The sequence below is a fragment of the Bacillus sp. H1a genome, from assembly GCF_000633475.1.
In the GTDB taxonomy this organism is placed as follows: Bacteria; Bacillota; Bacilli; order Bacillales; family Bacillaceae_G; genus Bacillus_A; species Bacillus_A paramycoides.
The window spans coordinates 1-56824 of record NZ_AYMH01000045.1; the positions used below are offsets into that span (position 1 = coordinate 1).

The 56824-nt window shown below is 36.5% G+C and carries 70 protein-coding genes and 1 pseudogene (1 of these 71 cut by a window edge); 56 read left to right on the forward strand and 15 right to left on the reverse strand.

Annotated features, from left to right (window positions below; translation table 11 throughout):
* The first annotated feature begins 305 nt into the window (after positions 1–305).
* A complete protein-coding gene (locus tag U860_RS0120930) occupies positions 306–491 on the forward strand; it encodes a hypothetical protein (RefSeq protein WP_025150047.1) in 186 nt (61 codons plus the stop codon).
* 16 nt (positions 492–507) lie between these two features.
* Here U860_RS0120930 and U860_RS0120935 read toward each other — a convergent pair whose 3' ends face one another.
* The 5 genes from U860_RS0120935 to U860_RS0120955 form a co-directional block, all read right to left on the reverse strand.
* Positions 508–765 (reverse strand): DUF3975 family protein, encoded by a 258-nt coding sequence (locus U860_RS0120935; protein WP_025150048.1) that lies wholly within the window; start codon positions 763–765, stop codon positions 508–510.
* 15 nt (positions 766–780) lie between these two features.
* Positions 781–1095: a multidrug efflux SMR transporter gene (locus U860_RS0120940; RefSeq protein ID WP_000312621.1), complete on the reverse strand. Its 315-nt coding sequence runs from the start codon at positions 1093–1095 to the stop codon at positions 781–783.
* A 1-nt stretch (position 1096) separates the two neighbouring features.
* Positions 1097–1429, reverse strand: a complete 333-nt coding sequence (locus tag U860_RS0120945; protein ID WP_025150049.1) for a multidrug efflux SMR transporter — start codon at positions 1427–1429, stop codon at positions 1097–1099.
* 71 nt (positions 1430–1500) lie between these two features.
* Complete coding sequence (locus U860_RS0120950) at positions 1501–2082, reverse strand: TetR/AcrR family transcriptional regulator (RefSeq protein WP_025150050.1); 582 nt, start codon at positions 2080–2082, stop codon at positions 1501–1503.
* Between the two features lie 100 nt (positions 2083–2182).
* Positions 2183–3160, reverse strand: coding sequence for a LacI family DNA-binding transcriptional regulator (locus U860_RS0120955; protein ID WP_025150051.1), 978 nt, complete (start codon positions 3158–3160; stop codon positions 2183–2185).
* A gap of 315 nt (positions 3161–3475) precedes the next feature.
* Here U860_RS0120955 and U860_RS0120960 point away from each other — a divergent pair, with 315 nt between their 5' ends.
* Complete coding sequence (locus U860_RS0120960) at positions 3476–4012, forward strand: hypothetical protein (RefSeq protein ID WP_033795466.1); 537 nt, start codon at positions 3476–3478, stop codon at positions 4010–4012.
* Positions 4013–4049: 37 nt separating this feature from the next.
* On the opposite strand, the gene U860_RS0120965 is transcribed toward U860_RS0120960, so the two are convergent.
* Positions 4050–4433, reverse strand: a complete 384-nt coding sequence (locus tag U860_RS0120965; protein ID WP_025150053.1) for a rhodanese-like domain-containing protein — start codon at positions 4431–4433, stop codon at positions 4050–4052.
* 170 nt (positions 4434–4603) lie between these two features.
* Between U860_RS0120965 and U860_RS0120970 the strand changes: the two genes are divergently transcribed.
* Entirely contained in the window at positions 4604–5440 is an 837-nt protein-coding gene (locus U860_RS0120970) for a biotin/lipoate A/B protein ligase family protein (RefSeq protein ID WP_025150054.1), read from the forward strand.
* A 28-nt stretch (positions 5441–5468) separates the two neighbouring features.
* Here U860_RS0120970 and U860_RS0120975 read toward each other — a convergent pair whose 3' ends face one another.
* Positions 5469–6311 (reverse strand): hypothetical protein, encoded by an 843-nt coding sequence (locus tag U860_RS0120975; RefSeq protein WP_025150055.1) that lies wholly within the window; start codon positions 6309–6311, stop codon positions 5469–5471.
* Between the two features lie 299 nt (positions 6312–6610).
* On the opposite strand from U860_RS0120975, the pseudogene U860_RS31825 reads away from it, so the two are divergent.
* From U860_RS31825 to U860_RS0120990, 3 genes and pseudogenes are all read left to right on the forward strand, one after another.
* Positions 6611–7059, forward strand: a pseudogene (locus tag U860_RS31825) (spore photoproduct lyase family protein); the annotation flags it as partial.
* 96 nt (positions 7060–7155) lie between these two features.
* A complete protein-coding gene (mntR, locus tag U860_RS0120985; protein WP_002173426.1) occupies positions 7156–7584 on the forward strand; it encodes a transcriptional regulator MntR in 429 nt (142 codons plus the stop codon).
* A 53-nt stretch (positions 7585–7637) separates the two neighbouring features.
* A complete protein-coding gene (locus U860_RS0120990; RefSeq protein WP_025150056.1) occupies positions 7638–8285 on the forward strand; it encodes an HAD family hydrolase in 648 nt (215 codons plus the stop codon).
* Positions 8286–8359: 74 nt separating this feature from the next.
* Here U860_RS0120990 and U860_RS0120995 read toward each other — a convergent pair whose 3' ends face one another.
* Together U860_RS0120995 and U860_RS0121000 are read right to left on the reverse strand one after the other, a co-directional pair.
* Positions 8360–8761 carry an SA1362 family protein gene (locus U860_RS0120995; RefSeq protein ID WP_025150057.1) on the reverse strand — a complete coding sequence of 134 codons (402 nt, stop codon included), beginning with the start codon at positions 8759–8761 and terminating at the stop codon, positions 8360–8362.
* A 79-nt stretch (positions 8762–8840) separates the two neighbouring features.
* Positions 8841–9761 (reverse strand): DUF1385 domain-containing protein, encoded by a 921-nt coding sequence (locus U860_RS0121000; RefSeq protein WP_025150058.1) that lies wholly within the window; start codon positions 9759–9761, stop codon positions 8841–8843.
* A gap of 244 nt (positions 9762–10005) precedes the next feature.
* Between U860_RS0121000 and U860_RS0121005 the strand changes: the two genes are divergently transcribed.
* From U860_RS0121005 to efp, 4 genes are read left to right on the forward strand one after another with little or no spacing between them, the layout of a single operon-like run.
* Positions 10006–10491 (forward strand): YqhR family membrane protein, encoded by a 486-nt coding sequence (locus U860_RS0121005; protein WP_025150059.1) that lies wholly within the window; start codon positions 10006–10008, stop codon positions 10489–10491.
* Positions 10492–10546: 55 nt separating this feature from the next.
* A complete protein-coding gene (gene aroQ, locus U860_RS0121010) occupies positions 10547–10987 on the forward strand; it encodes a type II 3-dehydroquinate dehydratase (RefSeq protein ID WP_002111769.1) in 441 nt (146 codons plus the stop codon).
* Between the two features lie 4 nt (positions 10988–10991).
* Positions 10992–12053, forward strand: coding sequence for a Xaa-Pro dipeptidase (gene pepQ, locus U860_RS0121015; RefSeq protein ID WP_025150060.1), 1062 nt, complete (start codon positions 10992–10994; stop codon positions 12051–12053).
* Positions 12054–12074: 21 nt separating this feature from the next.
* The gene (efp, locus tag U860_RS0121020) at positions 12075–12632 is read left to right on the forward strand and encodes an elongation factor P (protein ID WP_000626519.1); all 558 of its coding nucleotides are present in this window, start codon (positions 12075–12077) and stop codon (positions 12630–12632) included.
* A 188-nt stretch (positions 12633–12820) separates the two neighbouring features.
* On the opposite strand, the gene U860_RS0121025 is transcribed toward efp, so the two are convergent.
* Together U860_RS0121025 and U860_RS0121030 are read right to left on the reverse strand one after the other, a co-directional pair.
* Positions 12821–13123, reverse strand: coding sequence for a hypothetical protein (locus tag U860_RS0121025; protein ID WP_025150061.1), 303 nt, complete (start codon positions 13121–13123; stop codon positions 12821–12823).
* Entirely contained in the window at positions 13104–13682 is a 579-nt protein-coding gene (locus U860_RS0121030; RefSeq protein ID WP_025150062.1) for a GNAT family N-acetyltransferase, read from the reverse strand. Before U860_RS0121030 ends, U860_RS0121025 begins: the two co-directional genes overlap by 20 nt.
* 181 nt (positions 13683–13863) lie before the next feature.
* Between U860_RS0121030 and U860_RS0121035 the strand changes: the two genes are divergently transcribed.
* Genes U860_RS0121035 through U860_RS0121075 form a run of 9 tightly spaced genes read left to right on the forward strand, consistent with a single transcriptional unit; the run spans position 13864 to position 19373 of the window.
* Positions 13864–14145 (forward strand): YqhV family protein, encoded by a 282-nt coding sequence (locus tag U860_RS0121035; protein WP_000816054.1) that lies wholly within the window; start codon positions 13864–13866, stop codon positions 14143–14145.
* Between the two features lie 27 nt (positions 14146–14172).
* A complete protein-coding gene (gene spoIIIAA / locus U860_RS0121040) occupies positions 14173–15099 on the forward strand; it encodes a stage III sporulation protein AA (RefSeq protein WP_025150063.1) in 927 nt (308 codons plus the stop codon).
* Positions 15093–15608, forward strand: a complete 516-nt coding sequence (gene spoIIIAB, locus U860_RS0121045; RefSeq protein WP_025150064.1) for a stage III sporulation protein SpoIIIAB — start codon at positions 15093–15095, stop codon at positions 15606–15608. Before spoIIIAA ends, spoIIIAB begins: the two co-directional genes overlap by 7 nt.
* A 14-nt stretch (positions 15609–15622) precedes the next feature.
* The gene (gene spoIIIAC / locus U860_RS0121050; RefSeq protein ID WP_000020914.1) at positions 15623–15826 is read left to right on the forward strand and encodes a stage III sporulation protein AC; all 204 of its coding nucleotides are present in this window, start codon (positions 15623–15625) and stop codon (positions 15824–15826) included.
* Between the two features lie 23 nt (positions 15827–15849).
* Complete coding sequence (gene spoIIIAD, locus U860_RS0121055; RefSeq protein WP_079998460.1) at positions 15850–16233, forward strand: stage III sporulation protein AD; 384 nt, start codon at positions 15850–15852, stop codon at positions 16231–16233.
* Positions 16234–16243: 10 nt separating this feature from the next.
* On the forward strand, positions 16244–17416 hold the full coding sequence (gene spoIIIAE / locus U860_RS0121060) for a stage III sporulation protein AE (protein ID WP_025150065.1): 1173 nt from the start codon (positions 16244–16246) through the stop codon (positions 17414–17416).
* A 12-nt stretch (positions 17417–17428) separates the two neighbouring features.
* On the forward strand, positions 17429–18061 hold the full coding sequence (spoIIIAF, locus tag U860_RS0121065; RefSeq protein ID WP_025150066.1) for a stage III sporulation protein AF: 633 nt from the start codon (positions 17429–17431) through the stop codon (positions 18059–18061).
* Positions 18051–18713, forward strand: a complete 663-nt coding sequence (gene spoIIIAG, locus U860_RS0121070; RefSeq protein ID WP_025150067.1) for a stage III sporulation protein AG — start codon at positions 18051–18053, stop codon at positions 18711–18713. The genes spoIIIAF and spoIIIAG overlap by 11 nt, the downstream gene beginning before the upstream one ends.
* A gap of 15 nt (positions 18714–18728) precedes the next feature.
* Positions 18729–19373, forward strand: coding sequence for a SpoIIIAH-like family protein (locus U860_RS0121075; RefSeq protein WP_025150068.1), 645 nt, complete (start codon positions 18729–18731; stop codon positions 19371–19373).
* Between the two features lie 40 nt (positions 19374–19413).
* Here the strand turns inward: U860_RS0121075 and U860_RS33870 are convergent, their stop codons facing one another.
* Complete coding sequence (locus U860_RS33870; RefSeq protein WP_081806845.1) at positions 19414–19611, reverse strand: DNA recombination protein RecO; 198 nt, start codon at positions 19609–19611, stop codon at positions 19414–19416.
* 475 nt (positions 19612–20086) lie between these two features.
* On the opposite strand from U860_RS33870, the gene accB reads away from it, so the two are divergent.
* The 15 genes from accB (at position 20087) to U860_RS0121150 (ending at position 35455) form a co-directional block, all read left to right on the forward strand.
* Positions 20087–20575 carry an acetyl-CoA carboxylase biotin carboxyl carrier protein gene (accB, locus tag U860_RS0121080; RefSeq protein WP_002173411.1) on the forward strand — a complete coding sequence of 163 codons (489 nt, stop codon included), beginning with the start codon at positions 20087–20089 and terminating at the stop codon, positions 20573–20575.
* Positions 20576–20591: 16 nt separating this feature from the next.
* Positions 20592–21944 (forward strand): acetyl-CoA carboxylase biotin carboxylase subunit, encoded by a 1353-nt coding sequence (accC, locus tag U860_RS0121085; protein ID WP_002173410.1) that lies wholly within the window; start codon positions 20592–20594, stop codon positions 21942–21944.
* A 22-nt stretch (positions 21945–21966) separates the two neighbouring features.
* Positions 21967–22359 (forward strand): Asp23/Gls24 family envelope stress response protein, encoded by a 393-nt coding sequence (locus U860_RS0121090; protein WP_000807630.1) that lies wholly within the window; start codon positions 21967–21969, stop codon positions 22357–22359.
* Positions 22360–22707: 348 nt separating this feature from the next.
* Positions 22708–23100, forward strand: coding sequence for a N utilization substance protein NusB (nusB, locus tag U860_RS0121095; RefSeq protein WP_002173409.1), 393 nt, complete (start codon positions 22708–22710; stop codon positions 23098–23100).
* A gap of 23 nt (positions 23101–23123) precedes the next feature.
* Positions 23124–23984: a bifunctional methylenetetrahydrofolate dehydrogenase/methenyltetrahydrofolate cyclohydrolase FolD gene (gene folD / locus U860_RS0121100; RefSeq protein ID WP_025150069.1), complete on the forward strand. Its 861-nt coding sequence runs from the start codon at positions 23124–23126 to the stop codon at positions 23982–23984.
* Between the two features lie 26 nt (positions 23985–24010).
* Positions 24011–25369 (forward strand): exodeoxyribonuclease VII large subunit, encoded by a 1359-nt coding sequence (xseA, locus tag U860_RS0121105; RefSeq protein ID WP_025150070.1) that lies wholly within the window; start codon positions 24011–24013, stop codon positions 25367–25369.
* On the forward strand, positions 25359–25589 hold the full coding sequence (gene xseB / locus U860_RS0121110) for an exodeoxyribonuclease VII small subunit (protein ID WP_002173406.1): 231 nt from the start codon (positions 25359–25361) through the stop codon (positions 25587–25589). The genes xseA and xseB overlap by 11 nt, the downstream gene beginning before the upstream one ends.
* Complete coding sequence (ispA, locus tag U860_RS0121115; RefSeq protein ID WP_025150071.1) at positions 25589–26482, forward strand: (2E,6E)-farnesyl diphosphate synthase; 894 nt, start codon at positions 25589–25591, stop codon at positions 26480–26482. The genes xseB and ispA overlap by 1 nt, the downstream gene beginning before the upstream one ends.
* 306 nt (positions 26483–26788) lie before the next feature.
* A complete protein-coding gene (dxs, locus tag U860_RS0121120) occupies positions 26789–28681 on the forward strand; it encodes a 1-deoxy-D-xylulose-5-phosphate synthase (RefSeq protein WP_025150072.1) in 1893 nt (630 codons plus the stop codon).
* A 3-nt stretch (positions 28682–28684) separates the two neighbouring features.
* The gene (locus tag U860_RS0121125) at positions 28685–29524 is read left to right on the forward strand and encodes a TlyA family RNA methyltransferase (RefSeq protein ID WP_025150073.1); all 840 of its coding nucleotides are present in this window, start codon (positions 28685–28687) and stop codon (positions 29522–29524) included.
* Positions 29525–29666: 142 nt separating this feature from the next.
* Complete coding sequence (argR, locus tag U860_RS0121130; protein WP_001032581.1) at positions 29667–30116, forward strand: arginine repressor ArgR; 450 nt, start codon at positions 29667–29669, stop codon at positions 30114–30116.
* Between the two features lie 271 nt (positions 30117–30387).
* Positions 30388–32127, forward strand: a complete 1740-nt coding sequence (gene recN / locus U860_RS0121135; RefSeq protein ID WP_025150074.1) for a DNA repair protein RecN — start codon at positions 30388–30390, stop codon at positions 32125–32127.
* Positions 32128–32245: 118 nt separating this feature from the next.
* On the forward strand, positions 32246–33538 hold the full coding sequence (spoIVB, locus tag U860_RS0121140; protein WP_025150075.1) for a SpoIVB peptidase: 1293 nt from the start codon (positions 32246–32248) through the stop codon (positions 33536–33538).
* Positions 33539–33824: 286 nt separating this feature from the next.
* Positions 33825–34619 (forward strand): sporulation transcription factor Spo0A, encoded by a 795-nt coding sequence (spo0A, locus tag U860_RS0121145; protein WP_002173400.1) that lies wholly within the window; start codon positions 33825–33827, stop codon positions 34617–34619.
* Between the two features lie 248 nt (positions 34620–34867).
* Positions 34868–35455: a PRK06770 family protein gene (locus U860_RS0121150; protein ID WP_025150076.1), complete on the forward strand. Its 588-nt coding sequence runs from the start codon at positions 34868–34870 to the stop codon at positions 35453–35455.
* Positions 35456–35603: 148 nt separating this feature from the next.
* On the opposite strand, the gene U860_RS31830 is transcribed toward U860_RS0121150, so the two are convergent.
* Positions 35604–35750 carry a YycC family protein gene (locus U860_RS31830; RefSeq protein WP_001247671.1) on the reverse strand — a complete coding sequence of 49 codons (147 nt, stop codon included), beginning with the start codon at positions 35748–35750 and terminating at the stop codon, positions 35604–35606.
* A 50-nt stretch (positions 35751–35800) separates the two neighbouring features.
* Between U860_RS31830 and U860_RS0121160 the strand changes: the two genes are divergently transcribed.
* Positions 35801–36529: a glycerophosphodiester phosphodiesterase gene (locus U860_RS0121160; RefSeq protein WP_025150077.1), complete on the forward strand. Its 729-nt coding sequence runs from the start codon at positions 35801–35803 to the stop codon at positions 36527–36529.
* A 51-nt stretch (positions 36530–36580) separates the two neighbouring features.
* Here U860_RS0121160 and U860_RS0121165 read toward each other — a convergent pair whose 3' ends face one another.
* Entirely contained in the window at positions 36581–36814 is a 234-nt protein-coding gene (locus U860_RS0121165) for a DUF2627 domain-containing protein (protein WP_002173397.1), read from the reverse strand.
* A 138-nt stretch (positions 36815–36952) separates the two neighbouring features.
* Here U860_RS0121165 and U860_RS0121170 point away from each other — a divergent pair, with 138 nt between their 5' ends.
* The 19 genes from U860_RS0121170 to U860_RS0121260 all read left to right on the forward strand — a co-directional run bounded on the left by U860_RS0121170 (position 36953) and on the right by U860_RS0121260 (position 55727).
* Complete coding sequence (locus U860_RS0121170; RefSeq protein ID WP_025150078.1) at positions 36953–39025, forward strand: sigma-54-dependent Fis family transcriptional regulator; 2073 nt, start codon at positions 36953–36955, stop codon at positions 39023–39025.
* 194 nt (positions 39026–39219) lie between these two features.
* Positions 39220–40119: a phosphate butyryltransferase gene (gene yqiS / locus U860_RS0121175; protein ID WP_025150079.1), complete on the forward strand. Its 900-nt coding sequence runs from the start codon at positions 39220–39222 to the stop codon at positions 40117–40119.
* 34 nt (positions 40120–40153) lie between these two features.
* Positions 40154–41254 (forward strand): leucine dehydrogenase, encoded by a 1101-nt coding sequence (locus U860_RS0121180; RefSeq protein WP_002173394.1) that lies wholly within the window; start codon positions 40154–40156, stop codon positions 41252–41254.
* 87 nt (positions 41255–41341) lie between these two features.
* A complete protein-coding gene (gene buk, locus U860_RS0121185; protein ID WP_025150080.1) occupies positions 41342–42445 on the forward strand; it encodes a butyrate kinase in 1104 nt (367 codons plus the stop codon).
* A 4-nt stretch (positions 42446–42449) separates the two neighbouring features.
* A complete protein-coding gene (lpdA, locus tag U860_RS0121190) occupies positions 42450–43871 on the forward strand; it encodes a dihydrolipoyl dehydrogenase (protein ID WP_002173392.1) in 1422 nt (473 codons plus the stop codon).
* 27 nt (positions 43872–43898) lie between these two features.
* The gene (bfmBAA, locus tag U860_RS0121195; RefSeq protein WP_025150081.1) at positions 43899–44900 is read left to right on the forward strand and encodes a 3-methyl-2-oxobutanoate dehydrogenase subunit alpha; all 1002 of its coding nucleotides are present in this window, start codon (positions 43899–43901) and stop codon (positions 44898–44900) included.
* Positions 44901–44913: 13 nt separating this feature from the next.
* Positions 44914–45897, forward strand: coding sequence for a 3-methyl-2-oxobutanoate dehydrogenase subunit beta (gene bfmBAB, locus U860_RS0121200; protein ID WP_000290076.1), 984 nt, complete (start codon positions 44914–44916; stop codon positions 45895–45897).
* Between the two features lie 15 nt (positions 45898–45912).
* Positions 45913–47226: a dihydrolipoamide acetyltransferase family protein gene (locus tag U860_RS0121205; protein WP_025150082.1), complete on the forward strand. Its 1314-nt coding sequence runs from the start codon at positions 45913–45915 to the stop codon at positions 47224–47226.
* A 340-nt stretch (positions 47227–47566) separates the two neighbouring features.
* A complete protein-coding gene (locus U860_RS0121210; protein ID WP_025150083.1) occupies positions 47567–48745 on the forward strand; it encodes an FtsW/RodA/SpoVE family cell cycle protein in 1179 nt (392 codons plus the stop codon).
* Between the two features lie 106 nt (positions 48746–48851).
* On the forward strand, positions 48852–49556 hold the full coding sequence (locus tag U860_RS0121215) for a YetF domain-containing protein (RefSeq protein ID WP_025150084.1): 705 nt from the start codon (positions 48852–48854) through the stop codon (positions 49554–49556).
* Between the two features lie 70 nt (positions 49557–49626).
* A complete protein-coding gene (locus U860_RS0121220; RefSeq protein WP_025150085.1) occupies positions 49627–50091 on the forward strand; it encodes an NUDIX hydrolase in 465 nt (154 codons plus the stop codon).
* 121 nt (positions 50092–50212) lie between these two features.
* Positions 50213–50620, forward strand: a complete 408-nt coding sequence (locus U860_RS0121225; RefSeq protein ID WP_025150086.1) for a YjdF family protein — start codon at positions 50213–50215, stop codon at positions 50618–50620.
* Between the two features lie 143 nt (positions 50621–50763).
* On the forward strand, positions 50764–51177 hold the full coding sequence (locus U860_RS0121230; protein ID WP_002015097.1) for a BrxA/BrxB family bacilliredoxin: 414 nt from the start codon (positions 50764–50766) through the stop codon (positions 51175–51177).
* A gap of 248 nt (positions 51178–51425) precedes the next feature.
* Complete coding sequence (locus U860_RS0121235) at positions 51426–52214, forward strand: transporter substrate-binding domain-containing protein (protein WP_025150087.1); 789 nt, start codon at positions 51426–51428, stop codon at positions 52212–52214.
* A 36-nt stretch (positions 52215–52250) separates the two neighbouring features.
* Entirely contained in the window at positions 52251–52910 is a 660-nt protein-coding gene (locus U860_RS0121240; protein ID WP_002173384.1) for an amino acid ABC transporter permease, read from the forward strand.
* The gene (locus tag U860_RS0121245) at positions 52903–53625 is read left to right on the forward strand and encodes an amino acid ABC transporter ATP-binding protein (RefSeq protein WP_025150088.1); all 723 of its coding nucleotides are present in this window, start codon (positions 52903–52905) and stop codon (positions 53623–53625) included. The genes U860_RS0121240 and U860_RS0121245 overlap by 8 nt, the downstream gene beginning before the upstream one ends.
* 101 nt (positions 53626–53726) lie before the next feature.
* The gene (locus U860_RS0121250) at positions 53727–54695 is read left to right on the forward strand and encodes an aromatic acid exporter family protein (protein ID WP_025150089.1); all 969 of its coding nucleotides are present in this window, start codon (positions 53727–53729) and stop codon (positions 54693–54695) included.
* A gap of 16 nt (positions 54696–54711) precedes the next feature.
* A complete protein-coding gene (locus U860_RS0121255) occupies positions 54712–55302 on the forward strand; it encodes a L,D-transpeptidase (protein ID WP_025150090.1) in 591 nt (196 codons plus the stop codon).
* Between the two features lie 185 nt (positions 55303–55487).
* The gene (locus U860_RS0121260; RefSeq protein ID WP_002173380.1) at positions 55488–55727 is read left to right on the forward strand and encodes a DUF3894 domain-containing protein; all 240 of its coding nucleotides are present in this window, start codon (positions 55488–55490) and stop codon (positions 55725–55727) included.
* A gap of 51 nt (positions 55728–55778) precedes the next feature.
* On the opposite strand, the gene prli42 is transcribed toward U860_RS0121260, so the two are convergent.
* A complete protein-coding gene (gene prli42 / locus U860_RS35675; protein WP_000549036.1) occupies positions 55779–55871 on the reverse strand; it encodes a stressosome-associated protein Prli42 in 93 nt (30 codons plus the stop codon).
* A 187-nt stretch (positions 55872–56058) separates the two neighbouring features.
* Between prli42 and U860_RS0121270 the strand changes: the two genes are divergently transcribed.
* Together U860_RS0121270 and U860_RS0121275 are read left to right on the forward strand one after the other, a co-directional pair.
* The gene (locus U860_RS0121270) at positions 56059–56604 is read left to right on the forward strand and encodes a GNAT family protein (protein WP_025150091.1); all 546 of its coding nucleotides are present in this window, start codon (positions 56059–56061) and stop codon (positions 56602–56604) included.
* A gap of 127 nt (positions 56605–56731) precedes the next feature.
* Positions 56732–56824 carry the 5' portion of a tripeptidase T gene (locus U860_RS0121275; RefSeq protein WP_002173378.1) on the forward strand. Its footprint extends 1026 nt past the window's final position, so the window shows 93 of its 1119 coding nt (coding positions 1–93); the start codon lies at positions 56732–56734; the stop codon falls past the right edge of the window.

The following is a 56824-nucleotide window of genomic DNA, read 5'->3' on the forward strand; positions in this document are numbered from 1 at the left end:
TACCTAAAGGGGATAATATCAATGTTGGTCTTTTTTTCTTGCCAAAAATTTTAAAGGTGCCTCATAAAAGGCACCTTCTTCAATAACGACAATATGAAAGTAAGAGTTTATAAACAGAGAGGCTATTCGGTACAACATCTTTCGGAGTATGTAATATAAAGCTGAAAACGATGATGAGAGCCAGAAATAGGAAAAATAAAAATAGGATATGTTTATGTATAGAATTTTGCATATCATCCACTCCTTTTTTTTAGGTAGTATGTCCAAAAGAAAGAAGGGTATGAGAAATTTTAGGAGAGAGAACGATGGGAAAACGAAAATTGTTATTTGGAATAGGGGTAATATTTTTTTCAATTGGTCTCATAGTATCAAATTTTTACTCGGATATACCATCGCCATTTCCTAATTTGCATAAAGGGATTGGTATGAATGTTGCCATAGTTGGTCTGCTTTGTCTTATCGCATCAAATTTCTATAGAAAATCAGAATGAATATAAAAAAGGACAGTTACTTCTTTTCTGAAGAACTGTCCTTTTTAAATAACTTGTTCCAAATCTTGGCGATACTCCATATAATCACGATAGTAATGGAGGCAATAATTGACCAAGCGATAGATGCAATTTCAAGTGCCATGTTAGGAAGGAATGTAAGAATGGATAATACTTTATGAAACAGCCATTCTATTATATGAAAACTTATTTGTAGTAGAATGACGATCCCGAGTGTGATCCATGTTAATATTTGTTTTCCTTTTTCTTTCCACATGACATTCACCTCACGTTAGCTTAATAGTTTTAAGCCAACAGCGCCGCATAGAATGCAGCTTAAGAAGGCAAGACGGCGCCAATCCGCTGATTCGCGGAAAATAAGAATACCTAGAAGTGCACTTCCGGCAGTTCCGATTCCAGTCCAAATTGCATAAGCAGTTCCCATCGGTAATGTATCCATTGCAAGGGATAAGAAGAAGAAGCTTACGCCGAAGTTAGCGATTAAAATAACTTTTGGTGCCCAGCCTTTCTTTTCAGTGGCTACTTTCATAAAGAGTACACCAATAATTTCACAAATACCAGCTAGAATTAAAAATACCCAAGCCATTTTATGCAGCCTCCTTCGCTTCTTTTTCTTCTGTTACTCGTTTTAAGCCGATTACTCCGAAGAAGATTAAACCAATTAATAAAACTTTTACAATAGAGAAAGGTTCTCCGAAAACAAAAATCTCTGTAAGAACGATTCCGCCTGCTCCGATCCCTGTAAAGACCGCGTACACAGTACCAACAGGTAAATCTTTATAAGCTCTAAATAATAAGATGAAACTTACTGTAATTAATAGAGCAACACCCGCCCATTCTAATGGAGCCTCCGCGTGTTTTAGTCCAATCACCCAAAAGATCTCAATAATACCAGCTAAGATTACATAAATCCATGCCATATGTTATTTCTCCTTCCTACCAGTCGTTAGGTAAAGGGCTTAAAAACGACGCATTGCAAAGGAGCAATCCGTCAGTTTGAAAGTCCGCGCCAAAATACTTTCCAAGAAGCGTCTAAACGTGTCTCAAAACGATTTAAACCTGCGTATAGTAGTTCGACCATAAGACCGTCCAGTAAGCATAGAAAAGCCTCTAATGCGTCTTTTATTTCAATGTTATGCAGTTCACCTTGTTCATTTGCCCGTTTAAATACAGGGAATAAAAGTTTTCCGACGTTTTCGATGTGTATATTCGCTTTATCAATAATTTGTTCACGAAATGCATCCGGCGGAAAATAAGAAGTTCGTAACCAAAACATTGATTCTTCACTTTCACCAAATCGTTTTGCATAACCTTTTAACAAATTTAAGAGCAATTCTTCAGTGGACGATTTTGAAAAAATTTTGATATCGTCTGTGAAGCTCTGCAAATCTTTTTGAAGAGCGGATTCTAAGCATGTGAAATATAGCTCTTCTTTTCCTTTAAAGTGTGCGTAAATCGATGGTTTTTTAATCCCAACTTCTTGAGCAATATTTGCTAATGAAGTTCCTTCGTAGCCGTAGCGTGCGAAATGAGAAAGTGCTACAGCTTTAATGCGGTTTGCTGTCATTTTCATCCCCTACCTACCGTTCGTTAGGTTAATTATATGAGATGAAAATTATAAAGTCAATGGGGAAATGTTGAAAAAAAGAGCACTATAGTTAGCGCTCTTTTTTTTAGACCGTTTTTCGCTCAATTAAATGGAATGAAAGTTCTTCTGAGCTTCCAATAATTTGTTCGTCTTGCATCTGCTTATGGAATAAAGAAAAGGTACGTGATCCCATCGTGAGGCCGGGATGCTCAATAGTTGTAATTTCTAATGCTTTTGAAATTTCATGGTTATCAAACCCAAGGATAGCGAGGTCCTCAGGGACGCGAATGCCATGTTTTTTTGCTTCTGTTAATAAACCAGCAGCTACTTGATCATTCGCTGTGAAAATAGCAGTTGGACGATTTGTCATATTTAAAATATGTTGAAGTATTTTTGCCCCGTCCTGCATCGTATAGCATTGATGAAAAATCCAATCAGGGTGCACTATTTTTCCTTCGTGACGAAGGGTATCGGCGAAAGCTTTTTCACGCTCGATTGAATTAGCACTTGTTTTTCTTGCTAAACAAATACCGATTTTTTCATGACCTTTACTTAATAAATAGGTAGTACCGAGACGGAACCCTTCGTAATGATCTACATAGACAGATGAAATGAGGGGATGTTTCATTTTTTCGCATGAAATAATGGGAGCGAATTTTGCGAACGGTTCAATTTGTTCCCATGAACTCGTTCGAGAGCAAATAATCATCCCGTCGAATTGTTTCATTTTCATCATTTCAAGAACGCGAATTTCTTCAATACTATCATAATTCGTTTGGCACAAATTAATATGATATCCAGCTAATAATGCTTCGTTTCCGATTCCTTCAATAATGGTGCTAAAATACGGGAGATTAATGAAAGGTAGCATAACGCCAATTGTATATGTTTTACCCCTTATTAAATGGACGGCATTAATATTTTTTGCATAGTTCAATTCTTCAACTGCATCTAGAACACGCTTACGTTTTTCTTCTTTTACGTAAGGATGATTATTAAGGACACGGGAAACCGTTGATATGGATACACCAGCAGTTTTTGCAATTTGTTTTATATTGGCCATATGTATCACCTCTTTATTTATTATAAGGGAAAATAATAAGAATGAAAAAATCTTGACCTGAAAAGCTTTTCACAATCTATGTTATAAATATGACTTCCGTTATTCGCGTAACCTTTTTATTTGGGCGTAAGAGTGGCGAGGTCATTTTTGTATGTCCACAAAGAATTTTTGTCAAAATGTGTGAGAATAACGTGGAAAGTTTTCAAAGGAGGAGTTTGATTGTAAAGCGAATATGAAGAGAATATAAACGCTTCGTTCGTTAAGAGAGCGATATGAAAGGGCGGAAACAAATTGAAAAAAGGAATCATTTGTTTCGTGTTTTCTAGTGTATTACTTAGCTCATGTTCATTTCAGCAAATGATGCAAGAAGAAAAAACATTTGTGGGAACAACAGGAGGGGCTATGGATCGTGTTACTGATCCTATTCCGCTAAAGGAGCTTCCGAAATATTTTCCGGCGAAGTTTAAGGTTCCAACGTTTTTACCTTATGACATTACGAGTGATGTGATGGGAGAGGTGAGAACGATGGGAAAGAAGAATGCTGTCGTAACGATTAAATATAAGCAACAAGAGAAAGGAAGGCACGACTATATAGAATTAACAGTGGCAAACTTTTCTTACAGTTTTCCATACATCGTAGAAGAGAATCGATTTCAAGAACAAATGCGGTTGAATAATGGAGCACCTGCTTATTTTAAAAATAAGGATGATTACGAGCGAGGAGACGAATTCGCTACGCTTATATGGAAAGAGAAGGGAATTGAATACCAGCTATTATATCGTAATGTAGATGAGAAAGATGAAGATGTGATCAAACAGAATCTACTGTACATTGCGAATAATATGGAATAAAAAAACTAGCTGAATGATACAGCTAGTTTTTTGTGTGTTATTTCTTTTTAATTTTACCTGTCCAAGATTTAAATCCACCTTGTAATTGGTAGAAATCTTTGTAGCCTTGTTTTTTTAAGTATTGTGCTGCACGACCTGTACGGAATCCGCTTTGGCAATATAAATAAACAGGTTGATCTTGGCGAAGTTCTTTGTAGCGAAGGCGAATTTGTGATAATGGAATGTTACGCGCGCCTAAAATATGTCCCGCGTTAAATTCATCCGCTTCGCGAATATCGATAAGCTGTGCTTTACGGTAGCCAGCGCGAAATTCTTCTTCTGAAAGTGTTTTAATTAATTTTTTCTGATAGAAATACATCCATACAGTGTAGCCGATGAATGCTACAATTGCGACCAGTATAATAATCAAGTTTGTTGACACGATTCTATCGCTCCCTTTTTTCTTATCCTACTTTCAATATTATAATGACCATATGTATTTATGCAACAGATTCATTTGTATATAAGAAGAAATTTCGTATTCTTTCACAAATTTTGTCGAATTTGGTAGACTAGAGAATGTGAAAAATAATTGGTTATATGAGGTGCAGGATGGGAAAAGAAAAATGGTGTTATATTAACTCTGGTCAATGTTCACCGGCATTTAATATGGCGTTAGATGAATGTTTATTAAATTGGCAAAGTGAAAAGAAAATGCCACCAACAATTCGTTTTTATGAATGGGAAGTACCAACATTAACAGTTGGGTATTTCCAGCGAGTTGAAAAAGATATAAATATGGATGTAGTTAACGAAAAGAAATATGGATTCGTTCGTCGTCAAACAGGCGGCAGGGGTGTACTACATGACAAAGAGTTAACGTACAGTGTTATTGTGTCTGAAGATCATCCGAATATGCCAAAAACAGTTACAGAAGCATATCGCGTTATTTCGCAAGGCTTATTAGACGGTTTTAAGGCATTAGGATTAGAAGCGTATTATGCAGTTCCGAAAACAGAAGCGGATCGTGAAAATTTGAAAAATCCGCGTTCAGGAGTATGTTTTGATGCACCGTCTTGGTATGAAATTGTAGTTGAAGGAAGAAAAATCGCAGGTAGTGCTCAAACACGTCAAAAAGGTGTTATCTTACAACACGGTTCTATTCCGTTAGAAATTGATTTAGATGAGTTATACGACCTATTTTTATTCCCAAATGAGCGAGTGAAAGAGCGCATGAAGAACATGTTTTCTTCTAAAGCGGTAGCGATTAACGAATTAACAGATCGTACATTTACGATTGAACAGTTAATTAAAGCGTTTGAAGCTGGATTTGAAAAAGGATTAGATGTAGAGCTTGTACCGTATGAACTAACAGAAGAACAACTTCATGAAGTTCAAACTTTAGCAAAAGAGAAGTACGAAAGTAATGATTGGAATTATAAAAAATAAGGAGATGGCGACCGCCATCTCCTTATTTTTATAGTAAATTAAGTACTTTCTCTACTTTGATTCCTTTATCTTGTAAAGAACGAAGGCGGTTTACAACGTCCATAATTTCTTTGTCGAATGTAACGCTAATACCTTGGTTTTGTAGTTCTTCTTTTAATCCTTCAATAGAATCATCTATGTCGATGCCAAGCTCGTAATCTTGACAAACTTCAATTGTCTTTTTCACGAGTTTCACATAATTTTCTTGTAGTTTTGAATTTGTTTCAGTCAAAGCAGGTTGCTTCGGTTTTGCAGGAGTAACCGGCGCTGTCTCTTGCTTTGTAACTGGAGTAGATACTACTTTTTTCACAGGTGCTGGAGTAGATAGTTCTACAGCCGCTTCTACACTTACTGGTTTCGGCGTTGGTACCGGAGTAGGTTTAGGTTCTGCAGCAGGTGTTTCTACACGCATAACAGGCTTTGGAGCAGGTGTAACTGCTTTTGGAGCTTCTACAACCACTTCTTTTTTCGGAGTAGCTTCTACAACTGTTTCTTCTTGCTCAGCAGCTTCTTTATTTTCTTTGCTCCACATAACGCGTTCAATTTCTAGAGAAACATTGTTTTTGTTCATCGCTGTTAATGTAACTTTACCAACTTCAGCGTTCCCAGTGAAATCAACAATTTTATAAATAACACTCTTGTTCCAATCCACGTTTCCGCTCAAAAATAATTCTTCGTTACATTTCGGCGTTAAGCCCTCGATTTTAATTTCTGCGTTTACACCGTTTTCACTGTATACCATAATTAGCGAAGCATTTACATCTTCGTCTGCTAACATTAGTTCACGTACCATTTTGCCGGTGCGTACTTGCGTTTTCTTCTTAACTGACATCAAATTTCTCCTCTCAAAAATTCAGTAATAATAAAAAAATCGTATAACGAAAAATAATTGCTCACGAAGATTTATGATACCGATAATAAAAGCATCACGTCAACAATTAACTTTAATTATTTTGCATTTTTCTTATTTTCTTTATGAAATTTTTCAATTTGTAAAATTAGACAGAAGAAAAACAGCCTTTTTAAGGGCTGTTAAAACGTGGAAAACTTTAGTGTGTGTTTATTTTTCATTGCTTTTCATACTAACGAGAGAAGGTAATTATGAAATCATTTATGCCAAAGCTCGTTTATTTTGAACCAGGAACATCACCATTTGAAGAACGCATTGAGGCTGCTCGTAAAGTAGCAGGGGCTGGTTATCCAATTGGCTTTATTGTTGCTCCAATTTATATGCATGAAGGGTGGGAAGAAGGATACCGTGAATTGTTTGAACGATTATACAATGCGTTGAAAGATGTGAAAATACCAAATTTAACGTTCGAATTAATTTAACATCGCTATACAAAACCGGCAAAAAAGTCATTCAAGAGCGTTTTCCAAATACGAAGCTTGAAATGGATGAAGAGAAGCGGAAATATAAATGCGGACGATACGGTATTGGGAAATATGTATATAAAAAAGATGATGCAGAAGTATGGGAAGGAACAATAAGAGGTTATATATATGAGTATTTTCCTGATGCAGAAATTCAATATTTTACATATGGGGAATCTGTATTCTTTTTTGTTTTACGTATTTAGGCTCGTTTCCACCTTGTCACGTTATTGTTTCTGGTGTATCATTTTATTGATTGCTTCGTACGGAATAAGCAAAATGAAATTGGATGGAGGAAACCGATGCCTACCCCTAGTATGGAAGATTATATTGAACAAATTTATTTGTTGATTGATGAAAAGGGTTATGCCCGCGTATCTGATATTGCTGAAGCGCTTAGTGTACATCCATCCTCTGTAACAAAAATGGTACAAAAATTAGACAAAGACGAATATCTAATTTATGAAAAATATAGAGGGCTTGTATTAACATCAAAAGGTAAAAAAATCGGAGAACGTCTCGTATATCGTCATGAATTGTTAGAGCAGTTTATGCGTATTATCGGTGTGGATGAAAGTAAAATTTATAATGATGTAGAAGGAATTGAACATCATTTAAGTTGGGAAGCAATCGATCGCATCGGTGATTTAGTGCAATACTTCGAACAAGAAGAAGTTCGAGTTGAGACACTTCGTGGTGTTCAAAAAGCAAATGAAGAGAAAAGTAATTAAGGGGAACGTGTGGCGTTTCCTTTTTTATTTAAATCGAAAAGGGCGGGAAAATAATGAAAGCAATTATTTTTGATTTTGATGGATTAATTGTGGACACTGAAACAATATGGTTTCACTCTTTCAGAGATGCTGTTCGTGAATACGGTGGGGAGTTACCCTTAGAAGAATTTGCAAAATGTATTGGAACGACAGATGAAGTGCTTTATGCATATTTAAAAGAGCAATTAAAAGAAAAATTTAACGAGCATGCATTAAAGGAAAAAGTAACAACTTTACATAAAGAGAAAATGAAAATACCAAAAGCACGTGACGGGGTAAAAGAATATTTAGAAGAAGCGAGAGAACTTGGGTTGAAAGTCGCATTAGCCTCTAGTTCCTCTAAGGAGTGGGTTGTTCGTTTTTTAGAAGAGCTACAGATTAGAGAGTATTTTGAAGTGATTAAAACGAGAGAAGATGTCGAGAAGGTAAAACCAGATCCAGCTCTTTATAGGATTGCGATAGAAGAATTAGGAATTGAACTGTCAGAAGCTGTTGTATTTGAAGATTCATTGAATGGATTGAAAGCAGCGATTGCAGCCGGATTAAAATGTGTCATCGTGCCTAATGATGTGACAAGAAATTTACAATTTGAAAACCATCACCTTCGTATCGAAAGTATGAAAGAAAAAAGTTTGAAAGAAGTGCTGCAACATATAAAGTGAAACTTTAATCAGTGGGGGGTTCTCATCCCCACTGATTATAAACCGCACTAATCGTGAAAAAAAGACCGTATTTCCTAAAAGGAAGCACGGTCTTTCTTTTTGTTTTTTTTACCTTCAATGACAGTTAAATGAGATTGTTTTCTTTTTCGTTTCAACGATGAAGAATTACCCTTTTTCCCCTTGTCATCAGAAGCATTTCGTTTCAAGAAAGAATTGCTTAGGGGTGCTACATTTTGTTTCCCGTGTTTGCGGTTCGATTGTTTTGCAGCACGCTTATATGAGCTTTGCGAATTTGCAGAACCACTAGAGGTTGTAAACATTTTGTAGAGTAAGTAAAAGATACCGACGACAGCCAACATGATACCAATGTTTTTTAACACTCCCATTGGATCTGTAATAACAGATGAAACAAGGCCGAATATTGCTAATCCGATAATAAGTACAAATATAGCGAATGTAAACGAACGACCGTTCATAAGGGACACCTCCTAAAAACATATATTAAAATTAGTATATTAACGATGAGGAAAGGAGTTGAACACCATTTTTAAATAATTATTGTTTGTTTTCTAAACGTAATAATTCTTCAAACGATGCGATTGCAACTTCCGCTTGATCATCTGTTGGTTCTTTCGTTGTTAATAGTTGCAGCCATAATCCGGGATATCCAAGTACTCGTAAAACAGGAATATCTCGTAATCGATTGGTAAATTGTAATACTTCAAAAGAAATGCCGAGAACAACTGGAATTAATAAAATTCGGTTTACTACCCTGGCCCAAAGCGGATCTGTAGGGACGAGGAAATAGACAAACATTCCAATAATGACCGTAAATATAATAAAGCTACTGCCACAGCGATAATGGAGGCGAGTTTGCTTTTGAACATTTTCTACAGTCAGTGGAAGGTTATTCTCATAAGCATTGATTACTTTATGTTCTGCACCGTGGTACTGAAATACCCGCTTAATAAGTGGGGTTAAAGAAATAAAGTATATATAGCTCAATAATAGCATGAGCTTAATGACACTTTCGACAATGATTTGCCCCGTATGAGATGGGAAAATCGGTCTCGTTAATTCAGCTAAAAGTGCAGGAACTGCTGTGAAAATTACTTTACCGAATATGAACGATAAAACGCCAACTGCTGCAACTCCTAATACCATCGTTAATTTTGATTGTTCTTCTTTTTTATTTGCAAATTGTTCATCATCTTCTGGGTGGACATCAAATCGTTCTGAAGCAAAGTTTAAATGTTTTGCTCCATTCGCACTTGCATCCACAATAGCGGCAATACCTCGTAAAAATGGAATTTTCTTTAGTATAGATAATGCTTTATTACGAACGCGTGGTAAACGATAAAATTCAATCGATTTATCTTTACGACGAACCGCTGTAACAGTATATTCTCTACCGCCAAACATAACTCCTTCTATGACTGCCTGTCCGCCATATATTTGTTTTGATTTTTCTGCCATGTTAACACCAACCTGTATTTGTTTCTCTCTTATGTAGAAAAAGAGGCAATTGTCGTACTTGGTTCTGCCATCTTGAAATAAGACAATCACCGAGTTTCCTTTATTTTATCGACAAATACAAGCAGATGACAAGGGGAAATGTTACGAGAGTCGGACAATTCTTATTCTTTTTATAGACAAATTTTGCAGGATTTAAACATGCTTCAAAATAGTTTCGGACATACTATTGAGCGGAGGTGTCAATGTGAATCAAGAACAATCAACAATAAGGAACTTTGTACAGATCGGTTTATTTGGTGGCTTATTTTGGGGCGGTATATGGTATTTCCTTCACATATTTTCATTTACAGAAGCTGGACCTAACTATTTACTTTTACCGTTTGCATTTGGAGATTGGAAAGAAGGGGTTTGGGGGAATGTGCTAGGTATCGTTTGTATGGGATTCCTTTCAATTTTAGTGGCATTTCTCTATAAAGCTCTTTTTAAAAAGTTTGAAGGAGTATTACCTGGCATACTATACGGTTTATTTTGGTGGGCGTTATTATTTTTGGGGATGGGGCTAATGGCACCCGTTATTAAAAGTGCACTCCATTTACCGAAAGGAACAATTGTAACGACAGTATGTATCTTTATATTATATGGTGTTTTTATTTCGTATTCTGTATCATTCGAATCGAATAATACAAATAGAGGAGAAGGGCTCGAGAAGACAAACTATTCAAATAAGTGATTCCTATGTTAAAATGTCGTATAGACATTCTTTAATATTAAGGGGTTTTAAGAAAATGAAAAAGTTACTCCTCGTAAACGGTCCTAACCTAAATCGTCTTGGTGTCAGGGAAGTAAATGTATACGGAAAAGGAACGTTAGCGACGCTTGAAACAGATATGAAACAAGAAGCAGAAAAAATGGGAGTGGAGTTAGAATGTTTTCAATCGAATCATGAAGGAGCTATTATTGATATTATTCATGAGGCGGATGACATATATGAAGGAATCATTCTAAATCCGGGTGCATTTACGCATTATAGCTACGCGATTCGGGATGCTATCGCAAGCGTTTCGATTCCAGTTATTGAAGTACATATTTCTAACATTCATCAACGTGAGTCGTTTCGTCATGAATCTGTGACAGCGGCTGTTTGTGCGGGACAAATTGTTGGATTTGGTTTTTATGGCTATAAGCTAGCGCTATTTGCATTAATGGAGAAATTGAGGGAGGCATAAAGTAATGGAAAAGATCGAGAGATTAAGAAGTGCGTTTGATGAGGCTGGTATTGACGGTATCGTATTAACGAATGAACATAGCCGTAGATATATGGCAAATTTCACAGGAACAGCTGGAGTTGTACTAATTTCAAAAGAGCGTGCTCTATTTATTACTGATTTCCGTTATGTAGAGCAAGCTAGTAAGCAAGCGGTTGGATATGAAATCGTGCAGCACACAGGCCTAATTCTTGATGAAGTTGCGAAACAAGTAAAAGAACTTGGAATTCAAAAGCTAGGCTTTGAGCAAGATACCCTTACATATAGCTCTTACGTAACGCATAATGAAGCGATTGAAGCTGAATTCATCCCAACTTCTGGGCTTGTAGAAAAGTTACGCTTGATAAAGACTGATTCAGAGATTAAGATATTAAAGGAAGCTGCACAGATTGCAGATGCTGCCTTTGAGTATATTCTATCATTCATTCGCCCGGGAGTATCTGAAATTGAAGTGTCAAATGAACTTGAATTTTTCATGAGAAAACAAGGAGCAACATCTTCTTCGTTTGATATTATCGTTGCTTCAGGTCTTCGTTCGGCATTACCGCACGGCGTGGCATCTGAAAAAGTGATAGAAAAAGGAGATTTCGTTACATTAGACTTCGGCGCTTATTACAAAGGATATTGCTCTGATATTACTCGTACGATTGCAGTCGGTGAACCATCTGATAAATTAAAAGAAATTTATAATATCGTTTTAGAAGCACAACTACGTGGTGTGAACGGTATTAAAGCTGGTTTAACAGGCCGTGAAGCTGATGCATTAACGCGTGATTACATAACGGAAAAAGGATATGGTGAATACTTCGGACACTCTACTGGTCATGGAATCGGTCTTGAAATCCATGAAGCACCAGGTTTAGCGTTCCGTTCTGATACAGTACTTGAACCAGGTATGGCTGTAACAGTAGAACCAGGTATTTATATTCCAGGTATTGGCGGCGTACGTATTGAGGATGATATCATTGTAACGAGTGAAGGTAATGAAGTAATAACGAAATCACCAAAAGAACTTATTATTTTGTAATACACAGGAGGATTTTTTTACATGATTTCAGTAAACGATTTTCGTACAGGTTTAACAATTTCAGTGGACAATGCCCTTTGGCAAGTACTTGATTTCCAACACGTAAAGCCAGGTAAAGGTGCTGCGTTCGTTCGCTCTAAACTACGTAACCTTCGCACAGGATCTGTTCAAGAGAAAACATTCCGTGCAGGTGAAAAAGTAGAAAAAGCACACATCGAAAACCGTCGTATGCAATACTTATACGCGAGCGGTGAGGCTCACGTATTCATGGATAACGGAACTTATGAGCAAATCGAACTTGGTGAAAACCAAATCGAGCGCGAATTAAAATTCCTAAAAGAAAACATGGAAGTATCTATTATGACATACCAAGGCGAAGTACTTGGTGTTGAACTTCCAAATACTGTTGAATTAAAAGTTACAGAGACAGAGCCTGGTATTAAAGGTGATACAGCTTCTAACGTAACAAAACCAGCTACATTAGAAACTGGCCTTGTTGTACAAGTACCAATCTTCATTAACGAAGGCGAAATGCTTATCATCAACACTGGTGAAGGTAAATACGTTTCTCGCGCATAGTAGAAAAGCACTCGTGATAATCACGAGTGCTTTTTTTATCCCGCATTAACGGGCAGTAAAACTCCCACCTCAAAATTCGACTGGAGCAAAGAAGTTAGGTGGGAGATCAACTGCTCGTAAACGCCCGATTGGTTCAACTAATAATCAGTGGGGGGATGAACAACTCCCCCACTGATTATAGTTTCACTTTATAGGAAATAGGGCAGATAATAAATAATGGTTATTATAAAACTGAAAGCTGTAAGACTAGCAGTACCTATTGTGTAAGGGCCCCATGTCATTTGAAAAGGTTTTACCTTACCCGTTTTATATATAGTGTGATCAATGTTGGTATTTTGATTTATATTTAAAGCCATGAGCCAAATTGAACCGAACAGCGCGATGCTACCAAGGAAAAAGGTCTCCATAAATGACCAACCGACCATCTTTGAAAAAAGATAAATAAGAGCTAATTCTACTACAATTGTTAAACTAATTTTCAATGCTTTCATATTTTCCCCCCTCATTTTGAACTTCCAACCAATTTAAAAATTTCTCGCGGGATATAACATGCAGTACGCAAGATGATTTTACTTCCTTTTCTAAAGCAGCGTGTTCGTCAGGAAATTTGTTTTCCACATGTAATGAAATGTAAGGTAGTTTCTCTTGTGCTTTTAAAGAGCGAATGTTAGTCGTTTTAGCACCAGCGAATACGTATGTAAGTTGTAAGTCTAAAAAAGCGATTTTAAATATCTCTTTTTTAGCAGCCTCGTTATAGCCGTTTCCCCAATATTGATAGCCGAGCCAACTCCCAATATGTGAGCGCTTTTGTTCGTAATTAATATGTTTAAGTGTGGTGAGGCCGATTATTTCATTTTCTTCGTTTACAATCACTTTTGATAAGGAATGTTCTTTTCGTTCCTCTTCCATTGCAAATAGAATGAATGCTTTTGTATCTTCAATTGTTTCTACTTTTATTCCTAAAGCATTTTTTACATGTGGATCGTTAGATAGTTCAAAAATCGCATTTGCATATCGTAAATCAAGTGGTAATAAAGTAACTCTCTTCATCGTTTATGCCCCTTTTCTATTAAATATATCATAAAATAATGTGAATATTCAGATTCTAATGAAAGCAGTAGAGAAAAATTATGTTTTTACTTCTGAAATAGACAACCTCTGCATATGGTTGTACAAATATATTCTTTTTTAGAATTAGGAACTAGCAAACGTTATGGGAGAAGGTGGGAGAATGAAACAGTGGCTAGCGGCAATGGAAACATCCGTACTTGTGATGGGGTTACTTCGTTTGTTTTCAGGTAGCGCGGAAATATTCGCCGCTTTGCTTATGCTTTACGTGAATGATGCGAAAAAAGCATTGTTTATAAATGGTATGTTGGCGTTTGTTGGACCGACCGTATTAATTTTAACAATGACAATTGGTATAGCGAGTGTAGCAAGTGAGATTTCATTCCTGAAACTTTTTTTTCTAGCGCTTGGAATTGGCTGCATTTTTATCGCGTTGTTGAAATAGTAAGTCGAGTATAGTGGGGAGAAGCTTATGAAAGAGGTATTAGAAGTTTTACCGAAAACGATGAAACAGTTAGTTGAAGATTGTAAGCAATACGATGTCCTAGAGGAAATTCGAGTTCGGATTGGAAGACCACTAGAATGTATCGCACATGGGGAAGTGTTTTTTTATGACTATGTTGCTACAGCGGAAGATGCAATCTACTTATTGAATAAATTAAGTCAATTTTCGATTTACACGATGGAAGAAGAATTGAAACGTGGATATGTGACACTACGAGGGGGACATAGAATTGGCCTAGCGGGAAAAGTCATTACAGAAAAAAGTGAAGTAAAAATGATTCGAGATGTCTCTTCATTTAATATTCGTATTGCTCGTCAAAAAATAGGGATTGCTGAGCCGCTTTTGCCATATCTTTATGAATCACGATGGTTAAACACGATGGTAATTGGCCCACCACAAACGGGGAAAACAACACTTTTAAGAGATGTAGCACGCTGCATGAGTCAAGGAGTAAGCGCTTCGAAAATTTCTTCTTGTAAAGTAGGAATCGTTGATGAACGATCAGAGATTGCCGGATGTGTGAAGGGGATTCCGCAATATGATTTTGGTACGCGAGTAGATGTATTAGATGCTTGCCCAAAAGCTGAAGGAATGATGATGATGATTCGTTCTATGAGCCCAGATATATTGATCGTAGATGAAATTGGACGTAAAGAAGATAGTGAAGCGATTATGGAGGCGGTGCATGCAGGCGTTCAGCTTTTTATAAGTGCACACGGATTTTCTTATGATGATGTTGTGAAACGTCCATCGTTGCAGGCGGTGCTGGAACTTGGTGTATTTGATAGGTTTGTGGAATTGTCAAAAGCGAGAGGGCCAGGAACGGTGATGCAAGTGAAAGATAGATATGGAAAACCGGTATTACCGCATAGAAAGGCTCAAGGCGTATGGTGAAAATATTTGGTGCGGTATTAATAGTTGCTGTTAGCACTTTTTTTGGATTTTCATACGCTAAGCGATACAGCGAGCGACCGCGGCAGCTTAGGTTATTGAAGGCGGCATTGCAATCATTAGAAGCTGAAATTATGTATGGACACACACCTTTATCTGAAGCGGCTGAGCGATTAGTTAAACAAATGCCAAAGCCGCTAAATTGGATATTTCAAAGCTTTTCGAGGCGTCTAGAGAGCGGGGAACAAACAGTTAGAGAAGCTTGGAATGATAGCTTAAAGGAGAACTGGGCATTAACGGCGTTTAAACAAACCGAGTATGAGATTTTACAACAATTTGGTGAAACACTTGGACAACATGATCGTGAATCACAACAAAAACATATTCGCTTATGTATTACGCATTTGGAAAGAGAAGAAGGAGAAGCGAAAGCTTTACAACTCCAATATGAAAAAATGATAAAGAGTTTAGGAGTGCTAGCAGGGCTACTTATCGTAATTTTACTGCTATAGGGGGGAGAAAGGCGATGTCCATTGATGTTGGATTAATATTTCAAATCGCCGGAATCGGCATTGTTTTAGCTTTCATTCATACCGTACTAAAAGAATTAAAGCGAGAGGATATTGCAAATTGGGTTATCCTTGTCGGTTTTGTCGTCATTTTGTTTCATGTTGCATTTTTAATTAATACTCTGTTCGACAAGATTAAAAGTGTCTTTCTCTTCCAGTAAAGGAGGCGGTTCGAATCGAAATTATACAAATTGTCGGATTAGGCCTCGTTGCTACATTCTTAGCTGCTGTTTTAAATCAGCATAAATCTAGTATTACATCGTTATTTATTGTGTTCGTTGGTAGCGTAATGTTTCTTCTCTTAATCGATCAAATTCATTCTATCTTGCAAATGATTGAGAGAGTGGCGAGTGAAGCGAAGGTTAGCAACGTATATGTAGAGACATTATTGAAAATTATAGGGATTGCTTATATCGCTGAGTTTGGTGCGCAAATTACAAAAGATGCTGGTCAAGGTGCAATCGCTTCGAAAATTGAATTAGCTGGGAAAATTTTAATTCTCGTTATGGCAATTCCTATTTTGACGGTTGTAATTGAAACAATTCTCGGGTTTTTACCTACGGGATAAGGGGGAGTGAATGTTGAGGAAGTTTGGAGCTAAGCTGCTATTTGCTTGCTTCCTTTTCTTTTCTTTACCGATTGTTGTACAAGCTTCTCCTGTAGAAACAAACGTCGTTGATCAACAATTGGATAAGCTCGGAATTGAAGATGTGAAGCAATTTTGGGACGGGCTTGTTACAAAATATGGAGGCTATTTACCAGAGAGTCAAAAAGGAAGCTTTATGGAGTTTGTAAAGGGAGAAAAAGAATTCTCCATAAAAGAGTGGATGATAGGTCTATTAAAATATTTATTTCACGAGCTTGTTGCAAATGGAAAGTTACTTGGAACGCTCATTATGCTCACAATTTTTAGTGCATTGTTACAATCACTACAATCTTCTTTCTCAAAGAGTAGCGTAAGTAAAATTGCGGATGCAGTCGTATATATGGTACTTATTATTTTCGCTTTAAATAGCTTTTATGTTGTCATGACATATGCAAGAGAAACGATACAAACAATGGTAGATTTCATACTAGCCCTATTGCCAATTTTACTTGCACTGATAGCAACCGGGGGCGGTGTTGTTTCTGTATCATTTTTTCATCCAATCATCATTTTCTTAATGAATACGAGCGGGCTTCTGATGAATTATATCGTTCTACCACTTTTATTACTTGCAACTATATTAAGTATTGTAAGCACGATGAGTGATCAATATAAAGTTACGAAATTGTCCAAGCTTTTGCAGAACGTTAGTGTCGGGATTATCGGAATCTTTTTGACGATTTTTTTAGGGGTATTATCTGTACAGGGAACAGCGTCAGCCGTTGCTGACGGCATAGCTGTGAAAACTGCTAAATTTGTAACAGGAAACTTCATTCCTGTAGTAGGAAGGATGTTTACTGAGGCGGCGGATACTGTTATTAGTGCATCTGGATTATTAAAAAACACAGTCGGAATTATCGGGCTCGTTATTTTATGCTTAATTGTCGCTTTTCCAGCGATTCAAATATTTTGTATTGCGTTTATTTATAAATTCGCAGCAGCAGTATTGCAACCGGTTGGCGGAGGAGCAATTATTCAATGTTTAGATATTATCGGGCGAAGTATCATTTATGTATTTGCTTGTTTAGCTATCGTATCGTTTATGTTCTTTTTAAGTATCACAATTATTATTGCTGCGGGGAACATTACGCTCATGATGCGATAGGAGGTGAAGAGTATGCAATTTGTTACAGAGTGGATTAGAAATATTATCGTTTTTTTACTCTTAGCGACAATGCTTCATCTTATTCTTCCAAATTCAAACTTACAAAAGTACGTTAAATTCGTTGTAAGTTTATTATTAATTGTGTTAATTTTAACGCCCCTTTTTAAATTATTACAAACAGATGTGAACGAGGTAATCGCAAATTTTAACGAAGAAAAATATGTAACAGATGGATCAGTAAAAAATTCAATAGATTCGAAGAAAAAAGAAATACAAGCTCTAACACGTGCATATAGTTTAGAAGAGATGGCTACCAAAATGAAAAAAGAAGTAGGAAAAGAGTTTGAGAAAAAGTATGGTATGACAGTCTCTGAAATACAAATAGTTGCAGCGGAACATACAGAAGAAGTAAAGTCAGCGAAAGATATTCAATCTGTTGTTGTGACGTTGAAAGAAAAAGAACGTAGTAAAAATGATGCAATCGAAACAGTAAAGCAAGTTGAAATTAATACGAAAGAACCTCCAAAAAAATTAGAAGAAACGAATGTAGAAATGAAAGATTTCTTTTCAAGCAGGTGGCAACTAGAGGATAAACAAATCCAAGTTCAAATGGAAGGGAGGACAGGTAGAGTAAATGGACAATAAAGATAAAAATTCGAAGTTCTCATTTTTTCGAAACTTATTAAATGGGGATGAAAAAGAAAGTAATGAGAAGGGAAAAAAGGTAACACCTAAGTTTTTACTTGTCCTACTTATACTTGGGATTTTGCTTATGTTTTCTAGTAATTACTTTTCACCCAAAAAAGAAGAAGTACCTGTGTTTAAAGAACAAAAAACTCAAAACCAAGAAAAGGACGTACCAACTTTCGGACAAAAAAATAACGATAATATGTCAAATGTAGAAAAATATGAAAAAGCGTATGAGCAAGAATTGAAAGCCTCTTTAGAAGAGATAGCGGGAGTAAAAGATGTAACGATTAAAGTAAATTTAGATTCATCTGAAGAAAAAATACTTGAGAAAAATACGGTGAAACGCTCACAAACGACAGGTGAAACTGATAAAACAGGCGGGAAAAGGGAAGTAGACGACGAGTCTCTTGATGTAAAGACAGTCATTATACGTGAAGGTGATAAAGAAACTCCAATTGTTTTGCGAACAGAGAAACCGAAAGTACGAGGTGTTCTTGTCGTAGCAAAGGGAGTGGATAATATACAAATAAAAGCAATGGTAAAAGAAGCTGTGACGCGATTGTTAGATGTGCCAGCTCATCGCGTTTCAGTATCACCGAAAAATTGATAGGGAGGAAATGAAGTGTTAAAAAAACAAACAGTTTGGCTATTAACGATGTTAAGTTTAGTGGTTGTACTATCTGTTTATTACGTGACAACTCCTGAGAAAATGAATAATGCGGCACCAACAACGAGTGAAAAGATGGGACAAGAAAAGCAAGGTGCTGATAAAGCGGTCACAAAAGAAACAACGAATAAAGAGACAACAAAAGAAAGTACAAGTAAGGAAACTACAAATAAAGAAACAGACAAAAAAGAGAATGCTAAAAAAGAAACAAGTAAAAAAGATGCTAACGTAACAGTTCAATCAAGTGATGAGAATTTCACAGCTTTACGTATGCAAATGGAAGATCAGCGTAGTGTTGAAAAAGAAAAGTTACAAGGTGTAATGAATTCATCAAAATCTTCAGCAGAAGAAAAGAGTAAAGCGAAAGATAATCTAGATGCAATCACTACAATGGAAACGAAGCAAGAATTACTTGAAACAGTGATTAAGTCTCAAGGTGGATATAAAGATGCTCTTGTAAGAGCTGATGGAACTGATATTAAAGTCACAGTTAAAGCGGCAAAGCATTCACAAAAAGAAGCGAATAAAATTATTCAGCTTGTAAGAAGTGAAGGCGGCTCAAAAGATGTAGGGGTAAAATTTGATCCATCAGTAAAATAAAGTAAACTTTAAATTAGATAAAAAGAATAATAGAAAAAAGCTATCGCTTTCGATAGCTTTTTTCTATTTCATCTTTGTAGCTGCATTTAGTATTTTCAATTGGAAACGGGGAAATACGCTGTGAGTAAAAGATTAATGGTTCATGATACTGGTGATTACTTTTTCCGGATTTGACGTGGATGAAGAGGACCAATGTCCAAATCATTACGGCAGGCAAGAACAGAATGAGCCATATCATATGTTCACACCTCACTACAATAAATTTTCTACACTTTGAACATACTATTCTTTTATGAAGGAAGAATGAACGGCGCGTAAACAAAAAAATAATATTTGGTAAAAATATGTTTTTTTACCGTAGATAAAATGAAGAATACTGAGGGGATTACGTGTATACACTGTACAGTTTTGAAAATGTAAAGAATGTTTTTTAGGAAGTGGTCTTGCCAATTTTGTGTGAAACTTGGTATTATTACTAGGTAATAAATTTTTAGTGGAATAATATTTTTACAGGAGTTTCAATTTATAATAAAGAAATATAAATTGGAATGTTTAAAAAATTTATCGTAAGATGGGAATAGTAAATATTTCTATTAGTAAATGTCATAGGAATGAAATGTCTAATAGAATACATCGTATTTTTACAGTCAATCAGTTTTATTGATGCCAATCTGTAAAAACGGGACAAACAAGAGTATGGGAGTGGATTTTACATGTTTAAAATTCAAGAAGTTCGTGAATTAATTAAATTAATTGATAGCTCTAATATTGATGAATTTGAATACAAAAAAGATGGTACAACAATCAAAATGAAAAAACGTGGTAATGAAGTTGTTACTATGCAAGCACCGGTAACGCAACAAGTAGTGCAACCAGCGGCACCTGTTGAAGTAGAAACAACAGTAGCGGCAGCGCAAGTAGAAGTGGCAAAACAAGAAGAGAAGAAAGCTGTTCAAAATGAAAATCTACATAAAATTACATCACCAATGGTAGGAACATTTTATTCTTCTTCTTCACCTGATACACCTCAATATGTAAGTGTTGGGGATAAAGTATCGAAAGATTCTATCGTATGTATTGTTGAGGCTATGAAGTTATTTAACGAAATTGACGCAGATGTAGAAGGCGAAATTGTTGAAATTCTTGTTAATAACGGACAGCTTGTTGAGTATGGACAACCGCTATTTCTTGTAAAAGCGTAATAAGGGAGTCTTTGTGATGATAAAAAAAGTATTAATAGCCAATCGTGGGGAAATTGCTGTACGAATTATTCGTGCTTGTAAAGAAATGGATATTGAAACAGTTGCAATTTATTCAGAAGCAGACAAAGAGTCACTTCATGTCCAAATTGCAGATGAAGCGTATTGTGTTGGACCAACGATTTCGAAAGAAAGCTATTTAAATTTGACGAACATTATTAGCGTTGCGAAATTGACGGGTTGTGATGCAATTCATCCGGGATACGGATTTTTAGCAGAGAATGCAGATTTTGCAGAATTATGCCGTGAGTGTAACTTGATTTTTATCGGTCCAAGTCCGGAAGCAATTTCAAAGATGGGCACAAAAGACGTTGCACGTGATACAATGAAAGAAGCAGGGGTTCCGATTGTACCAGGTTCACAAGGGATTATTAAAAATACCGAAGAAGCGATCAAGCTTGCTAATCAAATTGGATATCCAGTTATTATTAAAGCGACTGCAGGTGGCGGTGGAAAAGGTATTCGTGTTGCACGCCATGAAGAAGAGCTTGTGAAAGGAATTCAAATTACACAGCAAGAAGCTAGTACCGCTTTTGGGAACCCTGGTGTATACTTAGAGAAGTACGTTGAAGATTTCCGCCATGTTGAGATTCAAATAATGGCAGATACACACGGAAATGCCATTCATTTAGGAGAGCGTGATTGTACAATTCAGCGCCGTCTGCAAAAACTATTAGAAGAAAGTCCATCACCTGCACTTGATGAAAACATTCGCAAGCAAATGGGTGAAGCGGCAGTTAAAGCGGCGGTAGCGGTTGATTATACAGGTGCTGGTACGGTTGAGTTTATTTATGAATATAAAACGAAAAGCTTTTATTTCATGGAGATGAATACGAGAATCCAAGTTGAACATCCAGTTACTGAAATGGTAACGGGGATGGATTTAATTAAAGAACAAATTCTTGTTGCTTCTGGAGAAAAGTTATCGTTACAGCAAGAGGAAGTACAATTTAATGGTTGGGCAATTGAATGTCGAATTAATGCGGAAAACCCTGCCAAAAAATTTATGCCATCTCCAGGTAAAGTAGAAATGTACTTACCACCAGGCGGATTTGGTATTCGCGTCGATTCAGCTGTATATCCGGGATATTCAATTCCACCTTTCTATGATTCGATGGTTGCTAAATTAATTGTTCACGGAAAAACACGTGAAGAGGCAATTGCAAAAATGAAGCGAGCGCTCAGTGAATTTGTCATTGAAGGCGTACATACAACAATCCCGTTCCATTTGCAATTGCTAGATCATCCTGATTTTGTAAAAGGTGAGTTTAACACGAAATTTTTGGAAGAGCATGAACTTGTGACGCAGTGATACATTAAAGGAGGTTTTTTTCATGGCTGAACATATGTTAGATATGGGTCAAGATACAACTCTTGGAAAAGTAGAAATTGCACCAGAAGTAATCGAAGTAATTGCAGGTATTGCAGCTGCTGAAGTAGAAGGTGTAGCGGCAATGCGTGGTAATTTTGCTACAGATGTTGTTGAGAAGTTAGGTAAGAAAAATCATGGTAAAGGTGTAAAGGTTGAATTAGCAAACGAAGATATTATTGTTGACCTTTATGTTGTTATGTATTTTGGTGTAGCAATTCCAGTTGTTGCACAAAAAATTCAAGACAATATTCGCCAAGCGCTCTTTACAATGACAGGACTTGAGCCAAAAGAAGTGAATGTTCACATCGTTGGCGTAACATTCGAAACACAAAAAACAGAAATCGAACCAGTGTAAGAGTGAAAAAAGGTGCCTAGTAAAATAGGCATCTTTTTTATCGTTTCATTTCTTCACAAATTAAAACCCTCTAATTATTATACTATTTCAAAAAATAAGAAATAAAAAAGAAAATGTTTCGTTTTTCCAAAAAACGTACATTGTGATAAGATATGGAACTTGAAGTTAATCTTTTTATTATTTTTCAGCCTTGTACCCCGTGTGTGAAACGATAAATTGTGTTATTATCATTGTATTATAAGGTTGGAAAATCAATGAAAACTGCAAGAGTAAGTGAATTGACGGCTTATAAATTATAATAATATAACAAAGCATAAGGAAAGACTTGAAGTATAAAGGAGAGTTACAATGAAACGTAGGACGGCTAGAGAAAGAGCGATGCAAGCATTATATCAAATGGATATTACAGGAGAATTAGAACCGAAAGTAGCGGTGGAAAATACGCTAGATGAAGGTGAAGAAACAAATGAGTTTCTAGAATCACTTGTTGTTGGTTTTGTAGAGAATAAAGAAGTAATTGATGAAGCGATTCGTCAAAACTTAAAAAAGTGGAAGTTTGAACGTATTAGTATTGTTGATCGCAGTATTTTACGTGTAGCTGTGTATGAAATGAAATACATGGAAGAAGTTCCACACAATGTAACAATTAACGAAGCAATTGAAATTGCTAAAACATTTGGGGATGAGGAATCTCGTCGTTTTATTAACGGCGTTTTATCTAATATAAAAGATACACTGTAATTTCTTTAAGGGGGAATCTTAAAATGGTAGCAGTAATCATCAAAGGAAATGAAGTTGCGGAGAAAAAACGAGCACAATTAAAAGAAGAAGTTGTGAAGTTAAAAGAGCAAGGGATTGTACCAGGATTAGCAGTTATTTTAGTTGGAGAAGATCCAGCATCTCGTTCTTATGTAAAAGGAAAAGAAAAAGGCTGTGAGCAAGTAGGAATCTATTCAGAGCTAATTGAACTTCCTGAAACGATTACTGAGGAGCGTTTGCTTGCTGAAATCGATCGTTTAAATGGAGACGACCGTATTAATGGCATATTAGTACAATTACCTTTACCAAAACATATTGAAGAAAAAGCTATCATTGAAAGAATTTCACCTGAAAAGGATGTAGATGGATTTCACCCAATTAGCGTGGGACGTATGATGACGGGACAAGATACATTCCTACCATGCACACCGCACGGTATTGTGGAATTAGTAAAAGAAACAAATCTTGATATTTCTGGAAAGCATGTCGTTGTCATTGGAAGAAGTAATATTGTCGGTAAACCAGTGGGACAACTGTTTTTAAATGAAAATGCAACTGTCACATATTGTCATTCTAAGACGCAAAATATTAAAGAATTATCGAAGTTAGCTGATATTTTAATCGTAGCCGTTGGAAGACCGAAAATGGTAACAGCTGATTATATTAAAGAAGGTGCGGTTGTAATTGATGTCGGTGTAAATCGTTTGGAAACAGGAAAGCTTTGTGGTGATGTTGATTTTGATAATGTATTGGACATTGCGGGTTACATTACGCCTGTACCAAAAGGAGTTGGCCCAATGACTATTACAATGCTACTTCACAACACTGTTGAATCTGCAAAGCGTGCAGGTGTTGTTTGTAAATAATTTGAATCGGCTATGAGGAGAGAGCAATGGAGAAACAATATTTAACCGTTACAGCATTAACACGCTATATAAAAACAAAAATAGAGTACGACCCGCATTTGCAGTCTGTTTGGTTAAAAGGAGAAATTTCCAACTTTAAATATCATAGCCGTGGTCATATGTATTTTACATTGAAAGATGAAAATGCAAGAATTGCAGCGGTTATGTTTGCGGGTCATAATCGTAACATTAAATTCAGACCTGAAAATGGAATGAAAGTACTTGTAAAAGGAAAAATTTCCGTTTATGAGGCGAGTGGTTCTTATCAAATTTATATTCAAGACATGCAACCTGATGGAGTTGGAAATCTTCATTTAGCTTATGAACAATTAAAAGTCCGTTTAGAAGAAGAAGGGTTGTTTTCTCAAGTTTATAAGCGTCCAATCCCTGCGTATGCAAAAACAATTGGTGTTATAACGTCGCCAACAGGAGCAGCAATTCGCGATATTATAACAACGATTAAACGTCGTTATCCAATTGGAAACGTTATTGTGTTTCCTGTACTTGTACAAGGGGAGTCAGCGGCTCCCTCAATTGTACAAGCAATTCGCACAGCGAATGAAATGGGAGATATTGATGTTTTAATTGTTGGGCGTGGTGGGGGCTCTATTGAAGAATTATGGGCCTTTAATGAGGAATTAGTTGCAAGAGCTATTTTTACAAGTGAAATTCCAATTATTTCAGCTGTAGGACATGAAACGGATTTTACAATTGCTGATTTTGTTGCTGATTTGCGTGCACCTACACCGACTGCAGCAGCAGAACTTGCGGCACCTAATATTCTTGAATTGCAAGAGAAAGTGCTACAAAGAACTCTCCGCTTGCAAAGAGCGATGAGAGAGATGGTACATAAAAAAGAAGAAAAACTACAAGTGTTACAAAAATCTTATGCGTTCCGTTATCCAAGGCAAGTGTACGAACAAAAAGAAGAGCAGTTAGATAGGGCTCTTGAACAACTTGTTTTAGCGAAAGAGCGTTATATAGATAAAAAAGTAAATCAATTAAAGCAACTTTCATTTTATTTAGAGAAGCACCACCCATCTCAAAAAATTATACAAACGAAAACTGCAATTGAAACGTTGCAAAAGCAATTGCAACGTGAAATGCAAACATTACTTCAAACGAAGGAGTTCGCATTTGTGAGAGCGGCTCAAAAGCTTGAAGCATTAAGCCCGCTTAAAGTAATGATGAGAGGGTATGGGCTTGTATACGATGAAGAGAAACAAGTATTAAAAAGTGTGAAAGATGTTAACCTTGGAGATGCTGTTTCGGTTCAATTACAAGATGGAATACTAGATTGTAGCGTATCGAGCATAGAGGAGCGTGAATTGAATAATGGAAAATAAGTTAAGCTTTGAAGAAGCAATTTCGCAGCTTGAGCATCTCGTTTCTAAGCTTGAACAAGGTGATGTACCTTTAGAAGAAGCAATTTCTTATTTTAAAGAAGGCATGGAGTTATCTAAGCTTTGTGATGAGAAATTGAAAGATGTACAAGAACAAATGGCAGTTATCCTTGGGGAAGATGGAGAGCTTGAACCGTTTACTGCTTTAGGAGATGAAGCATAGTGACACATATAGCTTTTGATGCTTTTTTGAAAGAGAGTAAAACTTTCGTAGAAGAAAAGCTTGTAAGCTATGCAAATGAATTACAATGTCCAAATGTGCTTCGTGAAGCGATGGCATATTCTTTGGAAGCGGGTGGAAAACGTCTCCGCCCGTTACTTTTATTTGCAACGTTACAAGCGTTTGGGAAAGAAAGAAATCTTGGCGTGGGTGCAGCTTGTGCCCTTGAAATGATTCATACATATTCGTTAATTCATGATGATTTACCTTGTATGGATGATGATGATCTAAGACGAGGAAAGCCCACAAATCATAAAGTGTTTGGTGAAGCAATGGCGGTTTTAGCAGGAGATGGTTTGTTGACATATGCTTTTCAAGTTATTATGGCATATGAGCCAAAAGAAATCTCTGCTGAAAAAAAAGTAAGACTTGTACTTGAGCTTGCGAAAGCAGCAGGACCTGAAGGAATGGTTGCTGGACAAGTGGCAGATATGGAAGCTGAAGGAAAACGACTTACAATTAATGAATTAGAGTACATCCATAAGCATAAGACAGGAAAACTGCTTGAATTTGCTGTACTTGCAGGAGCGATACTTTCTGATGCTACAGAAGAGCAGGAAGAGAAGTTACTTACATTTGCGAAATATATCGGTCTAGCTTTCCAAATTAGAGATGATATTTTAGATGTGGAAGGTACAGAAGAAGAGATTGGCAAACCGATTGGTAGTGATGCTTCCAATGAAAAGAGCACATATACGACGTTATTTACTGTAGATAGAGCAAAATCTATTTTAGAGGAAACGATTGCAAAAGCAAAAGATGCTATTAACTCTTTACAATTACAAGATGAATATTTACTATCTATTTGTGATTTGATCGCAAAACGTAATAACTAATATAACAGCGTTTTCATTTGTTGAGTCATTCATCATTTTATGATATAAATGTAGGAAAAGGTTTTTCTTTTCTTGTTATTGGCAAAAATATATGTAGATTACATTGCCGTTATCACTTCGTGTTAGCGGCTATTTTTTCATCGCGTAAAGAAATATGATGTATAATAGGGTAAGTGAAAAAATGGAAGTATTTTCTGAAACAGGACAAGATAAAAAGAATAGAAAAGAGAATTTCTTGTGTTGCGTAAATGTTTCTTACACTATTTGACATGTTGACAGATTATGAAATGAAAGTGAGTGATCCATGTGGATCTAACGCAAATTCAAAACCCTAGTTTTTTGAAAGATATGTCTATCAGTGAACTAGAGGGATTGAGTGAGGATATTCGTAAGTTTTTAATTGAAGAGCTCTCTCAAACAGGTGGACATATTGCACCTAATTTAGGTGTAGTAGAACTCACAATTGCTCTGCATAAATTATTTGATAGTCCGAAAGATAAATTTTTATGGGACGTAGGACATCAATCCTATGTACATAAAATTTTAACCGGGCGTGCGAAAGAATTTGGCACATTAAGACAATACCAAGGTTTATGTGGTTTCCCAAAACGCTGTGAGAGTGAGCATGATGTATGGGAAACTGGCCATAGCTCGACGTCACTATCTGCTGCGATGGGGATGGCTCTTGCGCGTGATATAAAGAAAACGAAAGAATATGTTATACCAATCATTGGAGATGGTGCTTTAACGGGCGGAATGGCTTTAGAAGCATTGAACCATATTGGGCATGAAAAAACAGACATGATTGTTATTTTGAATGACAATGAAATGTCAATCGCACCGAACGTCGGTGCACTTCATAATGTACTTGGTCGTTTACGTACTGCAGGGAAATACCATTGGGTGAAAGATGAGCTGGAGTATATATTGAAGAAAATCCCAGCAGTCGGTGGGAAAGTGGCTGCGACAGCAGAAAAAATAAAGGATAGTCTAAAATATTTATTAGTATCAGGTGTCTTTTTTGAAGAATTAGGCTTTACATATTTAGGTCCGGTCGATGGGCATGATTATGAAAAGTTATTCGAAACGTTGCAATATGCAAAGAAAACAAAAGGCCCAGTACTTGTTCATGTTATTACGAAAAAAGGAAAAGGTTATAAACCAGCTGAGAGTGACGTTATTGGAACTTGGCATGGAACAGGACCTTATAAAATTGAATCAGGTGACTTTGTTAAGCCGAAGGAAGTTGCACCGGCATGGAGTGCTGTTGTTAGTGAAACAGTGCTTAAGCTAGCGAGAACGGATGAACGTATCGTTGCAATTACGCCTGCGATGCCTGTTGGATCGAAACTTGAGAAATTCCAAAAAGAATTCCCAGATCGCATGATTGATGTAGGTATTGCAGAACAGCATGCTACTACAATGGCAGCAGGTATGGCAACGCAAGGAATGAAGCCGTTTTTAGCAATTTATTCAACATTTTTACAAAGAGCATATGACCAAGTTGTTCATGATATATGCCGACAAAATTTAAATGTTTTCATTGGAATAGATCGCTCTGGATTAGTAGGAGCAGATGGTGAAACACATCAAGGTGTATTTGACATCTCATTTTTACGTCACTTACCGAATATCGTGTTGATGATGCCAAAAGATGAAAATGAAGGGCAACATTTAGTATATACGGCGATGCAATACGAAGACGGACCAATCGCTTTACGTTATGCACGTGGTAATGGACTTGGGGTTCATATGGATGAAGAATTAAAGGCGATTCCAATTGGTACGTGGGAAACGTTAAAAGAAGGTACACAAGCAGCGATTTTAACATTTGGTACGACGATTCCAATGGCAATGGAAGCAGCTGAGCTTCTTGAAAAGGCTGGAGTTTCAGTGAAAGTAGTGAACGCTCGCTTTATTAAACCAATGGATGAAGCGTATTTACATGATCTCTTAGGAAAGAATATACCGATTTTAACGATTGAAGAAGCTTGTTTAATCGGTGGTTTTGGAACGGGAGTAGCTGAATTTGCGTCTGAGAACGGATACCATAGTGCATTAATTGAACGAATGGGTATTCCAGACCGTTTCATAGAGCACGGAAGTGTAACAAAATTATTGGAAGAAATTGGTTTAACGACAGATGCTGTTGTAGACCGTATTCATACAATGATTCCATCAAAACAAAAAAGGGCGTAACAAATGAGCGTAAAAAAAGAAAGAGTAGATGTACTATTAGTAGATCGAGGACTTATAGAAACGCGTGAGAAGGCTAAACGTGCTGTTATGGCAGGTCTTGTATATGCGAATGAAATGAGACTCGATAAGCCAGGGGAAAAAATTCCGCAAGATACGGAGATTACGGTGAAAGGGCAAGTTATGCCGTATGTAAGCCGTGGTGGTTATAAGCTTGAAAAGGCATTAGAAACATTTCAACTTGATTTACAAGATAAAGTTATGATAGATATCGGTTCATCAACTGGTGGTTTTACAGATTGTGCGCTTCAAAATGGAGCGAAGTTATCCTATGCATTAGATGTAGGATATAATCAACTTGCGTGGAAATTGCGTCAAGATGAGCGTGTTGTTGTGATGGAACGAACGAACTTCCGTTATGTGACACCGGCAGATTTAGAGCGTGGTTTACCTCAGTTTGCAAGTATCGATGTTTCATTTATATCATTAAAGCTTATATTGCCGGTTTTAAAAACAATGCTTATGCAAAATGGTGATGTAGCGGCATTAATTAAACCGCAGTTTGAAGCTGGGCGAGAACAAGTCGGAAAAAAAGGTATTGTTCGTGATAGAAAAGTACACGAGGCTGTCGTGGAAATGATTGTCGATTTTGCTCTGAAAGAAGGCTATGATGTAGAAGGTTTAACATTCTCACCTATTACAGGTGGAGATGGTAATATTGAATTTTTAATTCATCTAAAGTGGCACGGTGAACGTGAGAATGGCGAAAATCATTCTCCAGTTTCTATTGAGCAAGTTGTTACAGAAGCACATGAGGTTTTAAAACAAAAAGGGAAAGGGGAATAACATATGTTGTTCCTCTTTTTGTTGTAATTGTATAATGATTGTAAAAACAATTGTGTACAAGTAACGGATTATACGTTAACATAAATAAGTGAAGTATACCAATGTTTAAACTATGGTAAGAGATAGTGTGAGGTGCAAATGTATGAATAAAGGTCAGCGCCATATTAAAATCAGGGAAATTATTGCGAACAAAGAAATTGAAACACAAGATGAACTAGTTGATATTTTACGTAATGAGGGATTTAATGTAACGCAAGCAACAGTATCACGCGATATTAAAGAACTGCACTTAGTGAAGGTGCCATTACATGATGGTCGCTATAAATATAGCTTGCCAGCAGACCAACGATTTAATCCGTTGCAAAAATTAAAACGAAATCTAGTGGATTCATTTGTAAAATTAGACACGGCAGGACATATGCTTGTGCTAAAAACATTGCCTGGTAACGCTCATTCACTTGGGGCACTTATTGATCATTTAGAGTGGGATGAGATCATCGGAACCATTTGTGGTGATGATACTTGCTTAATTATTTGCCGTACACCTGAAGATACAGGTGTTGTCTCTGATCGTTTCTTAAATATGCTGTAACAGAAAAATCTTGTTTGCTTTCCTCTGCAAAGTGGAAAGTAAACAAGATATTTTTATTGGCTAAAAATATGGATTTTCAAATATAATACATTATTTTTTTTTGAATAAAGTTAGAAAATAGGTGGATTGACCCGTAAAACAAATGTTTGGTACAATGGAGCGGGTTAGAAGAGTAATTTATACATATAGACATATAGTATAACTATTTGAATGAAGAATACTGAGAAAAGCCCTTAATAGGGGATTAGTTAATAACGAGGTGAATGGGGCATTGTTATCGGAATTATCGATTAGAAACTTTGCTATTATTGAGGCATTAAATATTTCTTTCCAAAAAGGTTTAACTGTTTTAAGTGGTGAAACAGGAGCTGGAAAATCCATTATTATTGATGCAATTAGTTTGCTTGTTGGTGGCCGTGGTTCAGCGGAATTTGTTCGATACGGAACAGAAAAGGCTGAGATAGAGGGATTATTCTATGTAGAAGATGATAAGCATCCGTGTATCGCAAAGGCAGAAGAGTTAGATATAGAAATAGAAGATGGCATGATCATTTTGAAGCGTGATATTGCTGCGAACGGAAAAAGTGTATGTCGTGTAAATGGGAAACTTGTTACACTCAGCATATTAAAAGAGATTGGGAAAACGCTTGTTGATATTCATGGACAGCATGAAACGCAAGATTTAATGAATGAAGAACGTCATATGTTTATGCTCGATCATTTTGATGGAGATCGTATTGTTAAACAATTGGACGTATATCAAAATGTATACGCAGACTATGAGAAATTAAAAAAACAGTTGAAATCTTTAAGTGAAAATGAACAACAAATGGCCCATCGTCTAGATTTAATTCAATTCCAACATGAAGAAATTCGTAAAGCGGATTTAAAAATGGATGAAGAATATGAATTGACTGAGGAACGATTAAAAATCTCCAATTTTGAAAAGATTTATAAAGCGTTAGGAGATGCGTATCGTTCGTTAAGTTCGGACGGACAGGGGTTAGATCATGTAAGAAATGCAATGGCACAAATGGAGAGTATTACGCACTTAGATGAAGCGTATCAAGAAAATCATGATTCAATTGCAAATAGCTATTACTTATTAGAAGAAGTTGCATATCAGCTTAGAGAAAAGTTAGATATGATGGAATATGATCCGAAACGTTTAGATGAAATTGAAACGCGTTTGAATGAAATCCGTATGTTAAAGAGAAAGTATGGAAATACTGTAGAAGAGATTTTAGCGTATGCAGATAAAATTGAACAAGAAATTTTTACGATTGAAAATAAAGACGTACATATTGAAACGACGAGAAAGCAGTTAAAGGAATTAGAAGTTGTTATTCTAAAAGAGGCAACGTTGTTAAGTGATATGCGTCATGAACTTGCAAATCATCTTACAAGCGCAATTCATCAAGAGTTAAAAGAACTATATATGGAAAAAACGAAATTTGAAGTGAGAATCATGAAGAGGGAAGGGAACGCAGAAGAACCTCTTGTAGAAGGAACACCGGTGAAACTTACGGCGGATGGCTACGATCATGTGGAGTTTTATATTTCAACGAACCCAGGTGAACCGTTAAAGCCACTTTCAAAGGTCGCTTCTGGCGGAGAGTTATCTCGTATTATTTTAGCTTTAAAAAGCATTTTTTCTAAGCATCAAGGTGTTGCATCTGTTATTTTTGATGAAGTGGATACGGGTGTGAGCGGTCGGGTTGCACAGGCTATTGCGGAAAAAATTTATCGTGTATCAGTAAACTCGCAAGTACTTTGTATTACGCACTTACCTCAAGTAGCTTCAATGGCGGACTCGCATTTATTTATTAGAAAACAAGTGGCGAATGATCGGACGATTACATCCGTTACTGTGTTAAGTACGGATGAAAAAGTAACAGAAATTGCTCGAATGATTTCTGGTGTGGAAATTACAGATTTAACGACAGAACATGCGAAAGAATTACTTACGCAAGCACATCATTTCAAGCAGACAGCAGAGGCTATCCAGTAATGGATAGCTTTTTTTCTCAAATGACGATTTCTTAATTCTTCCGGTTATAAATAAAGCACTGCAAGGAGAGATTAAAAAGTGAAGCCAAGAGGCTGAATGTGGGGTAGGAGCGAGGAGAGTGAACAAATTGAAATTAGAAAGATTTCGAAAAATAATAGGTCTTTGTCTCCTTGTTTCTCTAGTTTTTATCGGATGTTTTAAACCGCTTCGAACGTTTATTTCATCCCCGAAGCAACTTGTTGTTTTTGAAGGACAACAATCAGAAATAGCATCATTACCAGTTTTTAAGGCCTCATCTACAAATCGTAATGTATTTACAGTAAGTTCAAATGAACAAGAACTTATGGTAAATTCTCACCAAAATGGTGAAGCTGATATGGTGTTTCAACTCGCTGGTTTTCCAGTGAAAAAAGTAAATGTGAAAGTATTAAAAGATTTTAAAGTTATCCCAGGTGGACAATCGATTGGTGTGAAATTGAACACAAAAGGTGTACTTGTTGTAGGCCATCATTTAATTCAAACTGAAAAGGGTAAAGTATCTCCTGGTGAAACAGCTGGTGTACAGATTGGGGATATGATTACTGAAATTAATGGTAAAACAATTGAGAGAATGAGCGATGTAGCACCATTTATTCATAATAGTGGAGAAACAGGTGAACCGCTTAATCTTGTTTTATTAAGAGATGGAAAATACATTCGCACTAAGTTAACACCACAAAAAGACACTGGCGAATCCTCTTACCGAATTGGACTATATATTCGTGATTCAGCAGCTGGTATCGGAACGATGACATTTGTACATCCAGATTCCATGAAATATGGGGCGCTTGGTCATGTGATTTCTGATAATGATACAAAAAAGCCGATTCAAGTAGAAGATGGACAAATTATGCGTTCGACAGTAACGTCTATTGAAAGAGGGAGTCACGGGAACCCAGGGGAAAAATTAGCAAGATTTTCACCAGACCGTGAAGTGATTGGTAATATTACAGTAAATAGTCCGTTTGGTATTTTTGGGAAATTGAACACAAATATGACAAACGGTATAATGGATAAAGCAATGCCTATCGCATTATCCCATCAAGTAAAAGAAGGGCCAGCGAAAATATTAACAGTTATTGACCAAGATAAAGTAGAAGCATTTGATATTGAAGTTGTTAGCACAGTACCGCAAAAGTTCCCAGCTACAAAAGGTATGGTTATAAAAGTGACAGATAAACGCTTGTTAGCGAAAACAGGTGGCATTGTACAAGGGATGAGTGGAAGTCCAATTGTACAAAATGGAAAAGTAATTGGTGCTGTTACACATGTATTTGTAAATGATCCAACGTCAGGATACGGTGTTCATATTGAATGGATGTTACATGAAGCTGGAATTAATATTTATGATCAAGAAAGAAAAGCGAGCTAATACATATTAGCTCGCTTTTCTATTGAAAAATTCGTTGAAATTTTGTAAAAGCTCCGCAAGAGCTGTTTTTTGTTGTAAAATATAAGCAAAGGGTTGAACGTTTCGCTATAATTCTATGATGGAATGTGTTGCGAAAGAAAAAAATGAACGATAAACATATTTTTTTGTGATTTTATCGGAAAGTAAGAAACTTTAAAAGGGAATTTTCACACAATTGTCGAACAATTCATGTAGCCTAGAAGCTTACACATGTCGGAAGAATCGATTCGGTAAGGGAGGAAAAGCTGTGGAAAAAATTAAAGTATGTCTTGTGGATGATAATAAGGAATTGGTATCAATGCTAGAGAGTTATGTTGCTGCTCAAGATGATATGGAAGTTATCGGAACTGCTTACAATGGCCAAGAGTGTTTAAATTTATTAAAAGACAAGCAGCCTGATGTTCTTGTTTTAGACATTATTATGCCACATTTAGATGGTCTAGCTGTGCTAGAGAAAATGCGACATATTGAAAGGCTAAGACAGCCTAGCGTAATTATGTTGACAGCATTCGGGCAAGAAGATGTGACGAAAAAAGCAGTTGACTTAGGTGCTTCATATTTCATATTAAAACCATTTGATATGGAGAATTTAACAGGTCATATTCGTCAAGTGAGTGGTAAGGCAAATGCTACCATTAAACGTCCATTGCCATCTTTCCGATCAGCAACAACAATAGATGGAAAACCGAAAAACTTAGATGCGAGTATTACAAGTATCATTCATGAAATTGGTGTACCCGCTCATATTAAAGGGTACATGTACTTACGAGAGGCGATTTCTATGGTGTACAATGATATCGAATTACTAGGATCTATTACAAAAGTATTATATCCAGATATCGCAAAGAAATATAATACAACAGCAAGTCGTGTCGAGCGCGCAATCCGCCATGCGATTGAAGTGGCTTGGAGCCGTGGGAATATTGATTCTATTTCGTCCTTATTTGGTTATACAGTATCCATGTCAAAAGCAAAACCTACGAATTCCGAGTTCATCGCAATGGTTGCGGATAAGCTGAGACTTGAACATAAGGCTAGCTGAGAGTAGTATATTCAAAATAAATTTTTTTATAAAAGATCGATGAGTTTAAAACACTCGTTGATCTTTTATTTTGTTATAAGGATAATATTGAAGTAGTATTTCATAAGAAATATGATTATGACACATTGAAAGGTGATTCATTGATTTATATGGAAAATAAAACATATATTTAGTAAAATTATCTATAAAGGGATATTTTTTGATATGGCATTTGTTAAAGGAGTAACTGGAAATGACTGGGGGATTATATGAAAAAGAAAATTTTAATTTGGATTGGATGTGCAATAGGCTTAGTTGGGCTTACTGTTGGTATAACTTTTGGAATGTTGGAACTTGCAGATAATCTGGCGGACAAACAAGCTAGTGCTGAAATAGATACAAGCGAATATAAAACAGTTCCAAAAGAAAAAGAAGCGCAGTTTGGTGAGATTGGTGGCGCAAGTGCGAAACTTCAAATTACAAAAGATTCTACTGAAGAAGAAGTAGTTAAAGCGATGCACAGTATGACCCACCAAAAAGTAATAGCTGAGCAAAAATGGGGAGCAATCCCGATGTCTAAAGAGAATGCTGAAAAAGTAAGAAGTATCTTAAATGAGAGTACTTTTGAAACGAAAGAAGAACTTTTAGCGATTGCTGAAAAATGGATAAACAAAGATTTTAGTAAAGTTGTGGACGATCATAACTACTTCTGGAAACTACAAGGTGGTAATATCGGAAAAGCTACAGGAGTTATGGATCCGCTAGAAGAGCAAACTTTTTCTTTAAATAATTTTGGAGATGGAGTAACAGGTGAATTACACAAATCTGGAGACCTTCAATATGTTGGGGGAAATTAAAATTTGCAATTTGTAGAAAAAAGCTTCTCTATAGGGGCTTTTTGTTTTGGTGTTCTATGCATTCGTAATTTTAGTGGGTAAGTTATCCGTGATATAATGAAAGAAGAAATATAGATTATAATAAAAAGCCCTGCAAAACAGGACCATATTATTCTTCGTCTTTATTTTGTTTTTCTAATTCAACTAACTTTTGAATTAAAATGTGTTGTGGCATATGCATAAGCTGTTCAAGTGGAACACCTAACGCTTTTGATAGGCGGACTGCAGTGTCTGGAGAAATTTGTAATGGTCTCATAGAAGTACCTCCTTTTTCGTATAGTATAGCATAAGATTGGGGGAGTGAGGATGACTCTTATATTTGCACATCGTGGTGCGGCGGGAACATACCCGGAAAATACAATGATTTCATTTGAAGCAGCGGAGGCTTTCGGGGCAGACGGAATTGAACTTGATGTTCAATTAACAAAAGATGGAAAAGTTGTCGTCATCCATGATGATACTGTGAATCGAACGACGAATGGAAAAGGTGCTGTTCGGAATTATTTATACGAAGATTTATGTAAGTTAGATGCAAGTTATAAATTCAGCGGAAAAGTAGGTTTTTGTAAAATCCCTCTATTAGAAGAGGTGCTTGAATGGCTTACAAAAACGCAATTGCTACTCAATATTGAACTGAAAAATAATACAATTCCATATAGAGGCTTAGAGGAAGAAGTAATAACACTTGTACGTAAGTTTAGTTTAGAGGATCGGACTATTTTTTCTTCTTTTAATCACTACAGTATGAAGCGGTGTCATATGATGGCTCCGGATATTCAAACAGCTATTTTATATCGCGAAGGTCTGCATAGCCCGTGGGCATATGCGAAAAAAATGGGTGCTAAAGCAGTGCATCCAAATTATCGTTATCTTCAAGATGCCATTGCTGAATTAACGATGGAAAGTGGTGTAGAGGTTCGTCCTTACACAATAAATGAAGAAACGCTTATGCGTAAATATTTTGATATGAACATATCGGCGATTATAACTGATTATCCTGAAACAGCAAGAACTTTATTATCGATAAAAAAATGAGACCTATTATAACGGTCTCATTTTTGTTTATGGATATGTGAAAAATTTGTTCTATCTTCTAAAGCGGGCCTGTACTTTATTTCTCTTACGATCTCTATGTAGAACGAAGCCGCCAAAGATATAAAATCCAAGTGCGAAGCAAAAAGCGCCGATTAAAAATTGTAACCATAATATAGGGATTGGAGAGAATAAAATCCCAAATACAGTGTCTCTCATTAACTTTATGCCAAGCACAGCTAATGAAATAGGGATGAGTGCTAATAATAGAGCAAGGTAACGCTGCATACATAACGCTCCTTTTCAGATTATTTCGTATATATTAAATGATGTTATATGGAAAGGGGGTTTGTCAAGAGGTTGCTGAACGAGTAAGATAAGGGTGTGAAAAATTTTGCAGAGATACTTCGAGAGGAAGTGTAATGTATGAAACAAAAGGTGTTAATTGTTGGAGCAGGTGAAGGTGGAAGTACACTGCTTAGTCTGTTACAAAATTCAAATATATTTCAAATTATAGGGGTTATTGATATTAATCCAATAGCAAAAGGATTAGAAATTGCTAAGGAATATGGAATTCCGATTGGTGATAGTGTAACCCCGTTTCTTTCTATGCATATTGATGTAATGTTCGATATGACAGGTGACGATGATTTACATAAAGTTTTATGGGAGGCTAAGCATAAAGATACTCTTCTTATACCAGGGGATATTGCAAAAATTGTTACGAGATTAGCGCATGAGAAGGAAGAATTAATTGGGAAGCTGGAAGAACAGACGCAACAAGGGGATTTGATTTTAAATTCTACACATGACGGTATGATTGTTATAGATCGAGAGGGACAAGTTCGTCTGTTTAATAAAAGTGCAGAGCGTATTATCGGATATAAAAAAGAAGAAGCGATAGGGAAATATATTTTAGAAGTCATTCCAACGAGTAAGTTACTGCGCATTATACGTACGAAACAAATAGAAGTGAATTATGAACTGACGCTAGAGAATGAAAAGAAAATTATTACAACGCGTATACCAATATTAAAAGAAGATGGAGAGGTTCAAGGGGCATTTGCGATTTTTAAAGACATTACAGAAGTTGTAGATTTAGCGGAAGAAGTTACAGACTTAAAAGAAATTCAAACGCTACTTGAGGCGATTATTAACTCATCTGAGGAGGCGATTTCGGTTGTCGATGAGAAAGGAAGAGGGCTCGTTATAAACCCTGCTTATACGAAGTTAACGGGTTTGACAGAAGAGGATATTATAGGGAAACCGGCTACAACTGATATTGTAGAAGGTGAAAGTATGCATATGAAAGTACTTCGGACACGCCGAGCGGTACGAGGAATACATATGAAGATTGGGCAAAAAAAGCGAGACGTAATTGTAAACGTAGCACCGGTTATTGTTGATGGAATATTGAAAGGAAGCGTCGGGGTAATTCGTGACGTATCAGAAATTCAAAAATTAACAAATGAATTGAATAGGGCAAGACAAATTATTCGAACATTAGAAGCGAAATATTCATTTGATGATATTGTTGGCGATTCAGATGAAACGACGGCAGCTATTGAACAAGCGAAGCTTGGAGCGAATACACCAGCAACGGTATTGCTACGCGGAGAATCTGGGACAGGTAAAGAATTATTTGCGCATGCGATCCATAATGGAAGTAATCGAAAATATAATAAGTTCGTCCGTGTAAACTGTGCGGCTATTTCGGAGACGTTGTTAGAAAGTGAATTATTCGGTTATGAGGAAGGTGCGTTCTCTGGAGCGAAAAGAGGCGGTAAACGAGGTTTCTTTGAAGAAGCGAACAATGGAAGTATATTTTTAGATGAAATTGGAGAGTTATCTGCGAATACGCAAGCGAAGCTCCTTCGTGTACTCCAGGAAAAAGAGATTGTGAAAGTAGGAGGAACGAAAGCGATACCTATTAATGTCCGAGTGATTGCGGCGACGCATGTGAATTTAGAAAAAGCGATTTTAGAAGGGAAGTTCAGAGAGGACTTATATTATCGTTTGAATAAAATCCCAATTCAAATTCCTTCCCTTCGTCAGCGCAAAGGAGACATACCAGCGATTGCAGAAAGGTTAATTCAAAAAATTAACCAAGATTATGGCCGGAATGTAGAAGGGCTCACCGATGCAGCCGTTTCGTATTTACAATCATATGAATGGCCAGGAAATGTTAGGGAGCTTGAAAATATTTTAGGACGAGCTATTATCTTTATGAATTATAACGAGATATATATTGATGTACATCATTTACCACCTTTACATAAAGAAGAACAAGTAGAGACGAAACAAAATAATTTATTACCTGAATTAGAAGAGAAGGCCCTTGAACACTTAGTGACAGAATTTGAGGGGAATATTATCCGTGAATATTTGGAGAAATTGGATGGGAACAAAACGAAGACTGCAAAAGCGTTAGGGATTTCGGTTCGAAACTTATATTACAAGTTAGAAAAGTACGACCATGCAAAAAATAGCATGCAATAAATTGCGTACCGTGCAATTTATTGCATGGTATACAAGAAGCGACAAAATGAGACATAATATTCTGTTTTTTTAAAAGTATTGATTTTACTGCATTTTGAATGCGTTTTCATTATTGGTAAGACCACTTTTAAAAGTTGGCACGGTATTTGCTTAATAAATAGGCGAGGGACGACGGAAAGGGTTGATTACAAAATATGAAGTTAGAACACTTAATTGATCAAGCAGCAGGACAGCCTAAAAAAACTGTAGCAGTAGCAGTAGCTGAAGATCATGAAGTAATTGAAGCTGTGGCGAAAGCAATTAAATTACAGCTAGCTCAATTTCGTCTATATGGAAATCAAGAGAAAATAATGGGGATGCTACAAGAACATGGTTTACAAACTTCAGAACATATTGAAATGATTGCAGCAGAGTCAAATGCTGAGGCTGCAGAACTTTCTGTTAAAGCTGTGAGAAACGGTGAAGCAGATGTACTTATGAAGGGTAACATCCCAACAGCGAATATTTTGAAGGCTGTGCTAAATAAAGAGTGGGGGCTACGTAAAGGTAGCGTACTTTCACATGTAGCAGCATTTGAAGTTCCAAACTATAATCGTCTTATTTTCGTTACGGATGCAGCGATGAACATCGCACCTGACGTAACACAAAAAGCCGCTATTACACAAAATACTGTAGAAGTTGCCCGGGCAATAGGAATTGAGTTGCCAAAAGTGGCACCAATCGCAGCAGTAGAGGTTGTGAATCCAGCGATGCAGGCGACAATTGATGCAGCGATGTTAACACAAATGAATCGCCGCGGACAAATCAAAAATTGTATCGTTGATGGACCACTTGCTTTAGATAATGCAGTATCACAAATTGCAGCAGAACATAAAGGCATAGTAAGTGATGTAGCAGGTAAGGCAGACATTTTACTCGTCCCAACGATTGAAGCTGGAAATGTGCTATATAAATCACTTGTTTACTTTGCGGATGCAAAAGTAGGAGCAATGATTGCTGGCGCAAAAGCACCGATTGTTTTAACATCTCGTGCTGATTCAGCAGAAACAAAAGTATATTCATTAGCATTGGCAGTTGCGACTGCTTCAAAATAAACCAAAAAGGGTAAAACATTAGGGGGAAACGACAATGACATTAGAAATCTTCGAATACTTAGAAAAATATGATTATGAGCAAGTAGTATTTTGTCAAGATAAAGAATCTGGTTTAAAAGCAATCATTGCAATTCATGATACAACACTTGGACCAGCTCTTGGTGGAACAAGAATGTGGACATATGATTCTGAAGAAGCGGCGATTGAAGATGCATTGCGTCTTGCAAAAGGGATGACATACAAAAATGCAGCAGCTGGTTTAAACTTAGGTGGTGCAAAAACAGTAATTATCGGTGATCCACGTAAAGATAAAAGCGAAGCAATGTTCCGTGCATTAGGACGCTACATTCAAGGACTAAACGGACGTTACATTACAGCTGAAGATGTTGGTACAACAGTAGATGATATGGATATTATCCATGAAGAAACTGACTTTGTAACAGGTATTTCACCATCATTCGGTTCTTCTGGTAACCCATCTCCAGTAACTGCATACGGCGTTTACCGTGGTATGAAGGCAGCTGCAAAAGAAGCGTTCGGTACAGATAACCTAGAAGGAAAAGTAATTGCTGTTCAAGGCGTTGGTAACGTAGCATATCACCTATGCAAACATTTACACGCTGAAGGAGCAAAATTAATCGTAACAGATATTAATAAAGAAGCTGTACAACGTGCAGTAGAAGAATTCGGTGCATCAGCAGTTGAGCCAAATGAAATTTACGGTGTTGAATGTGATATTTATGCACCATGTGCATTAGGCGCAACAGTTAATGATGAAACTATTCCACAACTTAAAGCAAAAGTAATCGCAGGTTCTGCAAATAACCAATTAAAAGAAGATCGTCACGGTGACATCATTCATGAAATGGGTATTGTATACGCACCAGACTATGTTATTAATGCAGGTGGCGTAATTAACGTAGCAGACGAATTATATGGATACAATAGAGAACGTGCACTAAAACGTGTTGAGTCTATTTATGACACAATTGCAAAAGTAATCGAAATTTCAAAACGCGATGGCGTAGCAACTTATGTAGCAGCAGATCGTCTAGCTGAAGAGCGCATTGCAAGTTTGAAAAACACTCGTAGCACATACTTACGCAACGGTCACGACATTATTAGCCGTCGCTAATCATTCATATAAAACTTTTACAAAAGGTGTGGTTACCTCTCATGAGGTTTCCACTTCCTTTTGAATTTATTAGTGGAGGTAGCAACATTGTCCTTAAATCGAATTCTTGTTATTAATCCGGGTAGTACATCCACAAAAATTGGTGTTTTTGATAATGAAAGACCCGTTTTAGAAGAAACAATTCGTCATGACGAAGAACAGATTGGAAAATATAAGCGAATCATTGATCAATATGAGTTTCGAAAAGAAACGATTTTAGAAGTTCTACATTCTCACGGTATTAATATTTCAAAATTGAACGCTGTTTGTGGGCGTGGTGGATTACTTCGTCCAATCGAAGGCGGAACGTATACAGTAAACGATGCGATGTTAGAAGATTTAAAAAATGGGTTCAGTGGTCATCACGCTTCAAACCTTGGAGGCATTTTAGCATATGAAATTGCTTCTGGATTAAATATTCCGGCATTCATTGTAGATCCTGTTGTTGTAGATGAAATGGAGCCGATTGCTCGCATAAGCGGTATTGCTGGTATGGAACGTAAAAGTATTTTCCATGCATTAAATCAAAAAGCGGTTGCTCGTAAAGTGGCTGAACAATTAAACCACAAATACGAGGATCTAAATTTATTAGTTACACATATGGGCGGCGGCATTACAGTTGGTGCTCATAAAAAAGGAAAAGTTATTGATGTTAATAATGGCTTAAACGGAGAAGGACCATTTAGTCCAGAGCGTGCTGGTACAGTACCAGTAGGACAACTAGTTGAAATGTGTTTCTCTGGCGAGTATTATCGTGACGAAATGGTTAAAAAGCTTGTCGGACAAGGTGGACTTGTAAGTCTAATCGGCACAAATGATGCGATTAAAGTAGAACAAATGGTTGAAAAAGGCGATCCTGAAGCAACTCTTATTTATAAAGCAATGGCATATCAAGTTGCAAAAGAGATTGGCGGAGCTAGCGCTGTACTTCACGGGAAAATCGATACAATCGTATTAACTGGTGGACTTGCATACAGTAAAATTCTTGTCGATGAAATAAAAGAACGAGTAGACTGGATTGCAGATGTTATCGTACATCCAGGAGAAGATGAATTACAAGCATTAGCAGAAGGAGCACTTCGTGTATTACGTGAAGAAGAAGCTCCAAAAGAATATGTTGTACGTGAAAAAGAAACGGTAGCTAGGGGTTGAGATAATGGCAAAAGAATATGATTTAGTCATCGTTGGCGGCGGTACTGGTGGATATGTTGCTGCTATTCGTGCATCACAACTAGGTTTAAAAACTGCACTTGTTGAAAAAGAAAATCTTGGTGGTACTTGTTTACACAAAGGATGTATTCCTAGTAAAGCTCTTTTACGTAGTGCGGAAGTATACGCAACTGCTAAAAAAAGCGAAGAGTTCGGAGTTATTGCAAGTAATGTAGAACTAAACTTTGCGAAAGTACAAGAGCGTAAAGAGAAGATTGTAACGCAGCTTCATAAAGGCGTTCAACATTTAATGAAACAAGGTAAAATTGATGTGTTTGAAGGTATTGGCCGTATTCTTGGCCCATCTATTTTCTCTCCGATGCCAGGGACAATTTCAGTTGAACTTGCAAGTGGAGAAGAAAATGAAATGTTAATTCCAAAAAATGTACTTGTTGCAACAGGTTCTCGTCCAAATTCATTACCAGGATTAGAGTTAGACGGAGAGTACGTAATGTCTTCAGATCATGCCCTAAAAATGGAAACGCTTCCTAGTTCAATCATTATCGTGGGTGGCGGTGTAATCGGTATTGAGTGGGCATCTATGCTTGCTGACTTCGGTGTAGAAGTTACAGTATTAGAGTATGCGAAAACTATATTACCACTAGAAGACAATGACGTTTCAAAAGAAATGCAACGTCTATTCAAGAAAAAAGGTATTAAAGTGGTAACTGGTGCAAAAGTATTACCAGAAACATTGGTAAAAGATAATGGAGTAACAATTCAAGCTGAACATAACGGTGAGAATAAAGAATTTAAAGCAGAAAAAATGCTTGTATCTGTAGGAAGACAAGCGAATACGCAAAACATTGGTTTAGAGAATACTGATATCGTTGTGGAAAAAGGATACATTCAAACAAATGAGTTTTATCAAACGAAAGAATCTCATATTTACGCAATTGGAGATGTAATCGGTGGCTTGCAACTTGCTCACGTTGCTTCTCATGAAGGAATTGTTGCAGTAGAACATATTGCAGGTAAAGAAGTTACACCAATTGATTATTCGATGGTATCAAAATGCGTATATAGCAGTCCAGAAGTTGCTTCTGTCGGCTTAACAGAACAAGAAGCGAAAGAAAAAGGCTATAAGTTAAAAGTAGGTAAGTTTTCATTCCGTGCAATCGGAAAGGCACTTGTATACGGAGAATCAGATGGTTTTGTAAAACTTGTAGTTGATGAAGAAACAAATGACATTCTTGGTGTTCATATGATCGGGCCACATGTAACAGATATGATTTCTGAAGCTGGTCTTGCAAGAGTACTTGATGCAACACCTTGGGAAGTAGCACATACAATTCATCCGCATCCATCATTATCTGAAGCGATTGGTGAAGCAGCACTAGCTGTAGATGGAAAAGCGTTACACGCATAAAAATGTGGATTTAGGAGGTTATGAAAAATGGCAGAAGTAAAAGAAAAGCGCCATGAAGAGCTTGGCTTAAATGATGAGCAAGTATTAGAAATGTACCGTACGATGTTACTTGCACGTAAAATCGACGAACGTATGTGGTTATTAAACCGTGCAGGTAAAATTCCATTCGTAATTTCTTGTCAAGGACAAGAGGCTGCACAAGTTGGAGCAGCGTTCGCTCTTGATAGAGAGAAAGATTATGCATTACCATACTACCGTGATATGGGTGTTGTACTAGCATTTGGTATGACAGCTAAAGAGCTTATGTTATCTGGTTTCGCGAAAGCTGGAGATCCAAACTCTGGTGGTCGTCAAATGCCTGGTCACTTCGGTCAAAAGAAAAATCGTATTGTTACAGGTTCATCTCCAGTAACAACACAAGTACCGCATGCAGTTGGTATTGCGTTAGCTGGAAAAATGGAGAAGAAAGATTTAGTAACGTTCGTTACATTCGGAGAAGGCTCTTCAAACCAAGGTGATTTCCATGAAGGTGCGAACTTTGCTGGCGTACACAAACTACCTGTTATTTTCATGTGTGAAAATAATAAATACGCAATCTCTATTCCAGTTGAAAAACAATTAGCATGTAAAAATGTATCAGACCGTGCAATTGGATATGGTATGCCTGGATACACAGTAGACGGAAACGATCCACTTGCAGTATATAAAGCAGTAAAAGAGGCAGCAGACCGCGGTCGCCGTGGTGAAGGCCCAACTCTAATCGAAACAGTATCATATCGTTTAACAGCACATTCTAGTGACGATGATGATCGTGTTTATCGTGATAAAGAAGAAGTAGAAGAAGCGAAGAAAAATGATTCAATTATAACATTTGCTGCTTATTTAAAAGAAGTTGGCGTGTTAACTGAGGAATCTGAGAAACAAATGTTAGATGAAATTATGCATATCGTAAATGAAGCAACAGAATATGCAGAAAATGCTCCGTATGCAGCACCTGAAGATGCATTGAAGCACGTATACGCAGAATAGGGGGGAACGTTTCATGGCTGTAATGTCTTATATTGATGCTATTACATTAGCAATGCGCGAGGAAATGGAACGCGATGAGAAAGTATTCGTTTTAGGTGAAGATGTTGGTAAAAAAGGTGGCGTATTTAAAGCGACACACGGATTATATGATCAATTTGGTGAAGATCGTGCGTTAGATACACCACTTGCAGAATCAGCAATCGCTGGGGTAGCAATTGGTGCAGCAATGTATGGTATGCGTCCAATCGCTGAAATGCAGTTTGCTGATTTCATTATGCCAGCAGTAAACCAAATTGTTTCTGAGGCAGCAAAAATTCGTTATCGTTCTAATAACGATTGGACTTGTCCAATTACAGTTCGTGCGCCATTTGGTGGCGGTGTTCACGGTGCATTGTATCATTCACAATCTGTAGAAGCGATGTTTGCAAACCAACCAGGTTTAAAAATTGTTATCCCTTCTACACCATATGATGCAAAAGGCTTATTAAAAGCTGCAATTCGTGATGAAGATCCAGTATTATTCTTTGAGCATAAGCGTGCATATCGCTTAATTAAAGGTGAAGTGCCAGAAGATGATTACGTATTACCAATCGGAAAAGCAGATGTAAAACGTGAAGGTGATGACATTACTGTTATCACATACGGATTATGTGTCCACTTTGCTCTTCAAGCAGCTGAGAAATTAGCGCAAGATGGCATCTCTGCACACATTCTTGATTTACGTACTGTATATCCATTAGATAAAGAAGCAATTATCGAAGCTGCTTCAAAAACTGGTAAAGTTCTTCTTGTAACAGAAGACAATAAAGAAGGAAGCATTATGAGTGAAGTGGCAGCGATTATCGCTGAAAACTGTCTGTTTGATTTAGATGCACCAATTGCACGTCTTGCAGGCCCAGACGTTCCAGCAATGCCATATGCACCAACAATGGAGAAATTCTTTATGGTAAATCCAGATAAAGTTGAAAAAGCAATGCGTGAACTTGCGGAATTTTAATCGGGGGGATTATACATGGCTGTAGAAAATATTACAATGCCTCAGCTCGGGGAGAGCGTTACAGAGGGCACAATTAGTAAATGGCTCGTTAATGTTGGCGATCACGTAAACAAGTATGATCCGCTTGCAGAAGTAATGACTGATAAAGTAAATGCAGAAGTACCATCTTCTTTCACTGGTATTGTGAAAGAGTTAATAGCTGGTGAAGGTGATACGTTAGCTGTAGGTGAAGTTGTTTGTGTTATTCAAGTAGAAGGCGCAGATGAAGTAGCAGCAACAGCTGTAGAGGAAAAAACGAAAGAAGAACAAAAAGCAGAAGTAACTACATCTGAAAAAGCACCGAAAGTAAAACAACCAACTGATGGAAAACCACGTTTTTCACCAGCGGTTTTAAAACTTGCGGGCGAGCATAATGTTGATTTAGATTTAGTAGAAGGTACGGGAGCAAATGGCCGTATTACTCGTAAAGATATTTTAAAGCTAGTGGAATCTGGAAACATTCCGCAAGCAGGTGCGAAAAAAGAGGAAGCTGTAGCAGTAGTAGAAGCACGTCCAGAAGCACCAAAAGCAGCACCGGTAGCGCAAAAAGTAGAAGCTGCAAAACCAGTTTCTGTGCCGACAATGCCTGGAGATATCGAGATTCCAGTAACAGGTGTGCGTAAAGCGATTGCAGCAAATATGTTACGTAGTAAACACGAGGCACCTCATGCTTGGATGATGATTGAAGTAGATGTGACAAACCTTGTGTCATACCGTAACTCAATTAAAGGTGATTTTAAAAAGCGTGAAGGCTTTAACTTAACGTTCTTTGCTTTCTTCGTAAAAGCAGTAGCACAAGCGTTAAAAGAGTATCCTCAAATCAATTCTATGTGGGCAGGCGATAAAATCGTTCAGAAGAAAGATATTAACCTTTCAATCGCTGTTGCAACAGAAGAAGAGTTATTTGTACCAGTAATTAAACAAGCGGACGAAAAAACAATTAAAGGTATCGCTCGTGAAATTACAGAACTTGCAGGAAAAGTACGTACGAAATCGTTAAAAGCGGACGAAATGCAAGGCGGAACATTTACAATTAATAACACAGGATCATTCGGTTCTGTTCAATCTATGGGTATTATTAATTACCCACAAGCGGCTATTTTACAAGTAGAATCAATTGTAAAACGCCCAGTAATTATGGATAATGGTATGTTCGGTGCTCGTGACATGGTTAACTTATGTTTATCACTTGATCACCGCGTACTTGATGGTTTAATTTGTGGTAAGTTCTTAGGACGTGTTAAAGAAATTTTAGAAAACATGTCAGAAAACAATACATCTGTATATTAATAAAAAGCTCGCTTATGCGAGCTTTTTATCATCTTATTTCTTCATTTGTATCCTACAATATGTACAAACCTTTTCCCATTAATCTTACAATGAATGATCATGTATAAGGAATTTGCGAAAATACATTGCTGATATATGGTATATAGATATAAAATAAGAAAAGAATAATTTTTTTGGCAAATCTTACTGACGAAACTGTAGTATAATATATTGTATTGTATGAAAAAGAGAGTTATTCTATATAAGTGTTTTATAGATAATGTGTAATCAGTCGTCAAAACATGAAGAGTGTTGACTCCTGGTTTTTTATTTTGCCGTACCAATGTTTCAGGAGGATGTCATGAAAAGAAGTACCGAGTTTCTAAAAAGTTTAGATGTAAAATTAATTCTAATTTTGTTTGCATTTTGTGTTATAAGTATAACTGCTATATATAGCAGTCAGCAAACCGGACAATATGGAGCTGAAAATTTTGCTTTGAAACAAGGGGTTAACTACATAATTGGGATTGTAATGTTGCTTCTTGTTGCAAGTGTTGATTCAGATCAGCTACAAAAATTATCATGGCCATTGTATATTGCAACGTTTTTGTCAATTATTCTACTAAAAATATTACCAGTTTCAACCTTCACACCGGAGATACTAGGAGCAAAAAGGTGGTTTAGATTTCCAGTAATTGGATCTATTCAACCGTCGGAGTTTTTCAAAATTGCACTGGTTATGTTAGTAGCAAATTTAGCGGTAAAGCATAATGCACAGTATATGGTTCGAACATTTAAAACAGACCTAATATTAGTAGGAAAGGTTATGCTAGTATCTATTCCTCCTACGGCAGTTGTATATAGCCAGCCAGATACAGGAATGGTGTTCTTATATGCCGCAGCTATCGCATGTATTTTATTCATGTCAGGAATTCAAAAGAAATTAATTGCGATATGTACAGTAGTTCCAGTGACAATATTGTCTACATTAATATTTATATTTGTAAAATACCCGGACTTCTTCTTTAATAAACTGGTTACTTTACTAAAACCTCACCAACAATCACGTATTATAGGTTGGCTAAATCCATTTGAAAATGCAAATGAAGGCTATCAAACGCAGCAATCGATTTTAGCTGTAGGTAGTGGAGGTATGGAAGGGAAAGGATTCGGTGAAGGAAGCGTCTATATTCCAGAGAAACACACTGACTTTATTTTCGCTACAATCGCTGAAGAAGGTGGATTTATAGTAGCAGCACTAGTTGTGTTCTTGTTCCTGTTACTACTTTATCGAACAATTATTATTGGTTATTCTGCTGATAATTTATTTGGTACATTATTATGTGCGGGATCAATAGGAATACTAACGGTTCAAATATTCCAAAATATTGGTATGATCGTTGGATTAATGCCTGTAAAAGGTATCGCATTACCTTTCTTATCATATGGGGGGAGTTCCTTATTCTCGAATATGATTATGATGGGTCTCATATTATCGGTACGGAAAACGTATAAAAAATATATGTTTTCAGTTAAGTAAAAAAGCTGGTTCGTTTTTAAACGAACCAGCTTTTTTACATATATGCTCATAAACGTTGCAAACTAAAACAGACTAGCAGTATGAGATGAGTAAGGAGTGCAAAGTGATGCATATGCATATTTTTGAAGGATCACGGCATCTTTCTAATGCTGAATGGGTTATTCGAGCTGTTATAGCATACATATTTTTAATATTAGTTGCGAAATTGATGGGACAAAGGTCCATTGCACAACTTCGCTTTTTAGATGTTGTATTAGTGTTATTGCTTGGTGGGAATATTTCTAATGCACTATCCGATGAAAAGGTCGGATTACTTGGTTCAATGATTACAACTTTTATACTAGTTGTATTACATATTGTAAGCTCTGTTTTAATGTTGAAATGGGATAGGTGGAGACGTTTTTTAGAGCCTGCGCCAGTTATTCTTATACACAATGGTTCCATTGATTTTAGCAATTTGAAAAAAGCGAGAATTACGGCAGAATATTTATTTTCGGAACTTCGCATGCGAAATGTGAGCGATATTCAAACGATTAAATTAGCATTATGGGAAGCAAGTGGTGTTGTTTCTATATTTCAGTATCCAGAATATGAAGCAGTTTCTCGGCTTGATCTTAAAGTGGCGGGGAAAAAATCTCCAGTTGCTTTTATTTTAGTGAAGAATGGAAAAATTCAGCAGGACGTTCTCGCTTTAATAGGGAAAACAGAAGAGTGGGCGAAAGAGTTTTTAGAGAAGAGTGCGGAAATCGAATCCATTATGTTAGCTACAGTAGATGAAGCACATAAAATAAATATTTTGTTAGAAAAATGAAAAATATACGCATTTTGTCGTTTCATACATATGATACAATAGTGTGGACAACGAAAAAGGAGGCGATACGATGGGATATGTAGAAGAATTACGAAAAATAGTTGGTCATCGCCCTTTAATTTTAGTTGGAGCTGTTGTACTCGTTATAAATGAAAGTGGATATGTTTTATTACAGCAACGGACAGAGCCGTACGGAAAATGGGGGCTGCCTGGTGGGTTAATGGAGCTTGGTGAATCACCAAAAGAAACAGCTTACCGTGAAGTATATGAAGAGACTGGAATAGAAGTTAAGAACTTGCGATTAATCAATGTATTTTCTGGAGCGAATTATTTTACCAAATTAGCAAACGGTGATGAATTTCAATCCGTAACAACCGCCTATTATACCGATGAATACGAAGGGAATTTTGTTATGAATAAAGAAGAAGCTGTTCAGCTTAAGTTCTTTCCAGTAACAGAGCTACCTGACTATATTGTAGGGTCACATAAAAAAATGATTGTTGAATATATGAAAATTATGGAAAAAAAGATATAATAGTAGTGGAAGAAATACAAAAACACAGCTCTGGTTGGTAGTCCAGACGCATGATTTCATGTCAGTAACCTTCCCCTCCGGGATGTCCGGTATTTCTAATTTTGCTAAGGAGGGGCTGTCAATGGAATTGACAGTATATCACGATGGTCAATTTTTTGTAGGAATTATTATGCGCCAAGAAAAAGGGAAATTGTATGGAGCCAGGTATATTTTTGGGATGGAACCATCAGATGAAGAAGTACTTATATTTGTAAATGGTCCAATGTTAGCGTATTTCCAGCGCTTTGCAAGATGTGGTGTGGAGATTAAAGAAAAACAGCGTCCGAAAAGTATTAAGCGTATCATAAGGCAAGCTGCTAAAGAATTAAATGTAAAACGTTATACAAAGGCGCAAGAGGCAATTAGTTTATCTTATGAACTGCATACACAAGAAAAGAAAGTGCAATCTAAAGAGAAGCGAGAAGCAGAAAAGCAGCGGAAACGTTTAATTAAAGTACAAAAGGCAAAGCAAAAACATCGAGGTCATTAAGAAAAGGTGTTAGAGCAAGAGCTCTAACACCTTTTATATGCTTAAATACAAGTAAACTTACTTGTATTTTCTAAACATTAACTGGTAAGATACAAATAGGTAGAATTAGAGGAGGGAACACATTGATTAACTTTAACTTTTTTATGAACGATGTTGTCCGTCAAGCGCGTGAAGAGATTGTCTCTGCGGGATATACGGAATTGACGACACCAGAAGCAGTTGAAGAAGCATTTAAAAGAAATGGTACAACACTTGTAATGGTAAACTCTGTATGTGGTTGTGCAGGCGGTATTGCTCGCCCTGCTGCTGCACATTCCGTACATTATGATAAACGTCCTAACCACCTTGTAACGGTATTTGCGGGTCAAGATAAAGAAGCTACAGCAAGAGCTCGTGAATATTTTGAGGGATATCCACCTTCATCTCCATCATTTGCTTTATTGAAAGATGGAAAAATTGTAACGATGGTAGAACGTCATGAAATTGAAGGTCATGAACCAATGCAAGTAATTGCAAAACTACAATCTTACTTCGAAGATAATTGCGAAGAACTATAAGGAAGAGAAAAAGCGGTACGTCCACGATTAAGTGGATGTACCGCTTTTTTATTTAGTTTTTATAATGATCGAACATGCATAAGAATGTTATTTTATGCATGTTTTTATGCGTTGTGAATGACGGTAATAATGTTTTTTTGTTTATTTTTATTTTAAATATTGCATAAAAATAAAAGTACTGATACAATACTAACAACGAATAAATATTCTATTAAACTTTTAAATATACATTATTAGGAGGAAGAAGGATGAAGAAGTTATTATCAATATCATTTGCACTTATTTTAATTGTAAGTATGTTTAGTGCCTGTAGTAAAGGGGATTCGAAGGCAACTAATGCAGGTAACACGAATAAGAAAGTACTCGTTATGGGGACTTCAGCAGACTATAAACCATATGAATACGTGGAAGCATCAAAAAGTGATGAAATTATCGGCTTTGATGTTGATATTGCAAAATATATCGGAAAAGAACTTGGATATGAAGTGAAAGTGAAAGATATGGATTTTGGTGGTTTATTAGCATCTCTTAACTCAGGAAAAGTTGATTTTGTTATGGCGGGTATGACGCCAACTGCAGAGCGTAAAAATAATGCTGATTTCACAGACATTTATTTTGTTGCTAAAAACATGATCGTGTCAAAAAAAGATTCCAATATTAAATCGTTAGAAGATTTAAAAGGGAAAAAAGTAGGGGTACAAACAGGGTCAATTCAAGAAGAAAAGGCAAAAGAATTTCAAAAACAAGTCGATTTCAAAGCCGAGGGACGTGACCGTATACCGGAAATCGTACAAGAAATTAAAGCTGGCCGTTTTGACGCAGCCATTTTAGAAGATACAGTAGCTAAAAATTATTTAGAAAATATGAAAGAATTACAAGGAATTGAAATTCAAGAAGCACCAGAAGAAGTAGGTGCAGCAATTGCCCTTCCGAAAAATAGTGATAAAACAGCAGAATTTAATAAAGTAATTAAGAAGATGCAAGAGAATGGAGAAATGGATAAATTAGTGAAGAAATGGTTTGGCAGCGCGAAATAAGCTGCCTTTCACTTTTCTGTGAGGGGAATGAAAAGGATGAATCTAGATTTTTCGGCGATTACGCCTTCTATACCATATATATTAAAAGGCTTAGAAGTTACATTGAAAATTGTGGCTGTATCAGCTTTAGCAGGATTTATTTTAGGAACGTTATTAGCGCTTTGTAAAATTGCTAGAATACGAGTATTAAATATTGTAGCAGATATTTATACATCAATATTTCGTGGCACACCGCTTGTATTGCAATTAATGATTATTTATTTCGGTGTCCCGCAAATGATTGGTTATGATATACCTGCTTTTTTAGCAGCTGTACTTGCATTTAGTTTAAATTCAGGGGCATACATGTCAGAAGTAATTCGTGCCGGAATTCAAGCGGTCGATAAGGGACAAACTGAAGCGGCGATGGCTTTAGGTATTCCTTACGGGAAAATGATGAGAAATATCATTTTACCTCAAGCATTAAAAAATATATTACCAGCACTTGTAAATGAATTTGCGACTCTTACGAAAGAATCGGCTGTAGTAACTGTAATTGGAGCAACAGATTTAATGCGCCGAGCTTACATTGTAGGCGGTGAAACATTTAAGTATTTAGAGCCATTACTGTTTGTTGGACTTGTTTATTATATGTTAGTGATTATTCTTACATTAGTTGGAAAGGCAATTGAAGGGAGAATGAAGAAAAGTGATTAAAATTGACAACCTTCATAAATCATTTGGAAAAAATGAAGTATTAAAAGGGATCACGACAACGATTGAAAAAGGAGAAGTTGTTGCAATTATCGGACCGTCAGGATCTGGAAAGTCAACATTTTTACGTTGCATGAATGTATTAGAAGCACCAACAGATGGTCACATTTGGATTGGAACGGAAGAAGTAACGAATCCGAAAACAAATATTATGCACGTTCGTGAAAATGTCGGAATGGTATTTCAACATTTTCATTTATTCCCTCATATGACTGTATTAGAGAATATTACGTATGCTCCTATTAATGTAAAAGGTATAGCAAAGCAAGAGGCTGAAAAGAAAGCTGAGAAGCTTCTAGAAAAAGTAGGGTTATTAGATAAAAAAACTGCGTATCCGAATCGTCTTTCAGGGGGACAAAAGCAACGTGTAGCAATTGCAAGAGCACTGGCGATGGAACCGGAAGTTATGCTATTTGATGAACCGACATCAGCGCTAGATCCAGAAATGGTGAAAGAAGTGCTAGAAGTTATGAAATCATTAGTTACGACAGGAATGACGATGGCGATTGTTACGCATGAAATGGGATTTGCAAAAGAAGTAGCAGACCGCGTTCTCTTTTTAGATGGTGGAAAACTTGTAGAAGATAGCAATCCGGAAGAGTTTTTTACGGCACCAAAAAGTGACCGTGCAAAAGAATTTTTGCAAAAGATATTGTAATATGTAAAGGTTACGTGAATAATAAGTAGAAAAAGGATGACATCGCGTCATCCTTTTTTTATACTATCTTTAAATACGTTTATACATATAGGAGTAATGATATGTTTAAAATTGGATATAGAACAGTGAAAACAGCGCTTGGAACAGGTGCGGCAGTTTTTATTGCTCAGCTATTAGGGTTAGAATTTTATAGTTCAGCTGGTATTTTAGTCATTTTATGCGTACAAAACACGAAACGTAAATCAGTTCAAGTATCGTTGCACCGTTTTTTAGCTTGCGTATTATCGATGGTATTCGCGTTTTGCATTTTTGAAACGGTTGGCTATACACCACTTGCGATTAGCTTATTACTGCTTACCTTTATTCCGACTGCAGTTATGTGCAAAATTCAAGAAGGTATTGTCACGAGTTCAGTTATTGTTATGCATCTGTACTCATTAAAGCAAATTACATGGTCTATAGTTGGTAATGAAATTGCTATATTAACGATTGGAATTAGTGTCGCTTTATTAGTAAACATGTACATGCCAAACAGTGAGAATAAACTGAAAGAGTATCAAGAGAAAATAGAAGAGCATTTCAAAACAATTTTGTTTGAAATGGTTGTTTATTTAAGAAATCGCGATAGTAATTGGAGTGGAGCAGAATTACTTGAAACAGAGATGATGTTGAAAGAAGCGAAAGATTTATCATTTAAAAAGCTTGAGAATGAGTTTATGCGTGAAGATGACTATTATTACCGTTATTTTGATATGCGCATGCAGCAATTTGAAATTTTAGAGCGGATGATACCATTAGCTGCGTCACTATCGTGGACGTATGAACAAGCCGATATGATTGCAGACGTAATCGAAAATATAGGGAATTCCATTCGTCCTGAAAGTACAGGGGTCATTTCGTTAAGACAACTTCAAGAAATGCGAGAAGTGTTTAGAGAAATGCCGCTACCAGTCACACGAGAAGAATTTGAAATACGTGCGAAACTCGTTCAACTTGTTTATGAGATGGAGCAGTATCTACTCATTAAAAGTCGTTTTAAGGGAAAGGATAATATAAAAGAACTTATATAGAAGGCAGGAATTATTGATGCCGTATCTTCTCTCTTTATTATTATGTCTTTCTTTATCACCGGTTTGGCCTCTTGGTGATAATCCTCGTGCTGGGGATCCTTTTATAATTGTAAATAAGGCGACGAATAAACTAGCTTACATTGACGATGGGAAGATCCAAAAGGTTTTTCCAGTAGCGACGGGGAAAACAAATGAATTAACACCAGAAGGAACTTTTGATATTGTATTGAAAGCGAAGGATCCGTATTATATTGCGAAGGATATTCCTGGGGGGTCTCCGAAAAATCCACTTGGATCGAGGTGGATGGGATTTAACGCAAAAGGAACTGACGGAAGTAAATATGGGATACATGGGACAAATCAGCCTAGTTCAATTGGAAAGTATATTTCACAAGGATGTATAAGAATGAAGAAACAAGATGTGGAATATTTGTTTGATCGTATTCCAATTGGAACGAAAGTATGGATTGTGAAATCGAAGAAATCATTTCAGCAATTGGCGAAGGAAAAAGGAGCCATTGCATTCAGAGAAGTCAACGAGAAGTTGGCTTTTTCTTTTATCCCGCTATTTGCGAGCAGTAAGATCCCCACCTCAAAATTTGGCTAAAGCAAAGAAGTAAGGTGGGAGTAGGGTTGCCCGTAAAAGCCCGATTGGTGTGGGCTAATAATCAGTGTGTTATGAACAAAACCCCAACTGATTAAAGTTTCACTTTATTAAGTTGTCTTGACATGTGTACATAACCATGCGTTAATGAGAATATATAAAGATAACTAAGTAAAGGGGTTGCTCATATGTATTTGAATCCAAAAATTTCTTATATGCAGTTTTGTGTTGGTTTTCTATTTGTCATTACATTCATATTAGCAACTTTTAATATATGCTCTTACGTAGTATCAATTGTATTGATGGCATTACTTAATTTTACTTTCGTCATTGGGGCATTTCAGCAAAAACAGTACACGAGTTTTGTAATAGCACTTGTAATGGCCTTTTCCTTTAGCATTGTAGCGATTGTACTATATATAAAATAAGAATTTTCATACAAAATAGAAAGTAAAAAAAGGACGAGTGAATCGTCCTTTTTACCAAAACATACTTGCGCCAGTAAGTAATGTTGTTACAAGCATAGAAATTAACATTATATAAACCATAATTTTTTGAGCTTTTTTATGCATCGTTAAGCCTCCTTGCAAATCAGTACAATTTCATTGTAACGAGAAATGAAATTGTGGACAAGGGGAGAGAAAGGACAAATTTCGGGAAGGGGTTGCAAAATATAACAGGAAATTTGGGTATGCGTGGAGAATATATTAAAAGATAGATTGTGAGTTTTTGTTATGCAAGCTGAAGAATGGAGATACGATGATGAAAATATACGAAACAGATCGCTTACATTTAAGGGAAATTGATGAGTCGTATGCAGAAAAAGTTCTTCAATATTACGACAGAAATCGTGAGTTTTTAAAGGCGTGGGAAGAATATAGACCAGATGATTTTTTTACGTTAGACTATCAAAAGAAAAGGTTACAAAAGGATAGAAGAGAGTTCGCGGAAGGTAAAATCATTCGATTATGGATTTTTAAAAAGGGCGATGATACGAAAGTTATTGGGTGTATTTCGTTTAATCTAATTGTTCGTGGAATTTATCAATCTTGTGTACTTGGTTATAAATTAGATAAGGAAGAACTGAATAAAGGTTACACAACAGAAGCGCTTAGAAAAGCAATTCAAGTTACCTTTGAAGAATTTCATTTACACCGTATAGAAGCACCGATTATGCCACGAAACTTAGCATCTATACAAGTAGTGACAAAGATAGGGTTTCAATATGAAGGCGTATCTCGCAAAATGTTGATGGTAAATGGAGTTTGGGAAGATCATATGCGTTGGGTGCTATTAAACGAGTAATAGAAAGCAGATGGGTATCTAGATGTGTGAACCATCTGTTTTTTGTCTTGTATTTCGAAACTTTTGCGAAATTCTGTTATAATTAATATTGTTACATACATAATGGTAGTGCAGGAGGCGCAGTCTTATGATTAATCAAGAACGTTTAGTAAATGAATTTATGGAGTTAGTACAGGTAGATTCTGAAACAAAATTTGAAGCAGAAATTTGCAAAGTGTTA

Coding starts and splice junctions, on each gene's coding strand:
- U860_RS0121260 (WP_002173380.1), top strand. CDS start 55,488: ATGTATTTGAATCCAAAAATTTCTTATATGCAGTTTTGTGTTGGTTTT.
- U860_RS0121160 (WP_025150077.1), top strand. CDS start 35,801: ATGACTCTTATATTTGCACATCGTGGTGCGGCGGGAACATACCCGGAA.
- U860_RS0121220 (WP_025150085.1), top strand. CDS start 49,627: ATGGGATATGTAGAAGAATTACGAAAAATAGTTGGTCATCGCCCTTTA.
- spoIIIAE (WP_025150065.1), top strand. CDS start 16,244: ATGTTGAGGAAGTTTGGAGCTAAGCTGCTATTTGCTTGCTTCCTTTTC.
- bfmBAA (WP_025150081.1), top strand. CDS start 43,899: ATGGCAGAAGTAAAAGAAAAGCGCCATGAAGAGCTTGGCTTAAATGAT.
- folD (WP_025150069.1), top strand. CDS start 23,124: ATGGTAGCAGTAATCATCAAAGGAAATGAAGTTGCGGAGAAAAAACGA.
- U860_RS0121255 (WP_025150090.1), top strand. CDS start 54,712: ATGCCGTATCTTCTCTCTTTATTATTATGTCTTTCTTTATCACCGGTT.
- U860_RS0120930 (WP_025150047.1), top strand. CDS start 306: ATGGGAAAACGAAAATTGTTATTTGGAATAGGGGTAATATTTTTTTCA.
- U860_RS0120940 (WP_000312621.1), bottom strand. CDS start 1,095: ATGGCTTGGGTATTTTTAATTCTAGCTGGTATTTGTGAAATTATTGGT.
- spoIIIAG (WP_025150067.1), top strand. CDS start 18,051: ATGGACAATAAAGATAAAAATTCGAAGTTCTCATTTTTTCGAAACTTA.
- argR (WP_001032581.1), top strand. CDS start 29,667: ATGAATAAAGGTCAGCGCCATATTAAAATCAGGGAAATTATTGCGAAC.
- spoIIIAF (WP_025150066.1), top strand. CDS start 17,429: ATGCAATTTGTTACAGAGTGGATTAGAAATATTATCGTTTTTTTACTC.
- U860_RS0121225 (WP_025150086.1), top strand. CDS start 50,213: ATGGAATTGACAGTATATCACGATGGTCAATTTTTTGTAGGAATTATT.
- U860_RS0121000 (WP_025150058.1), bottom strand. CDS start 9,761: ATGGCAGAAAAATCAAAACAAATATATGGCGGACAGGCAGTCATAGAA.
- xseB (WP_002173406.1), top strand. CDS start 25,359: ATGGAAAATAAGTTAAGCTTTGAAGAAGCAATTTCGCAGCTTGAGCAT.
- pepQ (WP_025150060.1), top strand. CDS start 10,992: ATGGAAAAGATCGAGAGATTAAGAAGTGCGTTTGATGAGGCTGGTATT.
- U860_RS0120935 (WP_025150048.1), bottom strand. CDS start 765: ATGTGGAAAGAAAAAGGAAAACAAATATTAACATGGATCACACTCGGG.
- yqiS (WP_025150079.1), top strand. CDS start 39,220: ATGAAGTTAGAACACTTAATTGATCAAGCAGCAGGACAGCCTAAAAAA.
- spoIIIAA (WP_025150063.1), top strand. CDS start 14,173: ATGAAAGAGGTATTAGAAGTTTTACCGAAAACGATGAAACAGTTAGTT.
- spoIIIAB (WP_025150064.1), top strand. CDS start 15,093: ATGGTGAAAATATTTGGTGCGGTATTAATAGTTGCTGTTAGCACTTTT.
- U860_RS0121180 (WP_002173394.1), top strand. CDS start 40,154: ATGACATTAGAAATCTTCGAATACTTAGAAAAATATGATTATGAGCAA.
- U860_RS0121170 (WP_025150078.1), top strand. CDS start 36,953: ATGAAACAAAAGGTGTTAATTGTTGGAGCAGGTGAAGGTGGAAGTACA.
- prli42 (WP_000549036.1), bottom strand. CDS start 55,871: ATGCATAAAAAAGCTCAAAAAATTATGGTTTATATAATGTTAATTTCT.
- accC (WP_002173410.1), top strand. CDS start 20,592: ATGATAAAAAAAGTATTAATAGCCAATCGTGGGGAAATTGCTGTACGA.
- U860_RS0121230 (WP_002015097.1), top strand. CDS start 50,764: ATGAACGATGTTGTCCGTCAAGCGCGTGAAGAGATTGTCTCTGCGGGA.
- bfmBAB (WP_000290076.1), top strand. CDS start 44,914: ATGGCTGTAATGTCTTATATTGATGCTATTACATTAGCAATGCGCGAG.
- U860_RS0120970 (WP_025150054.1), top strand. CDS start 4,604: ATGGGAAAAGAAAAATGGTGTTATATTAACTCTGGTCAATGTTCACCG.
- U860_RS0120975 (WP_025150055.1), bottom strand. CDS start 6,311: ATGTCAGTTAAGAAGAAAACGCAAGTACGCACCGGCAAAATGGTACGT.
- U860_RS0120990 (WP_025150056.1), top strand. CDS start 7,638: ATGAAAGCAATTATTTTTGATTTTGATGGATTAATTGTGGACACTGAA.
- U860_RS0120995 (WP_025150057.1), bottom strand. CDS start 8,761: ATGAACGGTCGTTCGTTTACATTCGCTATATTTGTACTTATTATCGGA.
- aroQ (WP_002111769.1), top strand. CDS start 10,547: ATGAAAAAGTTACTCCTCGTAAACGGTCCTAACCTAAATCGTCTTGGT.
- accB (WP_002173411.1), top strand. CDS start 20,087: ATGTTTAAAATTCAAGAAGTTCGTGAATTAATTAAATTAATTGATAGC.
- nusB (WP_002173409.1), top strand. CDS start 22,708: ATGAAACGTAGGACGGCTAGAGAAAGAGCGATGCAAGCATTATATCAA.
- U860_RS0121125 (WP_025150073.1), top strand. CDS start 28,685: ATGAGCGTAAAAAAAGAAAGAGTAGATGTACTATTAGTAGATCGAGGA.
- U860_RS0120950 (WP_025150050.1), bottom strand. CDS start 2,082: ATGAAAATGACAGCAAACCGCATTAAAGCTGTAGCACTTTCTCATTTC.
- U860_RS0121035 (WP_000816054.1), top strand. CDS start 13,864: ATGAAACAGTGGCTAGCGGCAATGGAAACATCCGTACTTGTGATGGGG.
- U860_RS0121150 (WP_025150076.1), top strand. CDS start 34,868: ATGAAAAAGAAAATTTTAATTTGGATTGGATGTGCAATAGGCTTAGTT.
- U860_RS0121210 (WP_025150083.1), top strand. CDS start 47,567: ATGAAAAGAAGTACCGAGTTTCTAAAAAGTTTAGATGTAAAATTAATT.
- U860_RS0120955 (WP_025150051.1), bottom strand. CDS start 3,160: ATGGCCAATATAAAACAAATTGCAAAAACTGCTGGTGTATCCATATCA.
- U860_RS0120945 (WP_025150049.1), bottom strand. CDS start 1,429: ATGGCATGGATTTATGTAATCTTAGCTGGTATTATTGAGATCTTTTGG.
- U860_RS0121235 (WP_025150087.1), top strand. CDS start 51,426: ATGAAGAAGTTATTATCAATATCATTTGCACTTATTTTAATTGTAAGT.
- U860_RS0121270 (WP_025150091.1), top strand. CDS start 56,059: ATGATGAAAATATACGAAACAGATCGCTTACATTTAAGGGAAATTGAT.
- spoIIIAC (WP_000020914.1), top strand. CDS start 15,623: ATGTCCATTGATGTTGGATTAATATTTCAAATCGCCGGAATCGGCATT.
- U860_RS33870 (WP_081806845.1), bottom strand. CDS start 19,611: ATGATATGGCTCATTCTGTTCTTGCCTGCCGTAATGATTTGGACATTG.
- U860_RS0121090 (WP_000807630.1), top strand. CDS start 21,967: ATGGCTGAACATATGTTAGATATGGGTCAAGATACAACTCTTGGAAAA.
- U860_RS31830 (WP_001247671.1), bottom strand. CDS start 35,750: ATGAGACCATTACAAATTTCTCCAGACACTGCAGTCCGCCTATCAAAA.
- xseA (WP_025150070.1), top strand. CDS start 24,011: ATGGAGAAACAATATTTAACCGTTACAGCATTAACACGCTATATAAAA.
- lpdA (WP_002173392.1), top strand. CDS start 42,450: ATGGCAAAAGAATATGATTTAGTCATCGTTGGCGGCGGTACTGGTGGA.
- U860_RS0121250 (WP_025150089.1), top strand. CDS start 53,727: ATGTTTAAAATTGGATATAGAACAGTGAAAACAGCGCTTGGAACAGGT.
- U860_RS0121240 (WP_002173384.1), top strand. CDS start 52,251: ATGAATCTAGATTTTTCGGCGATTACGCCTTCTATACCATATATATTA.
- efp (WP_000626519.1), top strand. CDS start 12,075: ATGATTTCAGTAAACGATTTTCGTACAGGTTTAACAATTTCAGTGGAC.
- U860_RS0121165 (WP_002173397.1), bottom strand. CDS start 36,814: ATGCAGCGTTACCTTGCTCTATTATTAGCACTCATCCCTATTTCATTA.
- U860_RS0121215 (WP_025150084.1), top strand. CDS start 48,852: ATGCATATGCATATTTTTGAAGGATCACGGCATCTTTCTAATGCTGAA.
- U860_RS0121025 (WP_025150061.1), bottom strand. CDS start 13,123: ATGAAAGCATTGAAAATTAGTTTAACAATTGTAGTAGAATTAGCTCTT.
- mntR (WP_002173426.1), top strand. CDS start 7,156: ATGCCTACCCCTAGTATGGAAGATTATATTGAACAAATTTATTTGTTG.
- U860_RS0121205 (WP_025150082.1), top strand. CDS start 45,913: ATGGCTGTAGAAAATATTACAATGCCTCAGCTCGGGGAGAGCGTTACA.
- U860_RS0121030 (WP_025150062.1), bottom strand. CDS start 13,682: ATGAAGAGAGTTACTTTATTACCACTTGATTTACGATATGCAAATGCG.